We start from the raw sequence: 57,671 nt of genomic DNA on the forward strand, positions 1-57,671 counted from the left end.
GACCGGTCGCCATGCGCTGGCCCTGCCGCTCGGCGCGGGGACCGGTCGCCATGCGCTGGCCCTGCCGCTCGGCGCGGGGACCGGTCGCCATGCGCTGGCCCTGCCGCTCGGCGCGGAGACCGACAGCGGCGCGCGTGCCCGGCGGTGCCGGGTGCGCGCGCCGCACCACGTCGGCGAGCGGCCGTCGGGCCGTGTGCCGGGCCTCCTGTCAGGCCAGGTGTCAGGCCGCGTGTCAGGCCAGGTGTCGGGCCGCCTGTCAGCTCAGGTGTCAGGCCGCGTGTCAGGCCGCGTGTCAGGCCGTGTGCCGCAGGATCTCCTCGGCCAGGCGGGCGTCCATCGCCCTCGGCAGGCTGTGCCCCAGCCCCTCGATCATGACCAGCCGGGCGCCCGGCACGGCGGCGGCCGTCGCCTCCGCGTGCGCCGGCGGGAACATCGGGTCCTCGGTGCCGTGCAGGACGAGCGTCGGCGCGGTGACCGAGGCCAGGGCCGCCGTGTCGTCCCCGCCGGCGGCCCCGGCGAGCGTGTGGTTGACCCCGGCCGCCAGATCGCGCGCCCGCTCGAACACCCGCCGCTCCATGGCCCGGTACTCCTCCTCGTCGAACGGCAGCACCGACCCGTGCAGCACCCGCCACAGCGGCAGCCGCAGGGCGAGGTGCTCCTCCGGGCCGGCCTTCGGGTCGGGGAAGGTGGTCGCGAGCGCGGCCAGCAACTCGGCGCTGGGCGGAGGCAGTTGACTGGGCGCCGGGGGCTCCCCCGCCATGGCCCGGGTCACCGCGGCCGCCGTGTCCGTACCCAGGGGCTGTGACGACAGGCTCGTCAAGGTCAGCACCCGTTCCGGATCGGTGACGGCGATCCGCTGCGCGATGATCCCGCCCAGCGAGACCCCGACCAGATGTGCCTTCTCCACGCCGAACGCGTCCAGCACGGCGAGCGCGTCCGAGGCCAGGTCGGCGACGGTGTACGGCCGTACGGCGAAGTCGACGACGGAGGACCGCCCGGTGTCGCGGTGGTCGTACCGGATGACCCGGCGCCCGCCCTCGACGAGCCGCCGCACGATCCCGTCGTTCCACTGGACGCCCTGCGCCTGGGCGCCCATCACCAACAGCACGACCGGATGCTCGGGACCGCCGAACTCCTCGGCCCACAACTCGATGCCGTCCACGGGAACGATCCGCTCGCGGCCGACCAGGACGACATCGTCCTTCTCTCTATTTTCCTGCATGGTCGTTCAAGATAATGATCGGACACGGATCCCGCACACCCTTTTTCGAAGTGGACGCCCCCGCACCCCACCCGGCACCCTGATGACCATGGCCGGAGTCAAGGGACAGGTGCAGAGGCGGGGCGTGGAACGCCGCCGCGCGATGGTGGACGCGGCGATCACGCTCTTCTCCCAGCAGGGCGTACGCGGCACGGGCGTCGCCGCGATCGCCGAACGGGCAGGCGTCACCCCGTCCGCCCTCATCCACCACTTCGGCAGCAAGGAGGGCCTGGTCCAGGCGGTCCTGGAGGAGGCCGACCGCCGCGCGCTGGCCCGTCTGTCGGCCACCCCGACCTCGGAACCCACCCTCGCCGAGGCCTTCGCCTGGTTCGTCCGCGACGCCGAGCACACGGCGGCCGCCGAACGCGAACTGACGGCCCTGCACACCACGTTGACGGCCGAGAACCTGGACCCGGGCACCGCCCTCCACACCTGGTTCCGCGACCGGGGCCGCGCCCTACGCGCCCACCTGACGGCCCTCTTCACCCGCGCGACGAAGGACGGCACGGCCCGCCCGGACGTCAACCCGACGACACTGGCCACGGAGGTCGCCGCCTTCCTGGAGGGCGCCCACCTCCTCTGGCTCCTGGACCCGGACGAGGTGGACCTACCAGGCGTACACCGCAGCTATTTCGAGGGCTTGACGACCCGCCTCCGGCCGTGACACACACCTGACCCGCTCCATCCATCCACAACGCTTCCCCCTTCTGTGCCGACACTCCGTTTTCGAGCCGTACAAAACGAGAAGGGTGCCCTCGCGCTCGCGCGGCACCGCCTGAAAATGGGGCCTCGCCGGAATCCGACCGGCGAGGCCCCTCTGCCACCACTGAAGCACGGCGAACGGGATGGAGGGTGGCAGCCCAACCCCTTCTCGACTATTCGATCCGGGCGCGTACGAGGGAGTCGATGGCCCTGGACAGGGCCTTCTTCAGCCTCTCCCGCTCGTCGCGTACCTGGTCGACCTTCTTACCGGCCGCCTGGTAGGCGGTTTCGAACGCGATCCACGCCTCGTAGACCACAAGCAGCGCCTCGGAAGAGGACCGGCCTCGCTCGAACTGCTGCTGAAATCCCAGAGGCGGTTCATGACCGCCGATCCACAGTTCGAGCCGAGCGTGTTCGGCCATGTATTGCGCGGCCAGTTCGACCACATCATTACCGACGATGTTGCTGCCGATCACCCGCACACCGAGGTTGAGTGCAGGCGATGCCGTCGGAGCGCGCAACTCTTCAGGCACGTCGCTGGACGCCTGCAGACCTCGCAGCCACTCCCAGTCACCCGCCATCACAACTTCCTTCGCGCAAAGCTGTTTGGAAAATGGGCCGATCCCCTTGAGTGTGTGCGGCCAGTCGAGTGCGGCAGAATACTGGACCAACAGGACTCCTGAGCATGAGAGTCGAGACCTAGAAACCTTTCTCAACGGCCCGGGGGCTCTGTCCGTCGCCTACGGTCCCGCCGTCACCCATCCGGAGGCCACCCTGAAAACCCTCCGTGAGCGCTCGTGTCGCCCAGCGCCTCGTCGTGCTGTCCGGTGACGTTCATGCCGGTCAGAGCATGTGCGGCGAGCTATCCCCTCCCACGTGGTGATGTACTGTCCACACGCGTCTCTCCACCGGCTGCCCACCGGCGAAACTGAAGAGCTACAGAAACAGCGCCCAGAGGCGCATGGTTCTCCCGTCCTCAGCTCGCTCGTCCAGCAGCAGGTCGACGTTTCAACGATCTCCGGAAAGCGCGTCGCGCACGCTCCCCCGGCGATCGCCGTTTGTCCGGAAGGTCAGGAGGATGGATCTCGTCGCTCCTCGGCCCTGCGTAGGTGTTCAGCGACAGGTACCTGACCCGGCGGCCTCAGAATGAATTTGCGCTTCTTCTCGTCGAAGCACTCCAGATAGCAGCACACCTGGTCTCCCACGTGGTAGTTGTCGTCATCCTCGATGTAAAGGACATCGATGAGGCCCACCCATGACAGCCCCAGGTCAACGATTACGCCCCAGCGAAAGACTGCGATGGCCTCCCCTTCAATGATGCTCCCCATGAGGCCCGCCTCGACCTCCGTCACCAGACCATCGGTCACTGTTTCATCACTCTCAAGGGATACGAATTGAGGACGCCGAACAGCTCCTTGGGAATCGCAACTTCGGCATCCTCCACACCGTTGCGCGAATATACATGCTTCCTGAAGTACTGTTCGAAGTCAGCCTTGGGAATTGTGATCTCCACGACCGCCCCATCGTAGCCAACCCACCCCGCGTAGTCCTGGGCGATTTCGAGTCCCTCATCACCCAGACCGAAGTAGGCATGGCCGTCCGGGAATTCGAACTCACGGCCCGGGAAGTCCTCGGGCTGGAAGCCCTGGTCCTCGAGCTTCTTGACCATTCCCTTGCCAGGTGCCGCGTAGATGTAGACGTTGTCCGGATCGTCCGCCTTCTTCTTCGCCGGCTTTTCACCGTCCGCCTTCTCTTTCACGGCGACGACTGGAGGCGCGGGGTCCCGTGAGGTGCGGGCATGCCGTCTAAAACCCAGCGGCCCCACCGGAAACAGATCCGGCGGGGCCGCTGGGGCACTGTGAGGTTCCTACCTGCAGTGTTACTCCGAACCGACGATGGCGTCACCTTCGGAGGAGGTGCCGAATCCCATGCAGGCGACCACTTTGAGCGGGTTCGGCTCCAGGTAGAGAGGAAAGAGGTATCCGGCTCTTTCGCGATCGTCCACGTAGGCCACGAGAAGGCCCTGCTCACCCTTTTCGGCAAGACTCGCAAGACATTCTGCGACCCCGACAACCGGCTTGCCACGCCGCTGCAGGCTCCTTAGCCTCCTACGAAGGATGCCCCGAAGCATCGACGCCGGGAGGGGCTCGAGCCAGATCTCGTAACGCGCCCCAGAGAGCAGCGCGTTCTTGGCCTGAACGCCAGCCGGAGAGTCGGACACGAATGCGGCGATCATTTCACTCGCGGATACTTCGTTCACCTCATCGCCGCCCGACGGATGACCAGGTTTCCCCGAAGTCGAAGCTGATGTCGTCGGCCCAGATTTCACCGACGATGAAATGCTCATCTTCGAAGAATGTCTCCCACTGGGAGCCGTGGATCTGAATATTTCTCGACGGCCCTATGGCGGGATCAATATTTGCCACCTTGATGCGCAGCATCACACCTTCGCCAACCCATTTGTCGGACAGGTTCTGAGCACCCTCCACGGCAACGTCGGCGTCATCCGACCACGACGTGAAGTTGGTGTCCGTTGCGTTTCCACCCGTGTGAGCGCGGATGTCCGTGCTGGTTCCGCGGGGCACCGCACGGCCTGCCGCAGCAGCGTCATATTGGTGGTGGCCCTTGGCGAGACCGCGATACAGATACCCATCCTCGTTCGATCCACAGTTGTGGACCAACACCGGGACGCTGCCGGTCACCACATAGTACGTATGGGCGTCGTCAACCGTCAGGTTGTGGACAGTGGCCGACCCGCTGGTCCTGTGTTCCACCGCTGTGATCTGGACCAGGGTGCCCGCGCTGGTGCGCAGCCACTGGCCATTCTTCAGGTCGGTGGCGTCGATCCACTCGCCGAGTTCGGGGACCCAGAAGGGGTGGCCGTCGGTCGAGGTGATCGTGTTTGTGGCGCTGCCCGTGTCGCCATCGGTGTCGACGGTGAGCTCGACCAGGTGCTTGAGGCCCTCGCCCTTGATCTCGGCGGTGACCGTCTCCGTGGTCGTCTCGCCGGTCTCGGGGTCCGTGGCGAGGACCTTGTCGCCGGTCTCGACGTCCTCGATCGGCTTGGTGGAGCCGTCGGCCATCAGGACGAGCGTGCCGGGGACGAAGCTATTGCTCGTCTTGCAGGATCCTCCCGCAGCGGGTGCGTCGGAGTCTTTGCCCCCACCACCGGTCTCGGACTTCTTTCCCGCGCCGTCGCCCTGCTTGCCGCCGGAGTCGCCCTTCTTGGCCTCGGGCGCCTCCTTGGCCTTGGCGGGAGGTGCCGGGGCGGGCTTCTCCTTCGGCTTCGGGGTGACTGGCGGGGTGACCTTGTCGGCCGCGTCGACTGCGTCCTCGGTCTTCTTGGTCGCCGTGGTGGCGTCCTTCGTGGTGTCGGCCGCGTCGACCGCCTTGTTGACGTACCGCGCGCCCTTCCCTGCCGTGGCCGCGTAGCCCGCGAGCGGGATGGCGGAGGCGTAGGACAGGCCCGCGTCGATGTAGTTGCCTTCGGCTGTGTACCAGAGGCCGTTGAGGAGGTCGGCAGGCTCTCCGAAGACCGGGACAAGGCCCAGGACATCGAGGGCTCCGTGACCGATCGGGCTGATCCAGGACTCACCCCAGTACAGGCCCGTCGGGTCAGGGAAGGCGAGCGGGTTGTTGCGGCCGTACGCGTAGGCGTTGAGGTGCTGTGGGTCGCCCGCGTTCAGAACGGGGTCGGCGGAGACGAACCGTCCCGTCGCCGGGTCGTACGCGCGGGCGCCGAGTTGGATCATGCCCGTCGTCGCGTCCGCCGTGCCGCCCACGAAGGACCTGTCGCCCGGCCACGCGTCCGCAGCCGGCTTGGCACCGCGCACCTCACCGAAGGGAAGCGTGCGACGCTGCGTGATCGCCGAGTCCACGGCCTTGATCGCGATCTCGGCCGTGCCGTTCTGGCCTCCGACCAGCCAGGTCACCCCGGCCGTCGTCCGCACGGCGATCTTCTTGCCAGCGTGGGAGTAGTAGCGCGTGCCCGACAGGGAGTTCTTGGCCGTGTCGAGGCGGATCTCCTGGGCGCCCAGGTACAGCGTGACCGCGCCCTTCTCCTTGCGGAGCAGGCGTCCGCCCGAGGCGTCGTACACGTACGAGGTCTTGTTGGCCTCGTCGAGGTCGTCGCCGGACAGGTACGGGGTGACCGCGCTCAGGCGGCCCTGTTCGTCCCAGTCCAGCTTCTGGTCGACCGCCGGGGAGAGGTCCGTGGCCGCCTTGGTGCGGCGGACGGTGTTGCCCGTCTCGTCGTACTGGAAGCTCTGGGCCGCCGTCACTTCCTTGGCCGCCGTCGCGGTGCGCACCTCGGCGGATTTCAGGGCGTGCGCGTGCGTGCCGCCCTTGGTGTCCTGGGCCTTCGGCACGTATGTCGTCGTCTGCGTGATCGCCGCGTCGCCGGTCGTGCCGGTCGCGTGGCGGACCTCGCTCGTACGGTTGCCCGCGGCGTCGTAGGTGTAGGAGTGCCGGTACGGTGCCGGGCCGCCGACCGCCGCCTCACCGGCGCTCGGGGCGCAGGCGGTCGCGGTCTGGGTCCATGCCTCGCTCAGGCGGCGCAGGTAGTCGTACGTGAAGCACTGGACGTCCGCCGTCGTGCCCTCGGGCGTGTCCGCGATCTTCTGGATGTTCCCGGCGGCGTCGTAGCCGTAGGTGATGTCGGAGTCCGGGGTCTTGACGATCTCCCGGTCGATCCGGGCGCGCTCCAGGCGCCGGGTGCCCTCCTCGTAGGTGTTGGTGAGCCAGGTGTACTTGTCCGCGCTGGCGGTGCCCAGCGTGAGCTGGAGCATCTCGCCGTAGTTGGAGTAGCGGGTCTCGCGGGCGTAGTCGGTCGTGTCGCCCAGGGTGAAGGACGGCAGACCTGCCGCCGTATAGCCCGTGGTGATCTTCTCCGCCGGGAGACCGCCGACGGCCGGGAGACCGACGTCGTCGATCGAGCCGTCCGGCTTGTACGACGCTGTGGCCGTGTACGTCCCAGCCAGTTTGCCCTCGGAGGCCGGGATGGTCACCGAGGTCTTCGTCGGGCGGCCCGCCACGTCGTACGCGTCGACCGAAGAGGTGTAGCCGTCGTCCCCCACCCACTTGGTGGCTGAGGTCAGACGCCCCTTGCCGTTCGGCACGGTGGCGCTGTCGTACTCCCAGGTCGTCAGCTTCTTGTCGCCGTTGTACAGCGAGCGCTGACGGCCCAGCTTGTCGTAGGTGAAGGTGAGGGTGATCTCACGCTGGTTGCGGACCGTCTTCAGCTGGTCCAGGTCGTTGTACGTCATATACGTCGTACCCGCGTCCGGGTCGACGGACCTGGTCTGGCGGCCACGCACGTCGTACTCGGACGACCAGACGTTGCCCGACGTGTCCTTCACCGCGGTGAGGCGGCCCGCCGCGTCGTAGTCGTACGACGTCGTGTCCGCCGCTCCCGTGGGCGAGGATGCCTTGAACTCCAGGACCTTGGTCGTCTGACCCTGCGCGTTGGTGTACGTCGCGGTCGGCGTGGCTCCCGCCGGTGGGTCGACCGTCGTGTGGTCGCCGTGGTACGCGGTCTTCGTGCGCCACTTCTCGGTGCCGGCCACGCGGAAGATCGAGTCCGTGGCGCGGCCGGCCGCGTCGTAGACCGTCTCCGTCTCGCGAGGGGTGCCCTCGGAGGCGTCGACGACGTTCACGAAGGTCGTACCGACGGCCGCCGTGTTGTAGAACGGGCCGATCTCCTTCACCGCCAGGCCCCGGCTGTCGTACTCGGTGGTCGTGATGACCCGACCCGAGTTCGCCGCCGGCGTCTGCGTCTGACGCGGGCGCAACAAACCATCGCTGAGCTGATGGCTGGTGGCCACCGAACCGTTGGGAAGGAGCGACTTCGTCGTGGTGACCACCGGCGCGTTGTTGCGGATCAGGTACGCGTACTCCAGGCTCGGCGTGTCCGAGGCCTTGGCGCGGCCCGGGAGCCAGACCTTCAGCAGGCGGCCGAGGGCGTCGTACTCCAGGTCGGTGCGCTGCTTGTTGGGGTCGACCGTGGCGGCGACCAGGCCCCAGCGGCGGTCGACGGTGGAGGTGGTGGTGTTGCCGAGCGGGTCCTCGACCTTCATGCCGGTGACCGGCCCGCCCGTGGCGGGGGTGTAGGTCGTCTTCGTCGCGTTGCCCGCCTGGTCGGCGGACTCCACGACACGACCATGGACGTCGTACTTGGCCGTCGACGTCGTCACGTACTGCGGGGTGCCGTCGGCCGTGTAGCCCTTGAGCTTCTCACTGCGCACCACGTCACCCTTGGTGGGCGTGGCGCCGTAGGTGTCACGGTCGTCGTACCAGGTGCGGACGTCGGAGATCGCCTCGCCCTTGAAGGACGTGGGCGCGCCGTCGTCGCAGTTCACGGGGAGGACGGTCACCCGCTTCAGCAGGGTCAGCAGGTTCGCGTCCGTGTTGCGGTTGTACGTGTTCGTCGTGCAGGTGTCGTCGTCCTCGACCGCCAGGTCGCCGGAGTCGGAGGAGCGGGACAGCATGCCGTACGAGTCGTAGAAGTGCTCGATGGCGGCCCGGCGGACCTTGCCCTCGTCGAGGGCCGTGCGGGTCTTCGTCGACTTGACGGCCGCGTACGACGCCTCGTCCTTGCCCTCCGTCGCCGTGGGCTCGGACTTCCACGGAGTGCTGACCGAACCGGTCACCTCGGCAGCCCCGTTGAAGCTGCGCTGCTCCACGACGAAGCCCTGGTGGCGGGCGTCGTCACGGATCTTCGTGCCGTCGGAGGCGGTGACCGTGACCGACTTGGTGCCGCCGGACTCCTTCTCCCGGTCGCCGTCCATGCCCTGGAGGTAGGTGGTCTCCGTGCGGAGTTGCTTGCTGCCCGCCTCACCCGTCTTCATGGTGACCGTGCGGTAGCCGCGCCACTGGTTCCAGGTCTTCTTCTTGGTCTTGACCAGCTCGCTGTCGTCGAAGGCCCAGGCGGCGCCCTCGTAGTCGTAGGAGGTGACCTTGTTGGGGCCGGTGATGGTGACCTCGTCCTCGATCACCGTGTCGACGACGAACTTGTGGAACCAGTCCTCCTTCTCTCCGACCGTGCCCTCCTTCGACCAGAAGGACGGCATGCACCGCTTGGTGTTGGTCTCGGGGGTGGGGAGGTTCGTCGGCGTGCACTCGTTCGGCTTGTAGTTGACCGAGATCGTGCCGCCCGTCTCCGACTGGATCGCCCGGATGCGCCACTTGTACATGGGCAGGCGGTCGTCGGAGCCGGTGTCGACGCGGTTGGCGTCCTGGCGCTCGTAGAAGGTGACCTTCGGGAGCTTGTTCGCGCCGTCCTTGCCGGAGTGGGTGACCGACTCCAGCCACAGGGCCGGGGCGTGCGTGGTGTCGGCGCTCTGGTACTTGTGCGCCAGGTCCCACTCGTCGACGTCCGAGTAGGTCTTGCCGTCGGACCCCAGGACCTGTGTGGTGACCTTCGCGAGGCGCTTGCGGGAGAAGAAGGTCGGGGACCACTGGTCCTTGCACTCGGTGTCGGAGGTGCAGATCTGCTCGAACGGCACGTCCGGCCAGCGCTTGGCGGTGGACTCCTTCAGGTCGCCCGGCTCGCAGTCGGCGGCGGCGCCGGTGCAGCGCTCGGCGACGTCGAAGACGACCTGGGAGGGCGCGGCGGTGGTGTTCTCCTTGCCCTGCTGCTCGCCGTACTCGATCCGCTTGAGGTAGCCGCCGCGGTCGTAGGAGACGACCTTGTCGCCGCGCACGCTGTCGTACTTGTTGGTCTCGGTGCCGTAGTAGTACGTCATCGTGTTGCCGTGCACGTCGACGACGTAGTCGAGGTTCCAGCGCCACGACTGCTGGCAGCGGGACCCCTTGAAGGTGTCCGCGTGACAGGGCTCGTCCTTGTCGTCACCGAAGACCGGGACCTCCCACGAGGAGCCGGTCAGCTCGGTGTCGGCCGCCTCGCGCTTGCCCTTGCCGAAGTGGTAACGGGTACCGTCGGTGGTGGTGACCACCCAGTACTCGTTGTTGTTGTCGGCGTTGGAACCCTCGTACTTGCGCTCGATGACGGTGCCGTCGTCCTGCTTCAGACGCCACTCGTCCTTGCCCTTCTTGACCAGCTCACCGGCCCGGCCCCCGAAGTTCATGGTGGCGTTGTCGGAGTGCCAGCACAGGTCGTACTTCTGCGACCCGGCCTCGTCGTGGCCGTCCTCCGTGCACGAGCGGTACGAGCGCTCGATGTAGCCGGCGCTCAGGTCGAAACCCTCGCCGATCCAGGAGGTCTGGTTGTTGCTGGAAGCCGTCCGGCCGTCCGTGGAGGCCGAGTTGTAGCCGAGCCCGAGCTGCGGGGAGGGACCGGCGATCGCGGGCGGCACGCGCAGCGGCTACTGCCAGGTGAAGCTGCCGGTCTGCCCGGCGACCTGCCACGACGCGGAGGGCGCCAGCGAGGTCGCGGCGTACGAGCCCGAACCGCCCGCAGGTCCTGCCGCGACCGCGAGCAGCGGGGCCTTGGCGGAGGGCAGTGCGGCCACGTCGGCGGTGAGCTTCTGCTCGCGGACGTCGTTGTCGGTCTTCAGCGGGGTGACGGTCTGGCACTTGACCGCCTTGGGCGTGGTCAGCGCACAGGCGGGCAGTTCGACCAGACGCAGCCGCTGGGCCCAGTCACCGCCGTAGGCCTGCGCGAAGGCCGCGTAGTCGACCTCGACTGACACCTTGCCGTTCGTGGTACGGCTGTCGGTCCGGGTCACCTTGAGCAGGAGACCGTCGATGCCGGCCTTCTGCGCGGCGGCGTGACTGAGGACGTCCACCTTGGCGCGGGCGGGCGTGGCGGCGGCCATCGTGGAGCGGGTCATGCCCTCGGGCGGACCGACACGGACCGGCAGTGAACCGGCCTTGGTGCTCGACAGCGCGCCGCGCTTCTTGGCGTTGGCACCGGCGAGGTCGACCGTCGCGGAACCCGCCTTCGGCCAGGTGGCCTTGGGGTTCAGCGGCTTTCCGTACCTCTTGGTGTGCTTGAGCGGGGTGGCGGCGGTGCCGTCCTGTTCGACGACCGGCGTCGAGGCGACGTCCTGGGTCTTAGGGCGCCGCTTCTCCCGTGCCTCGTCGGGGTCGTCGCCCAGGGCCGGGGTGCCCTGGAGCAGGGTGATCGTCAGGGCTGAAGTAAGGGTGACACCAAGGGCTTTGGCCCAGGCGTGTGTTCTGTGTCTGCGAGATGCGCGCACGCGCGCTCCCCCTCCCGTATGGGTGTGGAAGTGCCCCGGGTGCCCGAGGAGTTCGGGCACCCAGGTGGACGGCTCTGGTCGGGAGTCGTCAGTGATCGTCAGCGGTCATCAGTGGTGGACAGCGGTCGACAGCAGCGGTCAGTTGTTCGCGAGCCGGAAGATCTCCGTCCCCGACAGCAGGCCGGGAACGAGGCGCACGTCGTCGATGTCACCGGCGAAGGGGTCGGACCAGTCGGCGCCATACTGGGCACGGCCGATGTTGAGACCCTTGGAGGCGTTCCAGACGTCGGTCACGGTGGCGCTGCCCTGCTCCTCACCGTCGACGAAGAGCGTGAACTTCCGGGCCACCGGGTCGTACGAACCGGCCAGGTGAACCCACTTGTTCACGGTCGCGGGGCGCTCGCTGCTCGCCATGGCGCGGACGATGTCGGAGTCCGCCGTGTCGCTGATGTGCCGGCCGAAGATCCAGCGCTTGTAGGCGGTGGAGTAGTAGAGGTTGAAGCCGTTGCCCTGGCTGCCCGCCTGGCTGACCACCGAGATGTTCTTGGCCAGCGACGTGGGCCGCACCCAGGCCGACACGGTGAACGCCTGCCCGGTGTGCACAGCTGACACGGCGGTGGCGTGGTCGGTGGTGCCGTTGAAACGCAGCGCCTTATCAGCCGGGTCGCTCGCGGAGTTGTTGCCCGCGACCCAGTCGGCACCCTTCACCGTCAGATCGCGGTCGTGGCCGGAGCTGTCGGGGGCCGTGGTGCCGGAGGTCTGGTCGAGGCCGTAGACGGCGGCGGCGCAGGTGTCCGCGAGGACGTCGGCGCAGGCGCGGTCGACGGTGAAGAAGTACTTCTCCAACGGGCCCCGATTGCCGGCCCGGTCGACACTGCGGACGTAGAGCACGTTCGGACCGAAGGTGCTGGTCGGCACCTCGATCGTGGCGTTGCCGCCGAGAGCGGCCGGGTCAGCCTTGCGGGCGGGCGTGTCGTTGCCGAGGTCCCACTCGTAGAACTCGACGTCGTTCTTGAAGACCGAGTCGGAGTTGCCGTTCGCGGAGAGGGTGAAGTGCCGCCTGGCGCCCGCCGGGAGGTCCGCCTCATCCGCCACCGGTTCCACGCGCGGCTTGGTGTCGGGCTTCTCCACGTCCACCACGAACTCGCACCAGTCGGACCACTCGGAGTACCCGGAGTCCTTGAGCTTGCCGGTGGAGCCGTCGTAGGTCTGGGCGTGCCACCTGTAGCCGTGGCCGTGCTTCAGCTCCCTGACCGGGATCCCCCGCTCGAACCTGCCCTCGTTCTGCGGCCCGTCCTTGCCCTCGTAGACCATGGGCCTGCCGTCGACCTGGTCCCAGACCCGGAAGGTCGCGGTGAGGTTCTGGCCGGTGCCGTCGGTGTGCGAGTCGGCGTCGGTGCCGGTGACGGACATGGCCGGGGTCGCGTCCCGGATCCACGGCCGCTTGGTGTTGTCGGTGGTGCAGGTCTTCTCCTCCGGGTTGCTCAGCTTCTCCCCGGTGGGCTTGTTCGGACGCGTGTTGTACGTGACGACGAGCTTGGCGTTGTCGCCCTGGAACCGCTTCCAGGAGTTGGGGTCGCCCTCGTCGGCAGCCCGCAGCGAGAACGCAATCGGGTCCTCACCAGCTGCCTTCTTACGGACGGAGGAGGTCAGGTTCTCATTGCTCTCATCGGCGTTGTCCGCGAAGTCGACCCAACTGGGCGGCGCGTCCGGGCTACAGCTGTCGCCCCGGCCGTACGCGACGGTCTTGTCGACCAACAGGTCGCCGTCCTTGGGCTTGTTGTTCCAGTTGGTGGCGGAGTCGACACCGCCCTCGGCGACCATGTGCAGGTTGACGGTGCTCTTGGTGCAGGAGAACGAGAACGTCTCGTAGACCTCGAAGACCGCCCTGGAGATGGTGCGGTTCTTCCAGCCGTCGGTGGAGAACTGGAAGTACATCCGGTTCGTGTACGGCGAGCCGCTGCACACGTAGTAGATGCCACCGATGGTGTCGGCCGAGCACCGGCCGACGCCCTCGTCCTTCTTGAACTTGTGGAACTCCGTGCTCGGGTTGGCGCTGGACACGTACAGCCACTCGCTCTTGGACATACCGGCCTCGGGGTCGATGTAGACCGGGAAGTCGGTGTCGGCGGCGGTGAGCAGGGCGCGGTCGGGCTCGACGGTGACGGCGGACGCGGAGACGTCGAGGGCCATGTCGGCGACCTTGGCGCCGGCGTCGGGAGCCTCCTGGGCGGGCGTGTCCGTGCCCGATGCGGGAACGGCGCCGGCGGGAACCCCGGCGGCGGCGGAGTCCCACATCTTGGGCGCCTGCCCGCCGAAGACGCGCTCGCCGGAGGCGTCCACGGCCTGGAGACCACCGGTCGGTCCGGTGCCGAGGTCCAGGCCCTGCGACCGTACGGGCAGCCGCAGTTCGGCCAGCTCGGAGCTGTCGGCCGCCTCGGGGGTCTTCACCTCCAGGACGTACGAGTAGCCCGTGACCGAGGCGGTGGCCAGCAGGTCCACGCCGGGGAGCACCTCGCGGTACTCGGCGGTGTCCCCGGAGAGGACCGGCTCGGGCAGCGGCGTGGGCCAGCTGAGCGTGAAGGACTTGCCCTCCTCGCCGAGTGTGACGAAGTCGGACGAGCCGGCCTTCGCGAAGGTGAGGTCGACGACGGCGGCCTTGGGGCCGACCGTGCCGTCCGGTCGGCGTTCCAGGGTCGCGTCGGCCTTCACCCACGTGCCGTCGGGACGCCGCACCCGCTGCGGCTGGACACTGGTCTCACTGGTCAGCGAGCCGTCCGGATTGGCGAAGACGAGTTCGTCCTCGGCCCGCCGGTCGACGATCTCCACCGGCTCACCGGTCGCGGCGGCCTTCGCGAAGGCGGACGCCTCGGCGGCGTCGACGGGTGCGCCGTTCACGGCCGGTTCTGTTGTGGAAGTGGTCGTGGAAGTGGAAGTGGTCGTGTTCGCGGTCGCACCGACAGCCGGTGTTCCCACTGTCGCGGTGAGTACGACGGCGGTGCCGAGCAGCACGCCGAGTTTTCGGGCAGCACGAGGCCGCCTGTACCAACGGGCGGTCATTCCCGTTGCTCCTTCCCCCGTGAGCTCCTCCGGAGCCCTTATGAAGTTTGTGTGTCCGAACTGTGTGACAGTTGCGGTCCATTGCAACCTAAAGTGGCGCCTGCGAATCCGGGAAGGAGGATTAAGTCGGACACATGGGCGATTCCCCGGGGGAATCATCACCTCTCAGGAAGTGATCTGCATCACATACGCGTCAGGGGCGCGTCAGAGATGCGTCGGTGCGAACATCCTCAGCACCGCCGGCAGGACGACCACCGAAGGGCCCGGCGCGGCAAGGGACTTGGCCAGGTCCGTGGTGAGGGTCTCGGGGGTCGTCCGCACCCCCGGCACCCCGAACGACTCCGCCAGGGCGACGTAGTCCGGCCGGGTCAGTTCCGTGCCGGTGGCCTCCCCGAACGTGTCCGTCATGTACTCGCGCAGGATCCCGTAACCGCCGTCGTCGACGATCAGCCAGGTGACGTCGAGGTCGTACTGCCGGGCCGTGGCCAGTTCCGCGATCGAGTACAGCGCGCCGCCGTCGCCGGAGACGGCCAGCACCGGCTGGGTCGGGTCGGCCGCCGCCGCGCCGAGGGCCGCGGGGAACGCGTAGCCGAGGCCGCCCGAACCCTGCGCGGAGTGCATGGTGTTGGGGCCCTTCGGGTCGAACGCCGACCAGGCCCAGTACGCCAGGATCGTCATGTCCCAGAAGGAAGGCGCGCGGGGCGGAAGTGCCCGCCGGATGGACGCCAACAGGTCTTCTTCGAGGGTGAGTTGCTGGCCGTCGATGCGTTCCCGCACCCGTGCGAGCACGTCCCGCACCCGCTCCGGCGCCGACTCGTCCTCCCGTGTCCCCTCGATCGTCTCCAGCAGCGCGGTCAGCGCCAGGCGCGCGTCCGCGTGGATGCCCAGCGCGGGATGGTTGGACTCCAGCTTCCCGAGGTCCGCCTCGATCTGGATCACCCGGCCCCGGGGCTTGAACGTGTGGTAGTTGGAGGAGAGTTCACCGAGGCCCGAGCCGACCACCAGCAGGACGTCCGCGTCCTCCAGGAAGTCCGTCGTGTGCCGGTCCTCCAGCCACGACTGGAGCGACAGCGGGTGCGTCCACGGGAAGGCGCCCTTCCCCCCGAACGTCGTCACGACCGGCGCCGACAGCCGCTCCGCCAGCTGCCGCAGCTTGCCGGACGCGTCCGCCCGGACGACGCCGCCGCCCGCGATGATCGCCGGGCGGGAGGCGGACGACAGCAGGTGGGCGGCCACGGCGGTCAGTTCGGGGCGCGGGGGCAGTTCCTCCGGGAAGGCGTCGCCGCCCGTCACCACCGGGATCGGCGTCTCGGCGAGCAGCACGTCCTGCGGGATCTCCACCCACACCGGGCCGTGCGGGGCCGAGAGCGCCGACTTCCAGGCCGCCTCGATCGCGGACGGGATCTGGGACTGGGTGCGGACGGTGTGGACGGACTTCACCACACCCCGGAACGAGGCCGACTGGTCGGGGAGTTCGTGGAGGTAGCCGTGGCGGCCGCCGCCCAGGCCCGCCGTGGGGACCTGGCTGCTGATCGCCAGGACGGGGGCCGAGGCCGCCGCGGCCTCCTGGAGCGCGGCCAGTGAGGTCAGCGCGCCCGGCCCGGTCGACAGCAGCAGCGGCGCCGCCTCCCCGGTGATCCGGCCGTACGCGTCCGCCGCGAACCCGGCGTTGTTCTCGACGCGCAGGCCGATGTAGCGCAGATCCGACCTCCGCAGCGCGTCGAACATGCCGAGCGCGTGCTGGCCGGGCAGCCCGAAGACCGTCGTCGCGCCGAGCCCGGCCAGCGTCTCCACGACCAGGTCCCCGCCGTTGCGGCCGGGGGGAGGGTTCAGCGCGGCCTCCGTCTGGGCGGCCGACGGGCGGAGTACCAGGTCGTGGTCGTGGGTCACTGCGCTGCCTTCTCCTTCTTCTCCCTGTCGCGGATCACCGGCCCGCGGTCTCCGCACGGGCCGCGGCGATCTGCCGGGACATGATGGTGGTGAGTTCGTACGCCGTGTGCGAGGCGGCCACCGCGGTGATCTCGGCGTGATCGTACGCGGGCGCCACCTCGACGACGTCGGCGGAGACCAGGTGGCAGGAGGCGAGGCCCCGCAGGATCTCAAGGAGTTCGCGGGAGGTCATGCCGCCCGCCTCCGGGGTCCCCGTGCCCGGCGCGTGGGCCGGGTCGAGACAGTCGATGTCGATGGAGATGTAGAGGGGGCGGTCCCCGATCCGCTGCCTCAGCTGGTCGGCGATCTCGTCCACCCCGCGCCGCATCACGTCCGCCGACGTGACGATGCCGAAGCCCATCTTCTCGTCGTCGGTGAGGTCCTGCTTGCCGTACAGCGGTCCGCGCGTGCCCACGTGGGAGAGGGCGGACGTGTCCAGGATCCCCTCCTCGACCGCCCGCCGGAACGGGGTGCCATGCGTGTACTCGGCGCCGAAGTACGTGTCCCAGGTGTCGAGGTGCGCGTCGAAGTGGAGCAGTGCCACCGGGCCGTGCTTCTTGGCGACCGACCGCAGCAGCGGCAGGGCGATGGTGTGATCCCCGCCGAGGGTCATCAGCCGGGCCCCGGTCCCGAGCAGCTCGTCCGCGGCCGCCTCGACCGTCTCCACCGCCTCGTTGATGTTGAACGGGTTGGCGGCGATGTCACCGGCGTCCGCGACCTGCGCGAGGGCGAAGGGGGAGGCGTCCTGGGCCGGGTTGTAGGGGCGCAGCAGCCGGGACGCCTCACGGATCGCGTTGCCGCCGAAGCGGGCGCCCGGCCGGTAGGAGACCCCCGAGTCGAAGGGCACGCCCACGACCGCGACGTCGGCCCGGCCCACCTCGTCCAGGCGCGGCAGCCGGGCGTAGGTCGCGGGCCCGGCGTACCGGGGGACACGGGAGGAGTCGACGGGCCCGCGGGGCGTCTCGGTGCTGCTCATGGGGTGAAGCCTTCTTTCCTACGCTTCGTCGCGTATGTGCTGCTTGCTGACGACTCTACTGGTGAGTCGGTACGGGTTCGGTCACGAGTTCGGGGGTCCGCCCGGCCAGACGCTCGCGCCAGGCGTCGAGCACGGCGGCGTCGGTCGCCGGGGTCGCCAGGGAGACGGCGACGTACGCGACCAGGGAGGAGAGCAGGCCGTAGTAGACGGGCTCGTTGGCGAGGATGCCGTAGGACGCCATCAGGCCGACGACCGCGAGGCCGCCGACGAGCACCGAGGCCAGGGCGCCCTGAGCGGTGCCGCGCCGCCACAGCAGCCCGCCGAGGATCGGCACGAGGAGTCCGCCGACGAGGAGGTTGTACGCCACCGTCAGCGCCTCGACGACGTTGTTGAGGGCGATCGCCGTACCGATGACGGCGAGCCCCATGACGAGGATGAAGGCACGGTTGCCCCGTACCTCGTCGTGGTCGCCGTCGGTGGACCGCCCCCGCAGCCGCGACCAGATGTCGTTGTTGGCGACGGTGGCGCAGGCGATGAGGGCGCCGGAGGAGGTCGACATCACGGCGGCCAGGGCGGCGGCGAGCACCAGCCCCCGCACGCCGAGCGGCAGTTCCTCCTTCACGACGGTCGCGAAGGCGTCGTCGGCGTTGGCCAGGTCGGGGAACAGCACCTTGGCCGCCGTGCCGATGACGGCGCCGGCGAGGGCGTACGCCAGGCAGTAGGTGCCCGCGACCGTGCCGCCCCACTTGGCGGTCCGGTCGCTGCGGGCGGTGAACACGCGCTGCCAGATGTCCTGTCCGATGAGCATGCCGAACGTGTAGATCAGGACGTAGGTGAAGATCGTCTCGCCGCCGATGCCCAGCGGGTCGAAGTACGACGTGGGGAGCGCGTCCCTCATCTCACCGAAGCCGCCGGCCTTGACGACCGCGATGGGGAGCAGGAGCAGCAGCACCCCGACCGTCTTCACCACGAACTGGACCATGTCCGTCAGCGTGATCGACCACATCCCGCCGAGCGTCGAGTAGGCGACGACGATGGAGCCGCCGAGGACGATCGCGAGCGTGCGGTTCATGTCGAACAGGACGTCGAAGATCGTGGCGTAGGCGATGGTGGAGGTGACGGCCAGCATGAGGGTGTACGCCCACATGACGAGCCCGGAGATCACGCCCGCCCGGCCGCCGTAGCGCAGGTCGAGCATCTCGGAGACGGTGTAGACCTTCAGCCGGGCGATCCGGGCCGAGAAGAAGACGGAGAGGGCGAGCAGCCCCAGCCCGATGGTGAACACCATCCACGCGCCGGACAGCCCGTACCGGTAGCCCAGCCCGACCCCGCCGATGGTGGAGGCGCCGCCGAGGACGATGGCCGCCATGGTGCCGGAGTACATCGTCGGGCCGAGCCGGCGCCCGGCGACCAGGAACTCGCTCTTCGACCTGGCGCGGCGCATGCCCCACCAGCCCATGGCCAGCATCCCGGCCAGATAGAGGACGATCACGGTGTAGTCGACGGCCATGGTGAGAGGCCTCCTTCGCGCACACTCGGTGGCGGGTGATGGGCACTGACACTAGGTGGCCGGAAAGCGACTGCGAAGTGTACGTTTCATCCATTCGATCCGCGCCGGATGGAAGGAACGCACACCATGCCGGACCCGTCCGCCCCACCGGCCCCGGCGGTCCCGCCCACCCCGCCCGTCCTCCTCTCGGCGCTGCTGGCCCGCGACGACCTGGGCCTGCGGCAGATCGCCGGGCCGGTGGACGCGGGCACGGCGGTCCACTGGGCGCACACCTCGGAGATGTCGGACCCGTATCCGTATCTGCTCGGCGGCGAGCTGCTGCTCACGGCCGGCGTCCACATCCCGGAGGCGGCCGGCTCGGGCACCTACTTCGACGACTACGTCTCGCGCATCGTCGCGGCGGGCGGCGCGGCCCTCGGCTTCGGCGTCGCACCCGTCCACGACAGCGTCCCCAGGGCCCTGGTCGCGTCCTGCGACTCCTACGGCCTGCCCCTGATCGAGGTCCCGCCCCGGACGACCTTCTCGGGCGTGGCCCGCGCGGTCTGGCAGCTGATGGCCCTCGCCCGCCACACCGAGCTCCGCCGCGTGACAGAGGCCCAGCAGGCCCTGGCGGCAGCCGCGTCCCGCCCGGACCCAGTCCACGCGGTCCTGCGCCAACTGGCCCGCCGGGTCTCGGGCCGAACGGTCCTGTACGGCCCGGAGGGCACGGAAGTGGCAGCGGCGGGCCGGGGCCCGACACCGGCCGCGCTGGCCGACCTGGCGGCAGTTGTACGGCCGGACGCCACGCCGAGTACCGCTCCGACCCCCGGCCGCTTCCTCAGGGGCGCGGGGAACTGCGCGACCAGCCACGACGAACCCGAGCCCGCCAAGGCACCCCCACCCCTCACCCCCTCCCCGCGCACCCCACCCCCCACCTCCGCGACCGACACGGTCAACGGCACCCACCTCGCCGCCTACACCCTCACCACCGGAGGCAACGGCTTCACCCTCGGCGTCGCCACCCCCCACCGCACCCCCGGCGACCACACCATCGCCTCGGTCGCCGCCGTGCTCCTCTCCCTCCTCACCGGCGAACGCCAGATCGGCACCGGCGCGGCCCGCACCTCGGCCCTGGTCCGACTCCTGCTCGGCGCCGAACCACAGGAGGCCGCGCCCCTCCTGGGCCCAGGCACCCACTGGCACGTCGTCCACGCCCGCCCCACCGACGGCACCCCCCGGCCGGAGGCCCTCGCCGCGGCCTCGCTCGGCGCCGCCCTCGGCTCGCCCCTGGTCGACGCCCACGGCGACGTCGTACGCGTCCTCGTCCCCGCCGACCGCGAGATCTCCGAGCAGCCGGGCTGGACCTGCGGCGTCAGCGCCCCCGCCGAGCCGCACGCGTGGCCCGTCGCCGACGTGCAGGCGGCCCGCGCGCTGGCCCGCGCCAGGGCCACCCGGACGGCACTGGTCCGGCACGGGCTCCCCACGACGCTGGCCCAACTCGTGCCGCCGGACGAGGCGACCGCCCACGCCGAGGCCCTGCTGGCCCCGGTCACCGCCGCGCCCGGCGCCGCCGCACTCACCGAGACCCTGCGCACCTGGCTGTCCCTGCACGGCAGTTGGGACCGCACGGCCGTCGCCCTGTCCGTCCACCGCAACACCGTCCGCCAACGCGTCGCCCGCTGCGCCACGTTGCTGGCGGCGGACCTCGACGACCCGGACGTCCGCATGGAGTTGTGGTTCGCGCTGCGCGACGGGTGAGACGAGAGCCGCGAGCGGCGAGCAGGCGCGGCCGAGGGGAACCTAGCGTGGGCGGCATGCGCAGATACGTACTCACCGGCACCCCCGGCGCGGGCAAGACGACCCTCCTGCAGGGCCTCGCCGCACGCGGTCACACGGTCGTCGAGGAGGCCGCCACCGAGGTCATCGCGCGGGCCCAGGCGCGCGGTGAGGACGAGCCGTGGACCCGGGAGTCGTTCGTCGACGAGATCGTCGCGCTGCAGAGGGAGCGGCAGTTGGCGGCCCCGCCGGCCGACCACGTCCAGCTGTACGACCGTTCGCCGCTGTGCACGCTCGCGCTCGCCACCTACCAGGGCCGCGTGCCGTCCCCGGCGCTGACCGCCGAGGTCGAACGGGTCACGGCGCAGAACGTCTACGAGCGGCAGGTGTTCTTCGTCCGCAACCTGGGGTTCTGCGAGCCCACCGCCGCACGCCGCATCAGTTTCCGGCAGTCGCTGGAGTTCGAGCGGATCCACGAGGAGACCTACCGCGCCTTCGGCTACGAGCTGGTCGACGTTCCCGCCGGTGACCTCGCCCGACGGATCGCCGTGGTCGAGGCGATGCTCCCCGAACGCCGTGCGGAGTGACGCGGGTCGCAGCGGGCGGGACGCCCGCGACTCCCGCTGTCGTCTGCCTCACAATGGACGCATGCCGATATCCGGGACTCCCAGCCGCGCCGAGCTCGTCGAGCACCTCGTACGGACGCGTATCGCGGGCGACGTCGCCACGCCGCGCGAGAACAACCTCTCCCACTACCGCGAACTGGCCAACGGCAACCGCCACTACTGGCTCGGCCTGGAGCTCGGGGACCGGTGGAGCGACGAGCAGGACGTGCTGGCCGTGATGGCGGAGCGCGTCGGCGTGAACGACGACCCGGGGTACCGCTACGGCCAGGACACCATCGACCCGGATCTGACGGTCGACGCGCTGGAGCGCATGGCGGCGCGGCTGCGCAAGGCGGCGGAGGGCGGGCAGCGCGTGCTGCTGGCCACCGGGCACCCCGGCGGCCTGCTGCAGGTGCACAACGAGACCGCGCGGGCGCTGCGCGCGGCAGGCTGCGAGATCGTCGTCATCCCGGACGGCCTGCAGACGGAGGAGGGGTACGTCATGCAGTTCGCGGACGTGGCCGTCCTCGAACACGGCGCCACCCTGTGGCACACCCACTCCCCCGAGCCGATGCGCGCCATCCTGCGGGGCCTGGAGGGCGCCGGGCGGCCGCTGCCCGACCTGGTCGTCGCCGACCACGGCTGGGCGGGCTGCGCCGGCCAGCTCGGCATCGACTCCGTCGGGTACGCGGACTCCAACGACCCGGCCCTCTTCCTCGGCGAGTCCGAGGGCACCCTCCAGGTCGTGGTGCCCCTGGACGACCACGTGGTCAGCCCGCGCCACTACGACCCGATGTCGGCGTACCTGCTGGAGCAGGCGGGGCTCAGCGGGCAGTAGCCCCGGGCTCCCCCGGCCGCACCGGCTGCCTCGGCTCCGCCGGCTCGTTCGGCCGCCCCCTCGGGACGCGGACGACGCCCTCCTGGATCACGGAGATCGCGAGCCGGCCGTCCTGGGTGTAGATCCGGCCCTGGCCGAGGCCCCGGCCGGCCGCCGCCGACGGTGACTCCTGGTCGTACAGGAGCCATTCGTCGGCGCGGAAGGGCCGGTGGAACCACATGGCGTGGTCGAGCGAGGCGCCGACGACGTCCCCGACGGCCCAGCCGCCGCGTCCGTGCGCGAGCAGGATCGAGTCGAGCAGCGTCATGTCGGAGACGTAGGTGGCGAGCACGACGTGCAGCAGGGGTTCGTCGACAGCACCGTCGAGCTTGCCGTTGGCGCGGAACCAGACCTGGGAGCGGGGTTCGCGGGGCTCGCCGTAGCGGCCGTAGGGCGGGTCGTCGACGTAGCGGAGGTCTACGGCGGCGCGGGCCTCCAGCGTCTTCTCCACGACGGCCGGGTCCAGGCCGTACGCCGGGAGGCGTTCCTCGGCGGTGGGGAGGGTCTCGGGGTCGGGTGCGGCGGGCATCGGGGCCTGGTGGTCGAGGCCGTCCTCGTACCGCTGGAAGGACGCGGAGAGGGCGAAGATCGGCTGGCCGTGCTGGACGGCGACGACACGGCGCGCGGTGAAGGAGCGGCCGTCGTTCATCCGCTCCACGGTGTAGACGATGGGCGCGCCGGCGTCGCCGATGCGCAGGAAGTACGCGTGGAGGGAGTGCGGCAGCCGGTCCGCGGGGACCGTCCGCCCGGCGGCGACCAGCGCCTGGGCCGCGACCTGCCCGCCGAAGACCCGGGGGACGATGGCGGGCCGGGACTGGCCGCGGAAGATGTTCTCCTCGATCTGCTCGAGGTCGAGCAGATCGAGGAGAGACTGAAGTGCGGGCTGACTCATGGGGTCAGTTGTACTGTGCAGTCGTTTCCGGTGCCTTACGGACCCAGTCCCTACAGACCCATGTCCTTGGCGATGATCGTCTTCATGATCTCGCTGGTGCCGCCGTAGATGCGGTTGACGCGGTTGTCCGCGTACAGGCGGGCGATCGGGTACTCGTTCATGAAGCCGTAGCCGCCGTGCAGCTGGAGGCAGCGGTCGATGACGCGGTGGGCGACCTCGGTGCAGAACAGCTTGGCGCTGGCGGCCTCGGCGGGCGTCAGCTCGCCGGCGTCGAGGGCCTCCGTGGCGCGGTCGGCGACGGCCTCGGCCGCGTCGACCTCGGCCTGGCAGGCGGCCAGCTCGAACTTGGTGTTCTGGAAGGCGGCGACGGGCTGGCCGAAGACGACGCGCTCCTGCACGTACTGCTTGGCGAACCGTATGGCGGCCTTGGCCTGCGCGTAGGCGCCGTAGGCGATGCCCCAGCGCTCGGAGGCGAGGTTGTGGCCGAGGTAGTAGAAGCCCTTGTTCTCCTCGCCGAGGAGGTTCTCGACGGGCACCTTGACGTCGACGAACGCCAGCTCGGCGGTGTCGGAGGTCTTCAGGCCGAGCTTGTCGAGCTTGCGGCCGACCGAGTAGCCCTCGGACTTGGTGTCCACCACGAGGAGGGAGATGCCGTGGCGGCGGTCCTCCTTGGTCGGGGCGGCCGTACGGGCGCAGACGATCATGCGGTCGGCGTGGACGCCGCCGGTGATGAAGGTCTTGGCGCCGTTGAGGACGTAGTGCGTGCCGTCCTCGGAGAGCTTGGCGGTGGTGCGCATGCCCGCGAGGTCGGAGCCGGTGCCCGGCTCGGTCATCGCGATGGCCCACATCTCCTCGCCGGAGCAGAACTTCGGCAGGAAGCGCTTCTTCTGCTCGTCGGTGGCGAGCAGCTTGATGTAGGGCAGGCCGAGCAGCACGTGCACGCCGGAGCCGCCGAAGGTGATGCCCGCGCGGGCGGTCTCCTCGTACAGGACGGCCTCGAACTTGTAGGAGTCGATGCCGGCGCCGCCGTACTCCTCGTCGACACGGATACCGAAGACGCCGAGCTCGGCGAGCTTGTAGTAGAACTCGCGCGGCGCCTGGCCGGCGGCGAGCCACTCGTCGTAGACGGGCACGACCTCGGCCTCGATGAAGGCACGGAGGGTCTCCCGGAACGCCTCGTGATCCTCGTTGAACACCGTACGGCGCACGCCGTCACCTCCACCTGAGTGCTTTCGGATGTGCCCAGCGCCCCACCGGACGCATCCGAGTCGGCTAAGCGCTTGCTCAGGCAACCGTACCGGCGGGTAGGGAAGCCCGTCCAGACCCCTCCCTCCGTAACGCTCGTCACTCCTGCGCAGCAGCGGCCCCGAACGCCCCCCGCGCCATCCGGTGCAGCAGCTCTGCGGTGGCCGTGCGACCCGGGAGGGAGCCGGGGCGGCCCAGGTGCGGCGTGGAGTTCAGCAGGCCGAAGACCGAGTGCACGGCGGAGCGGGCGGCGGGCTCCGCGAGGCCCGGGTGGACCTCGCGCACCACCTGCACCCACAGCTCGACGTACTGGCGCTGGAGCTGGCGGACCAGCTTGCGCTCGCTGTCGCGCAGGCGGTCCAGCTCACGGTCGTGCAGGGTGATCAGAGGGCGGTCGTCCAGGGCGAAGTCGATGTGCCCCTCGATGAGCGAGTCGAGGACCGCCTCGGCCGACCCCCCGTCGGCCTCCGCCAGCCGCCGCTTGGCACCCGTCAGGAGCTGCCCGCTGATGCCGACCAGCAGCTCCGCGAGCATCGCGTCCTTGCCGGCGAAGTGCCGGTAGAGACCGGGACCGCTGATCCCCACGGCGGCGCCTATCTCGTCGACGCCGACGCCGTGGAAGCCGCGTTCGGCGAAGAGCCGCGCGGCCTCCTTGAGGATCTGTTCGCGACGGGTGGGGGCGTCGGTTCTGGTGGCCATGGGAGCAATTCTAGACAGGGAGGTTAGCGGTCGTTAACCTGAAGGAAATGCGTTAACGCTCATTAACAAGGTGAGGGGTTCGCAGGATGCACGAGGCACCGGAGCTTCACAGCGCGGCCGATCCCGCGTCGGAAGCCTGGCGGGCCAACGAGGAGGCCCACCGCGCGCTGGTGGACGAGCTGCGCGGCAAGCTCGCCGCCGCCCGGCTCGGCGGCGGCGAGAAGGCGCGCGCCCGGCACACCGCGCGCGGCAAGCTGCTGCCGCGCGACCGGGTCGACACCCTCCTCGACCCCGGCTCCCCCTTCCTGGAGCTGGCGCCCCTGGCCGCCGACGGGATGTACGAGGGGCAGGCACCGGCGGCGGGGGTGATCGCCGGGATCGGCCGGGTCGGCGGCCGCGACTGCGTGGTCGTCGCCAACGACGCCACCGTCAAGGGCGGCACGTACTACCCGATGACGGTGAAGAAGCACCTGCGCGCGCAGGAGGTGGCCCTGGAGAACCGCCTGCCCTGCCTCTACCTGGTCGACTCCGGCGGCGCCTTCCTGCCCATGCAGGACGAGGTCTTCCCCGACCGGGAGCACTTCGGCCGGATCTTCTACAACCAGGCGCGGATGTCGGGGGCGGGCATCCCGCAGATCGCCGCCGTGCTGGGGTCGTGCACGGCGGGCGGCGCGTACGTCCCCGCCATGAGCGACGAGGCCGTGATCGTCCGGGGGCAGGGGACCATCTTTCTCGGCGGCCCGCCCCTTGTGAAGGCCGCCACCGGTGAGGTCGTCACCGCCGAGGAGCTGGGCGGTGGCGAGGTGCACTCGCGGATCTCCGGGGTCACCGACCACCTCGCGGAGAGCGACGCCCACGCCCTGCGCATCGTGCGCACCATCGTCTCCACCCTGCCCGCCCGGGGCCCGCTGCCCTGGTCGGTCGAACCGGCCGTCGAGCCCAAGGTCGACCCGTACACGCTGTACGGCGCGGTGCCGGTCGACTCCCGCACCCCGTACGACGTCCGCGAGGTCATCGCGCGTGTCGTCGACGGTTCGCGGTTCGCGGAGTTCAAGGCGGAGTTCGGGCAGACCCTGGTCACCGGTTTCGCGCGGATCCACGGGCACCCGGTCGGGATCGTCGCCAACAACGGCATCCTGTTCTCCGAGTCCGCGCAGAAGGGCGCCCACTTCATCGAGCTGTGCGACCAGCGCGGCATCCCGCTGGTCTTCCTGCAGAACATCTCCGGCTTCATGGTCGGCCGGGACTACGAGGCCGGGGGCATCGCCAAGCACGGCGCCAAGATGGTCACGGCGGTGGCCTGCACCCGCGTCCCCAAGCTGACGGTCGTCATCGGCGGCTCGTACGGCGCGGGCAACTACTCGATGTGCGGCCGGGCCTATTCGCCGCGCTTCCTGTGGATGTGGCCGAACGCCAAGATCTCCGTGATGGGCGGCGAGCAGGCCGCGTCCGTCCTCGCGACCGTGAAGCGGGACCAGCTGGAGGCGCGCGGCGAGGAGTGGGCGGCCGAGGACGAGGAGTCCTTCAAGGACCCGATCCGCGCCCAGTACGAGCGCCAGGGCAACGCCTACTACGCCACCGCCCGGCTCTGGGACGACGGGGTCATCGACCCCCTCGACACCCGCCAGGTCCTGGGCCTCGCCCTGACCGCCTGTGCCAACGCGCCCCTGGGTGACCCCCAGTTCGGCGTCTTCCGGATGTGAGGGGGAACCCATGAAGCCGACCATGTTCGACACCGTGCTGGTGGCCAACCGGGGCGAGATCGCCGTCCGAGTCATCCGCACCCTCCGCGCGCTCGGCGTCCGCTCCGTCGCCGTGTACTCCGACGCGGACGCCGACGCCCGGCACGTCCTGGAGGCCGACACGGCGGTACGGATCGGCCCCGCGCCGGCCGCCGAGAGCTATCTGTCGGCGGAGCGGCTGCTGGAGGCCGCCGCCCGCACCGGCGCCCAAGCCGTCCACCCCGGGTACGGCTTCCTCGCCGAGAACGCCGCGTTCGCGCGGGCGTGCGCCGACGCCGGCCTGGTCTTCATCGGCCCTCCCGCCGACGCCATCTCCCTCATGGGCGACAAGATCCGCGCCAAGGAGACGGTCCGGGCGGCCGGCGTGCCGGTGGTTCCGGGCTCCAGCGGCAGCGGCCTGACCGACGGCCAACTCGCCGACGCAGCACGGGAGATCGGCATGCCGGTGCTGCTGAAGCCCAGCGCGGGCGGCGGCGGCAAGGGCATGCGGCTGGTCCGGGACACGGCCGTGCTGGCCGACGAGATCGCCGCGGCCCGGCGCGAGGCCCGCGCCTCCTTCGGCGACGACACCCTGCTCGTGGAGCGGTGGATCGACCGCCCCCGGCACATCGAGATCCAGGTCCTCGCCGACGGCCACGGCCATGTGGTCCACCTCGGCGAGCGCGAGTGCTCCCTCCAGCGCCGCCACCAGAAGATCATCGAGGAGGCGCCGAGCGTCCTGCTCGACGAGGCGACCCGTGCGGCGATGGGCGAGGCGGCCGTCCAGGCGGCCCGCTCCTGCGGGTACTCGGGCGCGGGCACGGTCGAGTTCATCGTCCCCGGCGGCGACCCGTCCTCGTACTACTTCATGGAGATGAACACCCGGCTCCAGGTCGAGCACCCGGTGACCGAGCTGATCACCGGTGTCGACCTGGTGGAGTGGCAGCTGCGGGTCGCGGCGGGCGAGCGGCTCGCCCTCGCGCAGGAGGACGTGACGCTGACGGGGCACGCGGTCGAGGCCCGCCTCTGCGCCGAGGACCCGGCGCGCGGCTTCCTCCCCTCCGGCGGCACGATCCTGCGGCTGCGCGAGCCCCAGGGCGACGGCGTCCGCACGGACTCCGGCCTCAGCGAGGGCACGGAGGTCGGCTCACTGTACGACCCGATGCTCTCCAAGGTCATCGCGTACGGCCCCGACCGCGCCACCGCCCTGCGCCGGCTCCGGGCGGCCCTCGCGGAGACGGTCACCCTCGGCGTCCAGACGAACGCGGGGTTCCTGCGGCGGCTGCTGGCCCACCCGGCGGTGGTGGCGGGCGAGTTGGACACGGGGCTGGTGGAGCGCGAGGTGGAGGGGCTGGTCTCCACGGAGGTCCCGGAGGCGGTGTACGAGGCGGCGGCGGCCGTACGGCTCGACACGCTGCGGCCTCGCGCGAGCGGCTGGACCGACCCCTTCTCCGTCCCGAACGGATGGCGTCTCGGTGGTGAACCCCTGCCGCCGGCCTTCGACCTGCGCGTGAGCGGACTCGACCCCGTCACCCACCGCCCGCGCGGCACCCACACCGTCACCGACGACCGGGTCGCCGTGACGCTGGACGGTGTCCGCCACACCTTCCACCGCGCCGCCGACTGGATCGGCCGGGACGGCGACGCCTGGCACGTGCGCGACCACGACCCCGTGGCGGCGTCCCTGAGCCGGTCCGCGCACGCCGGCGCCGACTCGCTCACCGCCCCCATGCCCGGCACCGTCACCGTGGTGAAGGTGGCCGTCGGGGACGAGGTGACCGCCGGTCAGAGCCTGCTGGTGGTGGAGGCGATGAAGATGGAGCACGTCGTCTCCGCGCCGCACGCCGGGACGGTCGCCGAGCTGGACGTCACCCCGGGCACGACCGTCGCCATGGACCAGGTGCTGGCCGTCGTCGCGCCCCACGAGGAGCCCGAGGAGCATGAGGGGGTGGCGCGGTGACCCTGCCCATGACGGTCCCCGAGGCCGGACTGCCGGCCCGGGTCCGGATCCACGAGGTCGGCGCCCGGGACGGCCTGCAGAACGAGAAGTCGACCGTGCCCACCGAGGTCAAGGCGGAGTTCGTCCGCCGCCTGGCCGACGCGGGACTCACCACGATCGAGGCCACCAGCTTCGTCCACCCCAAGTGGGTGCCCCAACTGGCGGACGCGGAGCAGCTGTTCCCACTGGTGAGCGACCTGCCGGTGGCCCTGCCCGTCCTCGTCCCCAACGAGCGCGGCCTCGACCGCGCCCTCGCGCTCGGCGCCCGCCGCGTCGCCGTCTTCGCGAGCGCCACCGAGTCCTTCGCCAAGGCCAACCTCAACCGCACGGTCGACGAGGCACTGGCGATGTTCGCGCCGGTGGTGGCGCGGGCGAAGGCCGAGGGGGTCCACGTCCGCGGCTACCTCTCCATGTGCTTCGGCGACCCCTGGGAGGGCGCGGTCCCGGTCCCCCAGGTCACCCGGGTCTGCCGCGCCCTGCTCGACCTGGGCTGCGACGAGCTCAGCCTCGGCGACACGATCGGGGTGGCGACCCCGGGCCATGTCCGGGCACTGCTGACCGAACTCACCGCGGAAGTCCCCGTCGACAGGCTCGGCGTGCACTTCCACGACACGTACGGCCAGGCCCTCGCCAACACCTACGCGGCGCTCCAGCACGGCGTCACCACCGTGGACGCCTCCGCGGGCGGCCTCGGCGGCTGCCCGTACGCGAAGTCCGCCACCGGAAACCTCGCCACCGAAGACCTCATGTGGATGCTGCACGGACTCGGCATCGACACCGGCGTCGACCTCGGCCGTCTCGTCGCCACCAGCGCGTGGATGGCCGAACACCTGGGCCGACCCAGCCCGTCCCGCATCGTACGCGCCCTGTCCCACGAGGACGACAAGGGCCACGAGGACCCAAGGAGCACTGACGTCTCATGAACCACCGCCTCTCCCCCGAGCTGGAAGAACTCCGCCGCACGGTCGAGGAGTTCGCGCACGAGGTCGTCGCGCCCAAGATCGGCGACTTCTACGAGCGGCACGAGTTCCCGTACGAGATCGTGCGCGAGATGGGCCGCATGGGGCTGTTCGGGCTGCCGTTCCCCGAGGAGTACGGCGGCATGGGCGGCGACTACCTGGCGCTGGGCATCGCGCTGGAGGAGCTGGCCCGGGTGGACTCCTCCGTGGCGATCACTCTCGAAGCCGGGGTGTCGCTGGGCGCGATGCCGATCCACCTCTTCGGCACGCCGGCGCAGAAGGAGGAGTGGCTGCCGCGGCTCTGCTCCGGCGAGATGCTGGGCGCGTTCGGCCTGACCGAGCCCGACGGCGGCTCGGACGCGGGAGCGACCCGGACGACGGCCCGCCTGGACGAGTCGACGAACGAATGGATCATCAACGGCAGCAAGTGCTTCATCACCAACTCGGGCACGGACATCACGGGGTTGGTCACGGTCACGGCGGTCACCGGCCGCACCCCGGAGGGCAAGCCCCTGATCTCCTCGATCATCGTCCCGTCCGGCACCCCGGGCTTCACGGTGGCCGCCCCGTACTCCAAGGTCGGCTGGAACGCCTCGGACACACGTGAACTGTCCTTCTCCGACGTCCGGGTCCCGGCGGAGAACCTCCTCGGCGAACAGGGCCGCGGCTACGCCCAGTTCCTGCGCATCCTCGACGAGGGCCGGATCGCCATCTCGGCGCTCGCGACGGGCCTCGCCCAGGGCTGTGTGGACGAGTCGGTGAAGTACGCGAAGGAGCGGCACGCCTTCGGCCGGCCGATCGGCGCCAACCAGGCGATCCAGTTCAAGATCGCCGACATGGAGATGAAGGCGCACACGGCCCGCCTCTCCTGGCGGGACGCCGCCTACCGCCTCGTCGCCGGTGAACCCTTCAAGAAGGAGGCGGCCCTGGCGAAGCTGTACTCCTCCACCGTCGCCGTCGACAACGCCCGCGACGCCACGCAGATCCACGGCGGCTACGGCTTCATGAACGAGTACCCCGTCGCCCGTATGTGGCGCGACTCCAAGATCCTGGAGATCGGCGAGGGCACGAGCGAGGTGCAACGCATGCTGATCGCGCGGGAGTTGGGGTTGGTGGGCTGAGCGCCGCCGATCGACAGCATATGTTCGAATGATGGCCGGAATCAGCGATGACAGCGCGGCTCCGGCACTCTCTCACCCGGCTCGCCCCTCGCGAGCCGGGTGCCCCTTTGTCCCTTTCGCGGGGCCCGTGAGGCCAGTTGGGGCACCCTGCGCATGGACGACTCGACCCACATGTTTAGGTCTCAACAATTCCCATGGCGGTCGACAAACCTTCGATTCACAGGAAAGTCAAAGATTGAAGCCGAGGTGGACCCGGGCATTCCGCTACCTGGAACCACCCCCTGGACAACCGATGAGGTTAGGCTAACCTACCTTCGAACTCACCCTCGGGCGGCACCCCGCCCCGTTCGAAAGTAGCCATACACATGTCCAACGCCAGAGCCGCTCACCTCACCCGCCGTGGCATCCTCGCCGCCGGTGGCGCACTCGGTCTCGGTGCCGTGCTCGCCGCCTGCGGGGACGAGAGTTCGACGAGCAGCGGCACTGGCTCCGACAAGGAGACGGCCGCCGCGAAGTCCGGCCCCTGGTCGTTCAAGGACGACCGCGGCGTGACCGCCAAGACCGACAAGACCCCGGCGAACATCGTCGCGTTCGTGGGGGTCGCCGCCGCGCTCCACGACTACGGCATCGGCGTCAAGGGCGTCTTCGGCCCGACGAAGACGACGGACGGCAAGGCCGACGTCCAGGCCGGCGACCTCGACATCAGCAAGGTCGAGATCCTCGGCAACGTCTGGGACGAGTTCAGCGTCGAGAAGTACGCGGCCCTCGCCCCCGACGTCCTCATCACCACGATGTTCGACGACGCCGGCACCCTCTGGTACGTGCCCGAGGCCTCCAAGGACAAGATCGCCAAGCTCGCGCCGAGCGTCGGCATCTCCGCGTACGACCGCCAGCTGACCGAGCCGCTGCAGCGCGTGCTGGAGCTGGCCAAGTCCCTCGGCGCGGACACGGAGTCCGAGAAGGTCACCGCCGCCAAGAAGCGGTTCGAGGACGCGGCCGCCCGGCTGCGCGCGGCCACCAAGGCCAAGCCCGACATCAAGGTGCTCGCCGGCTCCGCCAGCCAGGACATCTTCTACGTCTCCGGCTCGAACCTCTCCATCGACCTGGAGTACTTCAAGGCCCTCGGCGTGAACTTCGTCGAGCCGAGCGCCGCCGCGCTGAAGGCCAGCGGGGGCTGGTTCGAGAACCTCAGCTGGGAGAACGTCGACAAGTACGACGCGGACGTCATCATCATGGACAACCGCACCTCCGCGATCCAGCCGGACGCGATCGAGGAGGCGACGTGGAAGAAGCTTCCCGCGGTGAAGGCCGGCCAGGTCATCGGGCGTAACCCCGAGCCGATCCTGTCCTACGACAAGTGCGCGCCGCTTCTCGAGGAGCTGGCCGAGGCGATCGAGAAGGCGAAGAAGGTCAGCTGAGGCTGAGGCTGGGGCCGTGGGTCGACTGCGGGTTCGGTGGGGGCTTCTCGCGCAGTTCCCCGCGCCCCTAGAAGCCCAGGCCCTGCGGGCCTGTGAAAAGCACGGGGCGCAGCCCCTGCTTTTCAGGGGCGCGGGGAACTGCGCGACCAGCCCCCACCGAACCCGCGCCCGCCGACGCACCCGCAACCCCGAGTCCCCCGCGCACACGCTCCCGCCCCCTATCCAGGAGCCCCCATGACGACGGCCGTAGCCGCCCCCTTCCGTTTCTTCTCTCTTCAGGTCGTGCGGACGGAGCGGCTGGGGCCGTCCTACGTGCGCATCACGTTCGCGGGGGACGATCTGCGGCTCTTCCACTCCGACGGCAGGGACCAGTCGCTGTCGTTGTTCCTGCCGCATCCCGGGCAGCAAGTCCCGGCCGTCCCCTACGAGTTGGGCGACGGCTGGTGGCAGGCATGGCGGGAGCTGCCGGACGACGTGCGGGCTGTGATGCGCTCGTACACCCTGCGGGGACTGCGGCGCGACCCGCGCGGCGACACCGTCGAGATCGACATCGACTTCGTGCTGCACGGCGTGGAGCCGGGGGCCGCCGTGCCCGCCGGACCGGCCTCCCGGTGGGCCGCGCAGGCCGCCCCCGGCCACCGGGTCGTGCTGCTCGGGCCCGCGGTCGCCGACAATCGCGCGATCCGCTTCCGGCCGCCCGCGGACGCCGACCTGGTGCTGATCTGGGCCGACGACACGGCGCTACCGGCCGCCTCGGCGATCCTGGAGTCACTGCCGGCCGGCACCCCGGCCCGGGTGTGGCTGGAGGTCCACCACGCCGGGGACATCCAGGACCTGACGACCGCGGCCGACGCCGAGATCACCTGGCTGGTGCGGAGCGAGGGGGCGCCGCCCGCCCTCGACACCATCCGAGCCGCCCAACTCCCCTCCGCCGAGCTGCCGTACGCCTGGATCGCCGGCGAGTCCGGCCGCGTGAAGGAGCTGCGCCGCCATCTCGTGCGGGAGCGCGGGCTCGACAAGCGGCGCGTCACCTTCGTCGGGTACTGGCGTGAGGGCCTGACGGAGGAGCAGTTGCGGGAGCGCGGCGAGTAGTCGGCTTGTCGCGAGAGATCGGAACCAGAGTCGCCGACGTGACCACAGTCACGGAAGGGGCTGGATTTCCCGCAAGTTAATTAGGTTAGGCTTACCTAAGTTGGACGACGTGATGTCACCCCCCACGCACCTCTCCGTCCCACCCGGACCGCCCCGCTCGGAGGACCTCCCCATGCGCTCGCACCTGCTCAATGACACGACCGCGGAGCGGTACCGCCGCACCGTGACCGAAGGCGTGGAGCGGGTGGCGGCCAAACTCGCCACCACCGAACGACCGTTCACCGGTGTCACCGTCGACGCCCTCTCTCCCCTCATCGAGAAGATCGACCTCGACAAGCCACTGCACGACACGGCCGCCGTCCTCGACGAGCTGGAGGACGTCTACCTGCGCGACGCGGTCTACTTCCACCACCCGCGCTACCTCGCCCACCTCAACTGCCCGGTCGTCATCCCGGCCGTGCTCGGCGAGGCCGTCCTCTCCGCCGTCAACTCCTCCCTGGACACCTGGGACCAGTCGGCCGGCGGCACCCTGATCGAGCGCAAACTGATCGACTGGACCAACGAACGCATCGGCTTCGGTCCCGCCGCCGACGGCGTCTTCACCTCCGGCGGCTCACAGTCCAACCTCCAGGCCCTGCTCCTGGCCCGGGAGGAGGCCAAGACCGACAGCACCGCCAAACTGCGGATCTTCGCCTCCGAGGTCAGCCACTTCAGCGTGAAGAAGTCCGCGAAACTGCTGGGCCTGGACCAGGACGCGGTCGTCTCCATCCCGGTCGACGGCGACAAGCGCATGCAGACCCTGGCGCTCGCGCGGGAGCTGGAGCGCTGCAAGAACGACGGCCTCGTCCCCATGGCCGTCGTCGCCACCTCCGGCACCACCGACTTCGGCTCCATAGACCCGCTGCCCGAGATAGCCGAGCTGTGCGCCCAGTACGACACCTGGATGCACGTCGACGCGGCCTACGGCTGCGGCCTCCTCGTCTCCCGCAAGCGCCGCGACCTGCTGAACGGCATCGAGCGCGCCGACTCCGTCACCGTGGACTACCACAAGTCCTTCTTCCAGCCGGTGAGTTCGTCCGCCCTCTTGGTCCGCGACGGGGCCACCCTGCGCCACGCCACCTACCACGCGGAGTACCTCAACCCGCGCCGCATGGTCACCGAGCGCATCCCCAACCAGGTCGACAAGTCCCTGCAGACCACGCGCCGCTTCGACGCGCTCAAGCTGTGGATGACGCTGCGCACGATGGGCGCCGACGGCATCGGCCAGCTCTTCGACGAGGTCTGCGACCTGGCGGAGGAGGGCTGGAAACTGCTCGCCGCCGACCCGCGCTACGACGTCGTCGTGCGGCCCCGGCTCTCCACGCTGGTCTACCGCTACATCCCCGAGGCCGTCACCGACCCGGCGGAGATCGACCGCGCCAACCTGTACGCCCGCAAGGCCCTGTTCGCCTCCGGCGACGCCGTGGTCGCCGGCACCAAGGTCGGCGGTCGCCACTACCTGAAGTTCACCCTGCTCAACCCCGAGACCACGGCCGAGGACATCGCGACCGTGCTCGATCTGATCGCCGGCCATGCCGAGCAGTACCTGGGAGAATCCCTTGACCGCGTCGCTTCCTGAACCCGCCGTGAAGACCTACGACTTCATCGGCATCGGACTGGGACCCTTCAACCTCGGCCTCGCCTGCCTCACCGAGCCCATCGCCGAACTCGACGGACTCTTCCTGGACTCGAAGCCCGACTTCGAGTGGCACTCCGGGATGTTCCTCGACGGCGCCCACCTCCAGACCCCGTTCATGTCGGACCTGGTCACCCTCGCCGACCCGACCTCCCCGTACTCCTTCCTGAACTACCTGAAGGACTCGGGCCGTCTGTACTCGTTCTACATCCGCGAGAACTTCTACCCGCTGCGGGTCGAGTACGACGACTACTGCCGCTGGGCCGCGGGCCGGCTGAGCAACGTCCGCTTCGGCACCACGGTGACGGAGGTGACGTACGAGGACGACGTCTACGCCGTGCGCACGGCCGACGGGGACGTCCTGCGCGCCCGGCGGCTGGTCCTGGGCACCGGCACCGTCCCGTACATCCCCGAGGCCTGCCAGGACCTGGGCGGCGACTTCTTCCACAACGCGCAGTACATGCACCGCAAGGCGGAGCTGCGGTCGAAGAAGTCGATCACGATCGTCGGCAGCGGCCAGAGCGCCGCGGAGATCTACCACGAACTCCTCTCCGAGATCGACGACCACGGCTACCAGCTCAACTGGGTCACCCGCTCCCCGCGGTTCTTCCCCCTCGAATACACCAAGCTGACGCTGGAGATGACGTCCCCGGACTACATCGACTACTTCCGCGCGCTGCCCGAGGACACCCGCTACCGGCTGGAGAAGCAGCAGAAGGGCCTGTTCAAGGGCATCAACGGCGACCTGATCGACTCGATCTTCGATCTGCTCTACCAGAAGAACGTCACCGCAGGCGGCCGCCCGGTGCCGACCCGGCTGCTCACCAACTCGTCCCTCAACAGCGCCACCTACGAGGACGGGCGGTACACCCTCGGGCTGCGCCAGGACGAGCAGGGCAAGGACTTCGAGATCGAGACCGAGGGCCTGGTGCTGGCCACCGGCTACCACTACCGGCCGCCGGCCTTCCTCTCCCCGATCAACGACCGGCTCGTCTTCGACGGCCACGGCCGCTTCGACGTGGCCCGCAACTACGCGATCGACACCACCGGGCGCGGGATCTTCCTGCAGAACGCCGGCGTCCACACCCACAGCATCACCTCACCCGACCTGGGCATGGGCGCGTACCGCAACGCGTACATCATCCGTGAGCTGCTCGGCACCGAGTACTACCCGGTCGAGAAGACCATCGCCTTCCAGGAGTTCGCGGTATGACCTTCACCTTCCGCCCCCTGGACCCGCTGAGCGACGCCGAGCTGCTGCACCGCTGGGTCACGCACCCCAAGGCTGCGTACTGGATGATGCAGGACGCCAGGCTGGAGGAGGTCGAGCGGGCCTACATGGAGATCGCGGCCGACCCCTACCACCACGCCCTGCTGGGGCTGCTGGACGGCGAACCCGCGTTCCTCATGGAGAAGTACGACCCCGCCCACCGTGAACTCGTCGGCCTGTACGAGCCCGAGCCGGGCGACGTCGGCATGCACTTCCTGGTGCCGCCGACCGACACCCCGGTGCACGGCTTCACCCGGTCCGTCATCACCGCCGTGATGGCGCACCTCTTCGCGGACCCCGCCACCCATCGGGTCGTCGTCGAGCCGGACGTGTCCAACAAGGCGGTCCACGCCCTCAACGAAGTCGTCGGTTTCGTCCCCGACCGCGAGATCGACAAGCCGGAGAAGCGCGCACTGCTGAGCTTCTGCACGCGAGAGCAGTTCTTTCGCAGCCAGAGCCTGGCTGCCCGAGGAGTAGCCGTATGACCCTGTCCGACGCCGTAGCGCATCTGTCCCCCCACCGCTGGGCACGGGCCAACCGCCTGCTCATCCGCAAGGTCCTCGCCGAGTTCGCCCACGAGCGGCTCATCACGCCGGAGGCCACCGCCGACAGCCGCTTCGAGGTCCGCAGCGACGACGGTGCGACCCGCTACGGGTTCACCGCCGTCCGGCGTGCCCTCGACCACTGGCAGGTCGACGCCGACTCGATCACCCGTCGACGGGACGGCGTCGACCTCCCACTGGCCGCCCTGGACTTCTTCATCGAGCTGAAGCGGTCCCTCGGCCTGAGCGACGAGATCCTCCCGGTGTACCTGGAGGAGATCTCCTCCACCCTGGCCGGCACCTGCTACAAGCTCACCAAGCCGCAGACTCCGGTCGCCGAGCTGGTGGACGCCGGGTTCCAGGCCATCGAGACCGGGATGACCGAGGGCCACCCCTGCTTCGTCGCCAACAACGGCCGCCTCGGCTTCGGCGTCCACGAGTACCTGTCGTACGCCCCCGAGACGGCGAGCCCCGTCCGCCTGGTCTGGCTGGCCGCGCACCGCTCGCGGGCGGCGTTCACGGCGGGCGTCGGCATCGAGTACGAGGCGTTCCTCCGGGACGAGCTGGGCGCGGAGACGGTCGACCGCTTCCACTCGGTCCTCACGGAGCTGGGGCTGGACCCCGCCGACTACCTCTTCATCCCGGTCCACCCGTGGCAGTGGTGGAACAAGCTCAGCGTCACCTTCGCCGCCGAGGTCGCCCAGCAGCACCTGGTCTGCCTCGGCGAGGGCGACGACGAGTACCTGGCCCAGCAGTCGATCCGGACGTTCTTCAACAGCTCCGCCCCCGGGAAGCACTACGTCAAGACGGCGCTCTCCGTCCTCAACATGGGCTTCATGCGCGGCCTGTCGGCGGCGTACATGGAGGCCACCCCGGCGATCAACGACTGGCTGGCCGGTCTCATCGACAACGACCCGGTCCTGAAGTCCACCGGCCTGTCGATCATCCGCGAGCGGGCGGCCGTCGGCTACCGGCACCTGGAGTACGAGGCCGCCACGGACAAGTTCTCCCCGTACCGCAAGATGCTGGCCGCGCTGTGGCGCGAGAGCCCGGTGTCGTCCCTCCAGGAGGGCGAGTCCCTGGCGACGATGGCCTCCCTGGTCCACGTCGACCACGAGGGCAAGGGCTTCGCGGCGGCGCTGATCGCCCGCTCGGGCCTGACCCCCACGGAGTGGCTGCGCCGCTACCTGAAGGCGTACTTCACCCCGCTCCTGCACAGCTTCTACGCCTACGACCTGGTCTTCATGCCGCACGGCGAGAACGTCGTCCTCGTCCTGAAGGACGGTGCCGTCGAGCGGGCGATCTACAAGGACATCGCCGAGGAGATCGCGGTCATGGACCCGGACGCGGTGCTCCCGCCGACGGTCGAACGCCTCCGCGTGGACGTCCCCGAGGACAAGAAGCTCCTCTCGATCTTCACGGACGTCTTCGACTGCTTCTTCCGCTTCCTGGCCGCGAACCTCGCCGAGGAGGGCGTCCTGGACGAGGAGGACTTCTGGCGCACGGTCGCCGAGACCGTCCGCGACTACCAGCACACGATGCCCGAACTCGCCGACAAGTTCGCCCAGTACGACATGTTCGCCCCCGAGTTCGCGCTGTCCTGTCTCAACCGTCTGCAGCTGCGCAACAACAAGCAGATGGTCGACCTCGCGGACCCGGCGGGCGCACTGCAGCTCGTCGGCAACCTGAAGAACCCCATCGCGGGCCTGTAGCCCCGGCACGGCACGGGCCCCCACGGACAGACGGGCACCTCGGAGTACGGTCCTCCGAGGTGCCCGTCGTCTTTCCCCTGCTCGTCGTACGGGGCGGGCCTCGCCGTCAGTATCCGCGGGGAGGTCTGGTGGGGTCGAACTGCTGGACCCGCTTGGCGAGATTGGCCCCGTCGGCGGTGACGCCGTACCGGCTGCGGACGTACCGCATCGCGGCGGCGATGCACGCCACCGGGTCGTAGATGTTCACCGAGGTACCGGGGGCGTGGCGCTGGGCGAAGGTCTGCGGGATGCACTGCACGATGCCCCGGGAGCACTGGAAATGCGTGAGCGCGCCGTTCAGCCGCACGATTCCCCCGGTGTTGCGGTAGCCGTCCCCGAAGTCCTTGACCTTGCTGAAGCCGGCAGGGGTCCTGGCGTTGGAGTCCCACAGATTGCAGGCGTTGGGGTTGCCCGACGACTCGCGCGCGACAGCCGTCCTGAAGCCCTTCACCCAGTAGGGGCTCGCCTGGACTCCGGCCGCCGTGGCCGCCTGGTCGATCCACTCCTCCAGCGTGCCGTCGCCTGTGAAGCGGTGGAACGTCACCTGTTTCGGGTCGATCTGCCCCAGGCCCTCGACACCGCCCCCGCTCGACGGCCCGCCCGACGGGAACGCGGCACGCACCCGGAACAGCCCGGCCCGCTGCCCGAGTTCCGTCAGCGACTGCATGCCCGGCGTGCCGACGGCGTCACTGCCGGAGAAGTGCAGCACCGTCCGGCGGAACTCGTCGTAGAGGGCCTGGGTCCCGGTCTCGAAGAGCCCTCGCTCGTCGGCCGCGACGGTGTGCATGACCTTCTCCAGCCCGTCCTGCACCAGAGCCACATCGGCCTTCGTGCTTGCCTCCCCGCCCGGCTGCGTCCGTTCCTCCTCGGCACTGTGCGTCGAGGCCCAGACCACCTGGTTCAGGCTGACCCAGGGCTGCTCCGCGGCCGGGGAGGAGCCGGCCCGGACGTTGAACAGGTCCGACCGCCTGCCCAGTTCGGCCAGTTCCCCGGCCTGGGGAACGCCGTGGCCGTCCGGCCCGTAGTGGCCCAGTTTCTCCGTGCGGAACCGCTCGAAGAGTTCCTGGGTCTCCGCCTCGAACACGGAGCGCGGGTCGTCCGGGGCTACGCCCATGACCTTCTCCAACGCGTCCTGGACGAGGGCGACGTCGTCCGCCGTCGTGCCGTGGCCGTTGCCCGCGACCTGGTCCTCGGCCGTGGGGTGGGTGGCCGCCCAGGTGATCTGGTGCGTGGAGACCCAGGGCAGCGCCTCCTCGGCCTCGGCCTCCGCCTCGGAAAGGCCGTCGGACTCACGGGAGACGGCGGTGGCCATGTACGTGAATCCGGGTTTGTTCTTCAGCCCCGGATCGGCCGTGACGACGCCCTCCTCGAATTGCGGCAGCCCGTATCCATAGAGATAGGCGTCCCGGCGGGCACGCTTTTTGAGGTACACCCCGTTGCCCTCGGCCGAACCGTTGGCGTTGGTGTTCCCCTCGATGGTGTACGTGTAGTCCGCGTCGTACTTGTGGACGAGCCCGACGTGCTGCCCGCCCGAAGAACCGAAGAACACCATCGCCCCGATCGCGGGATAGTACGAGAACCTGCCTCGGCTCTTGTACCAGTCGACCGCCGCGATGCACGAGGCGGTCACCGGAGCCAGGCTCTTCACACCGGCCTGCTGGAAGGCCCAGGACTGGAAGGTCTGGCACCAGGCCTGGTTCTGCGACCATTCCAGTCCGGGAACTGCGGGGGAAAACTTCTGACGGTTGTTGTAGCGGCCGTTCGAGAAACCTTCGCGGTATCCCACTTCGGTCTTCTCGATGGCGATGAGGGTGTCCGTCTGGCCCATCGTGCCCCATCTCCTTTTCCGCGGTGCGCGGGCCCAGGAAACGGTGCGGCACGAAGGCGTGCGAAGAACACGAGGAATGCGAGAAACGCGAAGAACGCGAGGAACACGAGGAACGCCAGGCGACGTCGCGGGAATTCGGCATCCGGCCACCGGTCACTGGGCTCGCGCGGCCCTTTCATTTCATGCTAGCGCCGGGCCCTGGACGTCGCATCCCACCCATACGGGGCACCGGAAGAACACCCCGTGACCTACCGCGCGGGCCACGGCACCTGTGGCGCCCGGAAGTACCCGATCCCGAGCGCGTCCCACCGCGGCCCCTGCGCGGCCAGTCGGCCCCGGTACCCGTCCCAGTCGAGCGCGGACGCGGGCGACCACCCCAACTCGGCGACCCCCGGCAGCCTCGGGAACACCATGAGGTCCATGTCGGCCGGGGTCACGATCGTCTCGGTCCACAACGGCGCCTCGACGCCCCGCAGGGCCGCCGCCTGCACCCCCTGCAGATAGCTCCCCGGATCCCAGTCGTACGACCGCCGCACATCCACGTACCCGGCCCAGTCGAGTCCCAGCGGAGTGTCCTTGTCGTACTTCATGTCGAGGTAGATCCGGTCGGCGGGCGAGAGAACGATGCCGGTCCCGTTCCGCGCGGCGGCCGCGACCTGCTCCTTCTCCGCGGCCTCCGTACCGTCCAGCCCCCAGTACTGCGCGAGCGCGCCGCGCGCCGGCGTCGCCCCGGTCAACTGGTGCCAGCCGACCACGGTCTTCCCGTACCGCTCGACGACCGGCTGCACCCGGTCCATGAACTTCACATAGTCCTCGTGGCTGGTGGAGTGCGCCTCGTCCCCGCCGATGTGCAGATACCGCCCCGGGGTCAGCGCGGCCAGCTCCCGTACGACGTCGTCGACGAAGTCGTACGTGACCTCCTTGTCGACGCACAGGGAGCTGAAGCCGACCTCGGTGCCGGTGTAGAGCGGGGGCGCGACGCCGTCGCAGTTCAGTTCGGCGTAGGAGGCGAGCGCCGCGTTGGTGTGGCCCGGCATGTCGATCTCGGGGACGACTTCGAGGTGGCGCGAGGCCGCGTGGCGGACGATCTCGCGGTAGTCGGCCTTGCTGTAGTGGCCGCCGGGGCCGCCGCCGACCTGTGTGGAGCCGCCGTACGAGGCGAGACGCGGCCAGGAGTCGATCGCGATGCGCCAGCCCTGGTCGTCGGAGAGGTGCAGATGCAGCTTGTTGAACTTGTAGAGCGCCAACTGGTCGATGTAGCGCTTGACCTGGTCGACGGTGAAGAAGTGACGGGAGACGTCCAGCATCGCGCCGCGCCAGCCGTAGCGCGGGGTGTCCTCGATCGTGCCGCCCGCGATCAGCCAGGGGCCCGGCCGCACGGAGTCCTCCTCGACGGCGGCGGGCAGCAGTTGGCGCAGGGTCTGGACGGCGTGGAACAGCCCGGCGGGCGCGCGGGCGGTGAGGGTGACGCCGGACCTCCCGCTCCGCAGCCGGTAGCCCTCCTGGCCGAGACCCGTCTCCCCCGGGGCCAACCGGAGACGGATTCCGGCCTCCTGACGTTCGGTGACCGGCAGCCGGTACCCCGTCGAGGGCCGCAGGATCCCGGCGAGGTACTCCCCCACCCGACGGGCCTCGGGCCCACCGTCCACGACGATGCGCGTACCGCTCGTCAGCCGGTACGGCGATCCGTCGGCCCGGACCGAGGCGGGCGCCGGGACCACCTGCCCGAGCGGGACCGGGGCGGCGTCGGCAGGGGCGTTCTCGGACACGGGTGCGGCTCCCACGGCGAAGATCCCGGCCGCCACCACCAGCAGCAGCGAGCCGAGAAGGCGGGTCGATCTGTGGTGCGATCTCACGACGAGCTCCCTCCACGTATCGAACGGTGCGCTCCCCACCATCGCCCCTCCACCCCCTCCAGGTCTAGACCACCTCCCCCCGCGGCCGGTGAAAGAATCCCCGCATGGCGGAAATCCTCCAGCGGGACGGCACGTGGACCTTCGACGGCGACACACTGCGGCTGGCCCCCGGCCGCGACAAGAGCGTGAGCCTGCTCCGCAAGACCCTCGGTGAACTAACCGTCCCGCTGGGCGCGTTGGCGGGCATCTCCTTCGAGCAGGGCAGGAGGTCCGGGCGGCTGCGGCTACGGCTGCGCGACGGCTCCGACCCGCTCCTCCAGGCGACCGGCGGACGGCTCACCGACACCAACGACCCGTACCAGCTGAGCGTCGACGCCGACCGGTACGGCGTCGCCGAGTACTTCGTGCACGAGATCCGGGGCGCGCTGCTCCTGGACGAGGTTCCGACCGACGCTGTCGACTCCTACCTCCTCGCCGGTCCGGCCGTCCCGCTCTCCGTCTCCGCCGGGGACGGCACCGCGAGCTTCGACGGCGAGCACGTACGGCTGGAGTGGAACTGGAAGACGGAGGACGCCAAGGCCGCCGCCGGGGCACGCACGCTCGCCCTGGCGGACATAGCGGGCGTCGAGTGGCACCCCTCGGTCGGCCTGGAGAACGGCCACCTCCGCTTCACCGTGCGGAACGCTCCCACCAAGGCCCCGCCCAAGTACGACCCCAACTCCGTGGAGCTGTGGGGCTTCAAGAAGGACCCGTTGATGGCCCTGGTCGCGGCGGCCGTGCAGGCGCGGCTCCCGCACCCGGCGGCCCCGGCACCGAAACAGCTGACCCCGTCCCCGCCTTCGGACCGGCCCGCCCCCGAGGAGGACCACGACGCCCTGCTGCGCCGCCTGCGTGAACTGGGCGACCTCCACCGGTCCGGAGTGCTCACGGACGAGGAGTTCACCCTGGCCAAGCAGGCGGTCCTCAGACGCCTGTGACGCGCGTGAGGACCGCCCGCGACGATCAGCCGGGTAAGTGATGTGAGCCGCCGGTCATTTCGCCCTGCGGGCCACCGTGAAGTGGTCGACCTGGTCACCGGTCTCCGCGATCCCGCGCACGGTCAGCGTGGCGTGGTGCCCCTTCGGCGCGGGCCGCACGTCCACCCGCAGGAAGGAGTAGTCGAGGTACCGCACCCGCGACCAGGTGACGGTCTCGTTCTGCTTGCCGCCCTGCACGTTGAGGTACGAGGAGACCGACTCGACCTCGTTCTCGTGCCCCTCGTACGACAGCGGGGCGGTGAAGGAGTAGAGGCTGCGACCGGCCGCGCCCGCCGTGACGTACACCACGCCCTCGCTCTCCGGGTAGGCCGTGCCGCCGATCGGCAGCTTCTTGGCGACCTCGCCGCCCTTGATGACGTCGGTGCGCTCGTACTGGTGGTTGTGGCCGTTGATGACGAGGTCCACCGAGTACTTCTCGAACAGCGGCACCCACTCCTGTCGCACGCCGCCTTCCGAGGCGTGCGCCGCGGAGGTGCAGTACGCGCAGTGGTGGAAGAAGACCACGACGAAGTCGATGTCACGGGAGGCGCGGAACTTCTTGAGCCGGGCCTCCAGCCACTTGGTCTGGGTACCGCCGGAGAGGCCGAGGTTGGCCGGGATCTCGTACGAGATGTCGTTGGCGTCGAGCGAGATGACGGCCGTGTTGCCGTAGACGAAGGAGTAGACGCCCGGCAGGTTCTTGCTGTCGGGGCCGTTGTCGGGCAGGTTCCAGCGGGCCTCCTCGCCGCCGTAGCCGTTCGGCGAGTACCAGGCCTCCATGTCGTGGTTGCCGTAGGCCGGCATCCACGGCACGGACTTGGCGACGGACTCGGTCTGCGCCAGGAACTGGTCCCACACCCGGGAGTCGAAGCCGTTGTCGGCGGCCTTGCCCTGGCCCGCCGGGTCGGCGTAGGCGATGTCGCCGGCGTGCAGGTGGAACGCCGGGTTCTGACCGAGCAGCAGGCTGTTGTTGGCGAGGCCGTGGTAGCCCACACCCTCGTCGCCGAAGGCCGTGAAGGTGAAGGGCGCCTTGTGCGCGGGGGCCGTGGTGAAGGTGCCCAGGGTGCCCAGCAGGTGCGGCTCGGCCGGGTCGAAGCCGGCGTGGCCGACGCCGTAGTAGTAGGTGCGGCCGGGCTTGAGGTGGGTGAGCTTCGCGTGCACGTAGTACTGCGTGTGGTCGCCGCTCGCGCCGACACCGGCCGGCGTGAAGAGGGTGCGGACCTCGGCGTCGATACGACGGGAGAGGTCCTGGGGGTGGGCGCCGATCCGGATGAACGGCTTTCGGACGGCGACCGGGACCTGCCACGAGACGGTGATCTCGGTGCGCGGGTCGGCGCCGAAGGCCAGGTGGCGGCCGAAGGGGGCGACGAGGGAGCCGTCGACGCGCTCGGCGCCCCGGCCCGCCAGGGTCGGAACGGCGGTACGAGGGGCGGCCGGAGCCGAGGCCGGGGAGGCGGCGTGCGCGGCCGGGACGAACGCGCCGCCCGCGACGGCGCCGAGCGTGACCGCGCCACCTCTGACGATCGAGCGGCGGGAGAACCTGGAGCGCAGGTACTCGTGCTGCTCGGCCATGCTCATGCGCTCGGCCAGCCGCTCGGGTACGCCCATGCGAGGAATGTCCATGGCGTCCGAAAGTCGTCGCCTCAGGCGACGGGCTGTCGGACGCCGGATGGACAGCTCACGAACAGGCCCTCATGACAGATCCAATGTTTCCCCAAGGAGATTCAACACACCCCTGCCCGATTTCGGGCAGATTTCTTGCACATCACTCTCTGGTGCCCCAGGATCTACCGAGTGCACGACGAACTCGTTGATCACCTGACGCGATCCTCGCCCCTCAACCGGGGCGAGGCGCTGCGTGTGATCCAGGACGTGCTCGCCTACTTCGACGAGACGACCGAGGAGTACGTCCGTCGCCGCCACCGCGAGCTCCAGGCCCAGGGCCTGGTCAACGCGACGATCTTCGAACAGATCGAGGCGGACCTGAAATACCGGGCGGTCGCACCACCGGAGCTCACGCTCAGGCAGCTGCGCCGCATCGTCTACGGCTAGGGGATACGTATATATGTGCGGGATTGTCGGTTACATCGGCAAGCGCGATGTGGCGCCGCTGCTCCTGGAGGGCCTGCAGCGCCTGGAGTACCGGGGCTACGACTCCGCGGGCATAGTCGTCACCTCGCCCAAGACGGCCGGCCTGAAGATGGTCAAGGCCAAGGGCCGGGTCCGTGACCTGGAGGCCAAGGTCCCCGCGCGCTTCAAGGGCACCACCGGCATCGCCCACACCCGCTGGGCCACCCACGGCGCCCCGTCCGACGTGAACGCCCACCCGCACATGTCGACCGACAACAAGGTCGCCGTCGTCCACAACGGCATCATCGACAACGCCTCCGACCTGCGCAGGAAGCTGGAGGCGGACGGCGTCGAGTTCCTCTCCGAGACCGACACCGAGGTCCTCACCCACCTCATCGCCCGCTCCCAGGCCACCACCCTGGAGGAGAAGGTCCGCCAGGCGGTGCGGATCGTCGAGGGCACCTACGGCATCGCCGTCATGCACGCCGACTTCAACGACCGGATCGTCGTCGCCCGCAACGGCTCCCCCGTCGTGCTCGGCATCGGCGAGAAGGAGATGTTCGTCGCCTCGGACATAGCCGCTCTGGTCGCCCACACCCGCCAGATCGTCACCCTCGACGACGGCGAGATGGCCACCCTCAAGGCCGACGACTTCCGCACCTACACCACGGAGGGCACCCGCACCACGGCCGAGCCCACCACCGTGGAGTGGGAGGCCGCCTCGTACGACATGGGCGGCCACGACACCTACATGCACAAGGAGATCCACGAGCAGGCCGACGCCGTGGACCGCGTGCTGCGCGGCCGCATCGACGACCGCTTCTCCACCGTGCACCTCGGCGGCCTCAACCTGGACGCCCGCGAGGCGCGCCAGATCCGCCGCGTCAAGATCCTCGGCTGCGGCACCTCGTACCACGCGGGCATGATCGGCGCCCAGATGATCGAGGAGCTGGCCCGTATCCCCGCGGACGCCGAGCCGGCCTCCGAGTTCCGCTACCGCAACGCGGTCGTCGACCCCGACACCCTCTACATCGCCGTCTCCCAGTCCGGCGAGACCTACGACGTGCTGGCAGCCGTCCAGGAGCTGAAGCGCAAGGGCGCGCGGGTGCTGGGTGTGGTGAACGTCGTCGGTTCGGCGATCGCCCGTGAGGCGGACGGCGGCATCTACGTCCACGCGGGCCCCGAGGTCTGCGTCGTCTCCACCAAGTGCTTCACCAACACCACCGTCGCCTTCGCCCTGTTGGCACTGCACCTCGGCCGCACCCGCGACCTCTCCGTCCGCGACGGCAAGCGGATCATCGCGGGCCTGCGCAAGCTCCCCGCCCAGATCTCCGAGATGCTGGAGCAGGAGAAGGAGATCAAGAAGCTGGCCGAGCAGTACGCCGAGGCCCGCTCGATGCTCTTCATCGGCCGCGTCCGGGGCTACCCGGTCGCCCGTGAGGCCTCGCTGAAGCTCAAGGAGGTCTCCTACATCCACGCGGAGGCCTACCCCGCCTCCGAGCTCAAGCACGGCCCGCTGGCGCTCATCGAGCCCGCCCTCCCGACGGTCGCCATCGTCCCCGACGACGACCTGCTGGAGAAGAACCGCGCCGCCCTGGAGGAGATCAAGGCCCGCAGCGGCCAGATCCTCGCCGTCGCCCACCAGGAGCAGGAGAAGGCCGACCAGACGATCGTCGTCCCCAAGAACGAGGACGAGCTCGACCCGATCCTGATGGGCATCCCTCTCCAACTTCTCGCCTACCACACGGCGTTGGCCCTGGGCCGCGACATCGACAAGCCGCGTAACCTGGCCAAGTCGGTCACGGTGGAGTAGGGAGCCCTTCCCCGAGGGGGCGCACCCGGAGCATTCATGGGCGCGGGAAACTGCGCGAGCAACGCCACTCACCCGCAGAGGCCCCACAACGAAGACGGACCCCCACGTGATGCCACCCATCACAAGGGGGTCCGTTCCATGACACCGGGGTCGCCCAACATCCCGGCGCCGCTGCCAACTACCGTGGCCGTCACACCACTCGGTCCGGCATCACGCGGGTTATGCCCTTCACAAGGCCACAAACACCCCTACGCGTCAGTAGACTTGCGCGTTCTCGAACGCGTCAGGGAATGACGATGACCGGCCGTTGCGCCCGCTTGGCGAGCCGCCCGGCGACAGACCCGAAGAGCCGCCCGACGATCCCGTGCGTCGACCCGACGACGATCGCGTCGGCCTCGTACTCCCGCCCCACCTCTTCGAGTTCGTGGCAGATGTCGCCACCGCGCTCGACGAGTATCCAGGGCACTTCGACGAGATAGTCGGCGCAGGCGAGCTCCAGCCCGAGGACCTCGGTCCGGTGATCGGGTACGTCGACGAAGACGGGGGGCTCGCAGCCGGCCCACACGGTCGTGGGCAGCCGGTTGGCGACGTGCACGATGATCAGGCCCGAACCGGAGCGGCGGGCCATGCCGATGGCGTACGCGAGGGCACGCTCACTGGACGTCGAACCGTCGAAGCCGACGACGACGCCGTGCTTGAAGGCGGGGTCGCAGGAAGGACGCGCCTCTTCCGCCGCAAGGGGCTCTGCCGCCGTGGGATCGGCGACGGGCCGCCGCTTGCGGTCCGCGGAGTCGAAGAATTCGTGACCGGCCATGGGTGTCTCGGCGTTCGGATCCTCGTGGATGGGACGACGTGGATGGGACGTCGGTGCGCGGCGGAGCCGTGTCCGGGAAACATCTTCCCAACCCCATACCCCCAAGGGTACGACCGCACGCCTCCTCCGCCCAGATCCCGCACCGGCTGCGCGGGGTTCCAGGGAGCATGCACGAGCACCGCCCCGTAACGCAATGGTTGCTGCCACGTACAGCCGGTTTGGCCGGGAAGGCGGCGGCCGGGCGCGGGCGGCACCGTCGGCAACCCGATCGGACAGCACCAGTGACCGACGGGTCGAACACGCGTTGAACCCCCGTAAGCCGACCCCGAGGGAGCCAGGAGGGAGCCCGCAGTGCCCGCCCACCGCACAGCACACCGGACCGCACCCCGCACAGCACCCCGCAGCACCGCGCCCCCGTCCGCCCGCACCCCTGCACCCGCCCCCGAAGCCGAAGCCGCTCCCGAGGACACCCCCCAGGGCCCGATCCCGGCGCCGCCGTCCTCCCCCGCCCCCGCCGACACCGCCACGGACGTGGTCCGCTGGGCGGCGTTCAGCTGCGTCCTCGTCCCGGTCGTCCTCGTCTGGTACGGCACCTCGCTCGCCGGTGCGACGGGCGCGGCCCTCGGCCTCGCCGCGGTCACCGGCGTCTGCCGCGTCCTGCTCCGCCAGTCCGAGCGCGGTGCGGCCCGCGCGGCCCGCACCACCGCCCCCCGTTCGATGGCCGAAGATCGCACCTCCGCGTGCGGCCTACGCGGACGCTCGACCTCAGGGGCGCATGGGGGCGGACGGAACCCCGGCACGAGTACGCCGGTCGACTGACCGGTTTCCGCGCACACCCCCGTATCTTTTCAGCCAACTTCGGCCACCTGCGCGTTCCTTGGTCGAACACCCCTCCACCCCCCGTTCGACCTGCACTGAAAGGGGTCCAGGGGCCTCGCGCACCCTACGCGGACCGGCCACTGGGACAAGGCGCACTTCCCTGCACGGCCCACGAGTGCAACGCTTCGTGATCGAATGCTTTACGCCAAGTTGCCATGTCGACAATGTGCCGGTTGGCGATCTGGTCACGCCGGCACCACGGGACACAGTAGATTCGATCATGACTGTCTTACGGCGGGGGACTCGTGCAGGACCAAGGGGAAACGTGCAGGAGCGACACAACCGAGGAGCCGCGACCACCGAGGGGGGCTTAGCAGTATGAGCCACGACTCCACCGCCGCGCCGGAAGCCGCGGCCCGGAAGCTGTCCGGGCGACGCCGCAAGGAGATCGTCGCGGTGCTGCTGTTCAGCGGCGGTCCCATCTTCGAGAGTTCCATACCACTGTCGGTGTTCGGGATCGACCGCCAGGACGCCGGCGTACCGCGCTACCGCTTGTTGGTGTGCGCGGGCGAGGAAGGCCCGCTGCGGACCACAGGGGGCCTGGAACTCACCGCACCGAACGGCCTGGAGGCGATCGCGCGGGCGGGCACGGTGGTCGTGCCCGCATGGCGTTCGATCACCTCACCGCCGCCGGAGGAGGCGCTCGACGCACTGCGCCGAGCGCACGAAGAGGGGGCCCGCATCGTCGGCCTGTGCACCGGCGCATTCGTGCTGGCCGCGGCCGGCCTGCTGGACGGCAGGCCCGCGACGACGCACTGGATGTACGCGCCGACGCTGGCCAAGCGCTATCCGTCCGTCCACGTCGACCCACGAGAGCTCTTCGTGGACGACGGGGACGTACTCACCTCGGCCGGTACCGCGGCCGGAATCGATCTCTGTCTGCACATCGTGCGGACGGATCACGGCAACGAGGCGGCAGGGGCCCTGGCCCGGCGTCTCGTCGTGCCACCCCGTCGATCGGGCGGCCAGGAGCGCTACCTCGATCGATCTTTACCCGAGGAGATCGGCGCCGACCCGCTCGCCGAGGTCGTCGCCTGGGCGCTGGAGCACCTCCACGAGCAGTTCGACGTGGAGACGCTCGCGGCACGGGCGTACATGAGCCGTCGTACGTTCGACCGCCGGTTCCGCTCGCTCACCGGGAGCGCTCCCCTGCAGTGGCTGATCACTCAGCGCGTACTGCAGGCGCAGCGTCTGCTGGAGACATCGGACTACTCGGTGGACGAGGTCGCGGGCCGGTGCGGCTTCCGTTCGCCGGTGGCGCTGCGCGGGCACTTCCGGAGGCAGCTGGGTTCGTCCCCGGCGGCGTACCGGGCGGCGTACCGGGCCCGGCGGCCGCAGGGCGACAAGCCCGGCGACCACCACGACGGACCGCACGGCGTCCCGGGGCCGTCCCCGATGGCGCCGGAGCACGCGCCGGTGCCGCTGCAGGCGCGGCGCACGGCCGCGGCGAGCGCCCTGGCGCCGTCGGCGTCCATGTCCACGGAGGGCGCGAAGCCGGAGCTGTACGCGACGGGCCGCCTGCCGGGCCAGCGCAGCGCGCCCTAGCCCTCTCCGGCGTATGCCGTACGGCCCGGTCCCGCACCTGATCACGTCGTGATCACCCTGGTGCAGGACCGGGCCGTACGGCTGTCACGGGCCGTAAGGTGAGACACATGAACGATCGCATGGTGTGGATCGACTGCGAGATGACCGGCCTCTCGCTGTCGGACGACGCGCTCATCGAGGTGGCCGCCCTCGTCACCGACTCCGAGCTGAACGTGCTCGGCGACGGAGTCGACATCGTCGTCCGCCCGCCGGACTCGGCGCTGGAGACGATGCCGGAGGTGGTGCGCGAGATGCACACCGCGTCCGGCCTGCTGGACGCCCTGGCCGGCGGCACGACGCTCGCCGACGCCGAGGAGCAGGTCCTGGCGTACGTACGGGAACACGTGAAGGAACCGCGCAAGGCACCGCTGTGCGGCAACTCGGTCGGCACGGACCGGGGCTTCCTCCTGCGGGACATGCCGACGCTGGAGGAGTACCTGCACTACCGCATCGTGGACGTCTCCTCGATCAAGGAGCTGGCCCGGCGCTGGTACCCGAGGGCGTACTTCAACAGCCCGGAGAAGAACGGCAACCACCGGGCCCTCGCCGACATCCGCGAATCCATCGCCGAGCTCCGCTACTACCGCGAGGCGATCTTCGTCCCGCAGCCCGGCCCCGACTCGGACACGGCCCGCACGATCGCCGCGAAGCACGTCCTGCCCGGCCTGTAGCCCCGTCCCGCCCCCCACGGAAACGCGTGCACGGGCACCCCTGAACACCCTGTACACTTTTTCTCGGCCGGTCGGTGAAACCTTCGGATGAACCGCCGGTCATGGTGGGTGTAGCTCAGCTGGTAGAGCACCTGGTTGTGGTCCAGGATGTCGCGGGTTCGAGTCCCGTCACTCACCCTGAACAACGAGCCCTCCGATCTGGGAACAGGTCGGAGGGCTCGTTCGTGTGCGCTGCACCACCGTCGATGAGCACTGCGCGGCCGCTGACCTCCTGTCACAGATCATCCCTTCACTCTTCAAGCGGCTGACCGAGCGCGGAATCCCGCCCCTCCCGAAAGCGCGAAACACGCAACTCACGCACCGCCTCTCAGCGCCTGAACTGCGTCGATGACACCGTCCACCACCTCGGTCACCGGCTTCGACGCATCGATGATCGTCGCGCCACGGCTTTCGTAGATCGCTCGCATCCGAGGATTCCACCGGAGAGCCGCTGCGAGCTCTTCGGGATGTTGACCGAATGCGTTCGTAGTGCGGGTCGCGAGCCGGTGGCGAAGGGTGTCCTCGTCGATCACCAGGCACACGATGACGTCGAAAAGATCGCGGACGTCTGCCTCGTTCTCCACCGACCCACACAAGAACGCGATGCGGAAACGAGACTCCTCGACGAGGGTCTCAACACGCTCGCGGACGATCGCCCAACCGTATCGATCGAGCCAGCCCTCGGGAACTGGATACGGAGGATGCGTCACGACCTCACCCTTGGCCCGGTCGATCCAGCGACTGAAGCCGTCCTCGTCGGCGTCGAGCGCCACGTAACCACGCGCTCGCAGCATCCCGCAGACCGTGGACTTACCCGTCCCTGAATTTCCCGTCACCCACACCACCGTCACGCCGCCAGCCTAGACATGACCACCCCGGGCAAACGACGCCATCGCCGCGATCAGGCAAGGTGCGGCTTCGGCCGAGTGACTGCTCCGGCACAGCCGACGGACGGCCAAAGCCTCAGATCAGCTGCCGATGCCACGTGCGTCCAGCACGCCGTCGCGACCGTCGCTCAGCCTGAGCTGCACCCAAGCCGAAACAGGCATGGAGTCGGATACCGCCCTCTTCGAAGGGATACCAAGCAAAGGCAGCAAAGGAGGCCGGCATCTTCACGTTCTGGGCACCGTCCCCGACATTGATCTTGTGGGGGGCGAGGCGAGCTGACGGAAGGACCTCAGCTGCTCAGCCAGGCTTCCCTGAATTCCTGCACGCCCGCGAAGCGTTCACCGGGATCGGGGTGCGTGGCCTGCTCCAGTACGCCCAATTGAGCCGCCGTGCCCCGCCAGGCACGTTCCTCGTCCCCCGCGTCCAACAACAGGCGGGCAGTGCGGCCCAGTGCGTGGACCGTGGTGCGGATGTCGATCGTCGCGCCGCGCTCATACTCCTCCGGCGCCATGAAACGGGTGGACCCCGGTAGCCGTTCGGCGTCCAGCACGAAGGGCCCCGGCCGGTACTCGTCGAGGTCGATCAGCCGCATTTTCCCCGCCGCGAAGTCGTACAACAGGGCCCCGTCGTAGAGATCCACGGCGACGTACCCGGCGGCCTCGACGGCGAGATGCGCGTCGAGGACGCCGGCCAAGGCCGCCTCGATCCGGTGCGGCGGGAGGGAGCGGAAGCGCGCCATCGGGCCGTCTGGGTTCGTGCGGTCTCCTCTGCCCCGCTCGGCGGGGTCGTAGAGCACCTCCCCGTCCAGCCAGGGCATGACCACGGCCGACCCGTGCGGCAACGCAATCCGATGCACCTGCGGGACGATGACCGGGTGCCGTACGGCCCGGTGGAAACCCCACGCCCGCTCCAGCGACCGTCGGCCCACGGCAGTGACCGCCGTCTTCACGAACCACCGCTCATCGCGGTCCGGCAGATGAACTCCATAGGCCACGCACCCCGAGTCCTGCTTCCCGAACACCCGGAAGACGTCGCCGGTCCGGGACAGGTAGGCCGCGAGAGGGCCATCGACCCGGTTGACGTCCAGCAGCGGATGATTCCCCGTGCTTCCCCCGTCGCCGCCAAGCCTCTGCATGAGGGCCAGGCTGCCAGCAGCACGCCCCAGCCGCAGCCGAGCGTGCTGCTGCGCACGTATGACCGTCAGACCCGCCGCTACAAGGTCTCCCCTCTCGACCGCGCATTGCTCCTGGCGACGCTTTCACTCAGCGCCTCGGACCGAGTCGCCAGCCTGAGGTCCTCCAGCCGGGCGTCCCACTCCCGGCCGCCGCCGACCGGCCGGAGTTGAACGTATGGACCGACGAACCCCATCACCTTCCCGATCCGCCCGCTTCCCGCGTCCCTGACGGTGTCACCTCGGCGCGCCCGCGGCGGGTCTGGGCGGCGGGGAGGTTCACACATGCTCATCACGCCACCGCCTTCGCACCGATCACATGCTCATCGAGATCGATACCGAAATCCGCCGCGAGCACCAAGGCGAGTCGCCGCCGGGACTGGCACGCCTGTTCCCGCTCGGACTCGATGACGTAGGGCCGGACCATGGCGGTGGCGGCTCCGTCGAGCGGTCCGTGCAAACCATAGGGGGATCGCGTGGCCGGAAGCGCCTGCGGCAGCACTCGGGTCCGACGCCGGGGAATTACGAGGGGCAGCGCGGCGACGCGGGAAGCGGCCGCCCGGCGGCGCCTCCCGGTGCCGGGGACGAGTACGCCCAGGGCCCACCGCAGGACCGCGTGGATAATGCTCACTGTCGTCAGCTCCTTCGAAGCTGTTGGCCATGCCCCGGGAGGTCGCACAACCTCGCCGGGGTCTTTCCATGTCGAGAGATTACGCCACTTGTAAGGTGTTGTCAGGTGATGTCATGTGACTCCACATATCGATAGGCATCGTCGCAGGTCAAATAGGGTTGACATATGACTGTCGACCTTGAAGGACCTGAGCCGCTTTACGAACAGATCGCCGTCATACTCAGCGCGCGTATCGCGGATGGCACCTACCCTCCCCGCCGCCGGGTCCCGTCCGAGGCGGCCATCTGCGACGAGTTCAACGTCTCCCGTCCGACCGCGCGTTCTGCTCTTCAGCTCCTGGGTCAGCGGGGCCTGATCGTCACCGTGCGCGGGAAGGGGTCGTTCGTCCTCGAACAGGCGAACCCGGACTCGGCCACGGACGACTCCACCGGCTGACACCTGGCGGCGCGCTGCGCAATCACCGCACGCGTCGGAGTCGGAGCAAATCGGAGCAACCTTCGGACCAGTTCCCTGTGCACCGAGCATCCTGGTGCTTCAACCAGCGCGGACGGAGGGCCAGATGACTCTGAGGTTCATCGGAACCACATCGGACAACGGCAACTGCCCAACACTTTACGAAGTTGTGGAGACGGGCGAGATCCTCGTGCAGGGCGAGCGGGAAACCGACCCGGCACACCTCGCACAGCTGCGAGACGTCAAAGACTCCGAGACGTTCGTCCGGGTCCCCCGCGAACTGCTCGCACGCTTCGCTCCGAAGGAGTAGGCCGAGTGCCGGAGCTGATCCCCTTCGACGAGATCACCCATCTGTTCACCGACTTCGAGCACACCGCTTGGCGCCTGGAAACCCAGCGCGGTTACGCCTCGGATCGCCGGGGTCCCAAGTGGCAGCGGTGGCAGGCGGGCGAGGACATCGCGAACGAGCCCTTCGACTCGTGGCGACAGAGCATCCGGGCCCAGACCTCGACCGGCAAACGGTTCGAGCGGGTGCGCCTGGTCGACGATCCCCCGACGGAGGGCCAGCGGTTCCTGCTCGCCAGCGGCCTGGGCAACGTGGCCGCGGGCGAGGACATCCGCAACATGTACCGGGCGGACGCCGTACGTCTCGGGCTACCGGAGTTCGACTTCTGGCTGTTCGACTCCCGGACGGTCGTGAAGTTCCTCTTCGACGGCGACGGCGAGACATCCGGGGTGTATGTCCTGGAGGACGCCGAGAGCGTCGTACATGCCTGCCAGGTCCGTGATGCCGCGTGGCATCACGCCGTGCCTACCAGGGAGTTCCAGGCGCAGGTACCGTCTGCCGGGTGAGCACGGATCTCCAGCACGGCAGGGAGGCTCTCGGTGTGCGGTTGCGTGAACTGCGCACCGGGGCCGGTCTCCTGGGAAAGGACCTCGCGGATCGGCTGGGATGGCAACGGTCGAAGGTGTCGCGGTTGGAGAACGGCAAGCAGACCGCCACCGCTGAGGACCTGGAAGCGTGGGCGAACGCGATCGGGGCCCCGGCCGAGGCAGCCGATCTCAGGAGCCGACTGCAGGGGTTGGAGTCGCAACAACGCTCCTGGCGCCGTCAGCTCACTACCGGGCACCGTGCCGTGCAGGACCGGTACGTCGCCGCGTACCGCCGCACCTCCAGCGTCCGAGGCTACGAGGCAACGGTCATTCCCGGACTGTTCCAGACTCCGGGCTACGCCCGGCATCTCCTCATCCACAACGCCGAGTTGATGCGGTCTCCTCGCGACACGGAAGACGCGGTGCGCGCTCGGATGAAGAGACAGGAGGTGCTGTACGAGCCTGGCAGAACCTTTCGTGTCCTGATCTGGGAGGGAGCGCTCCACGCCCTGGTGTGTCCCGGCGAAGTGATGGCCGGCCAACTGGACCGACTCGTCGGGCTGATCGGCATGGACGGCGTCTCCCTCGGCATAGTGCCGCTGGGCGCACGACTGCGGCTCACCCCGAAACACGGATTCTGGATCTTCGACGAGCAACGGGTCGTCGTCGAGACGATCAGCACGGAATTCACGCTTGAGTCGGCTGAGGATGTCGCCCTGTACACCCGCGTGTGGGAGCGCCTCGACGAAGGAGCGGCCTACGGCGCTCAGGCGCACCGTTTGATCATGCGAGCCCGGGCCCGACTCAGCTCGCCATGAGCAACTTGGTCGAACCGCCTCGGCAGCGGACGCAACCCGGCGCGATCGGCAGGCGCGAGCAGGATCGGCCTCCCTACGGTCCTGCGCATGAGCACGCAAACCCCCCTCGCGCTACGGCAGTCGGGCCAGGACTGGCTCCTCTCCTGCACGGACCGCCCCACCGACGTGCGACGCGCGTGGCAGAACGAGCAACTGGCTCCGTTCTCCACCGGCCGATGCTGGAACGTGGTGGAGGCGCCTCTGCTGAGGTCGATGAAGGCACTGCGGTTGATCGGGACGGAGAGACTCGGACCGGTTCTCGCGGACGTGGAGTCTGGCGTGGCCTGGTGGCTCGTTCCCTCGGGTGCGGGCCGGGAGCTGGACGGGGTCGGGCAGGCGTGACTCCGTCCTCCTGGTTGGGTCCTGCGGTGCCCACCCGTCCTGTACTCCCTTGGTGAACGGGTCTGGGTGGAGCACCCCGACGGGTCCGGTCGGCTCACCGATCCCGTTCTGTTCGGCGCGGCCTTCGCGCCCGGCGGCATCGCCTCCCCCTCGGGAGCCCTCGGATGAGGAAGACGACCATGGACCCACCCATCACGCTCGGCCTCCCTCTCCGCCAGCCCGCTCCGGTCCCCGGATGTGACGTGTGCGGCAGGCTGGCCGATCAGCGGGGAAACGCATCGAGGGCCGGAGACGTCTCTCGGGTCTCGGACATCAACATCGCTATCCGCGATCACCAGGGATCGCCACCCCACGGGTGCGAACGGTGATGAGCGGTACCTACGGGCGGGATCGCGGCGAGGGCGGCGACCGACCCGGACGGCTTCCGACCGTCGCGCCCGGCGGCGTGTACGTCACCTACCGGGCCTTCACGAGCCCCTCCTACGGCTGCGACGAATGCGAGTACGGGGACCCCCTGTGCCCGGAGGTCAAGAGGCTGTGGGCCGCGTACGTCCGGGCTCGCGAGCTGGTCTCGCGGGCTGCCGCCGACCCGACGACGAACCCATGACCAGACAGTCGCGTGATCAGCCGAAGATGACGCGGCGCATTCGCTTGACGTCGCTGTGGGCCTTTGCCATCGCATCGAACTCGCCACGCGCACAGCCCCTGAGTGGGGCCGCGTCCCGCTCTCACGAAGAAGCCCGCGCCACCAACTCCGTAGGCAGCACCACCTGGCGCCGCTCCAACCCCCGGGACACCGCCGGGCGGCGGTCCGCGATCTCGTCGAGGAGGAGGTCGATCATGGCTCGGCCCATCTCCTCGATGGGCTGGCGGACGCTCGTCAGCGGGGGATCCATGTGGCGGGCGATCGCCGAGTCGTCGTAGCCGACGAGGGCGACGTCGTCCGGTATGCGGCGGCCCGCCTCACGCAGCACCTGGCGGGCGCCCGAGGCCATCACGTCGGACTCGACGAAGACCGCGTCGAGGTCGGGGCGGCGGGCCAGCAGTTCCTGCATCGCCCTGCGGCCGCCCTCCTCCGTGAAGTCACCGGGGACGATCAGCCGCTCGTCGACCTCGCGTCCGGCGTCGACGAGGGCCTCGCGGTAGCCGACGACTCGGCGCTGGGCACCGTAGACGTCGAGGCGCCCGGTGATCGTGGCGATCCGGGTGCGGCCCCGCGCGATCAGGTGCTCCACCGCCGAGCGGCCGCCGCCGTAGTTGTCGGAGTCGACGGACGGGAGCGTCTCGTGCTCCGAGCGGGGGCCGCTGATCACCGCCGGGATCTCCAGTTGCGACAGCAGGTCGGGGAGCGGGTCGTCCGCGTGCACGGAGACCAGGAGGACCCCGTCGACGCGGTGCGCGGCCAGGTACTGGGCCAGCCGGCGGCGTTCCCGGTCGCTGCCCGCGAAGATCAGCAGGAGCTGCATCTCCGTGTCGGAGAGCTGGGCGCCGACGCCCTTGAGGATGTCGGAGAAGTACGGTTCCGCGAAGAAGCGGGTCTCCGGCTCGGGCACGACCATCGCGATCGCGTCCGTGCGGTTCGCCGCGAGTGCGCGGGCCGCCGTGTTCGGGACGTAGCCGAGTTCCGCGACGGCCGCCTCGACCGCCGCGCGGGTCGCGTCACTGACCC

Annotated in this window: 49 protein-coding genes and 1 tRNA gene (1 of these 50 cut by a window edge); 27 read left to right on the forward strand and 23 right to left on the reverse strand. The window is 69.7% G+C overall.

What is annotated here, in order from left to right:
* Positions 1 to 292: 292 nt before the first annotated feature.
* Entirely contained in the window at positions 293 to 1,222 is a 930-nt protein-coding gene (locus GWK25_RS35630; protein ID WP_215455621.1) for an alpha/beta fold hydrolase, read from the reverse strand.
* 88 nt (positions 1,223 to 1,310) lie between these two features.
* On the opposite strand from GWK25_RS35630, the gene GWK25_RS35635 reads away from it, so the two are divergent.
* On the forward strand, positions 1,311 to 1,925 hold the full coding sequence (locus tag GWK25_RS35635; protein ID WP_215455622.1) for a TetR/AcrR family transcriptional regulator: 615 nt from the start codon (positions 1,311 to 1,313) through the stop codon (positions 1,923 to 1,925).
* 211 nt (positions 1,926 to 2,136) lie between these two features.
* Here the strand turns inward: GWK25_RS35635 and GWK25_RS35640 are convergent, their stop codons facing one another.
* The 10 genes from GWK25_RS35640 to GWK25_RS35685 form a co-directional block, all read right to left on the reverse strand.
* Complete coding sequence (locus GWK25_RS35640) at positions 2,137 to 2,634, reverse strand: hypothetical protein (RefSeq protein ID WP_215455623.1); 498 nt, start codon at positions 2,632 to 2,634, stop codon at positions 2,137 to 2,139.
* Positions 2,635 to 3,033: 399 nt separating this feature from the next.
* On the reverse strand, positions 3,034 to 3,315 hold the full coding sequence (locus tag GWK25_RS35645; RefSeq protein WP_215455624.1) for a hypothetical protein: 282 nt from the start codon (positions 3,313 to 3,315) through the stop codon (positions 3,034 to 3,036).
* 11 nt (positions 3,316 to 3,326) lie between these two features.
* Positions 3,327 to 3,722, reverse strand: coding sequence for a hypothetical protein (locus GWK25_RS35650; protein ID WP_215455625.1), 396 nt, complete (start codon positions 3,720 to 3,722; stop codon positions 3,327 to 3,329).
* Positions 3,723 to 3,842: 120 nt separating this feature from the next.
* Positions 3,843 to 4,199 (reverse strand): hypothetical protein, encoded by a 357-nt coding sequence (locus GWK25_RS35655; protein WP_215455626.1) that lies wholly within the window; start codon positions 4,197 to 4,199, stop codon positions 3,843 to 3,845.
* Between the two features lie 25 nt (positions 4,200 to 4,224).
* Positions 4,225 to 10,275: a polymorphic toxin-type HINT domain-containing protein gene (locus GWK25_RS44610; protein WP_308404397.1), complete on the reverse strand. Its 6,051-nt coding sequence runs from the start codon at positions 10,273 to 10,275 to the stop codon at positions 4,225 to 4,227.
* Positions 10,276 to 10,284: 9 nt separating this feature from the next.
* Entirely contained in the window at positions 10,285 to 11,121 is an 837-nt protein-coding gene (locus tag GWK25_RS44000) for a hypothetical protein (protein WP_251829189.1), read from the reverse strand.
* A 138-nt stretch (positions 11,122 to 11,259) separates the two neighbouring features.
* Positions 11,260 to 14,019: a LamG-like jellyroll fold domain-containing protein gene (locus GWK25_RS35670; RefSeq protein ID WP_308404398.1), complete on the reverse strand. Its 2,760-nt coding sequence runs from the start codon at positions 14,017 to 14,019 to the stop codon at positions 11,260 to 11,262.
* 366 nt (positions 14,020 to 14,385) lie between these two features.
* Entirely contained in the window at positions 14,386 to 16,071 is a 1,686-nt protein-coding gene (locus GWK25_RS35675; RefSeq protein ID WP_215455628.1) for a thiamine pyrophosphate-binding protein, read from the reverse strand.
* Between the two features lie 34 nt (positions 16,072 to 16,105).
* On the reverse strand, positions 16,106 to 17,086 hold the full coding sequence (speB, locus tag GWK25_RS35680; protein ID WP_215455629.1) for an agmatinase: 981 nt from the start codon (positions 17,084 to 17,086) through the stop codon (positions 16,106 to 16,108).
* A gap of 55 nt (positions 17,087 to 17,141) precedes the next feature.
* Positions 17,142 to 18,596, reverse strand: a complete 1,455-nt coding sequence (locus tag GWK25_RS35685) for a sodium:solute symporter (RefSeq protein WP_215455630.1) — start codon at positions 18,594 to 18,596, stop codon at positions 17,142 to 17,144.
* Positions 18,597 to 18,704: 108 nt separating this feature from the next.
* Between GWK25_RS35685 and GWK25_RS35690 the strand changes: the two genes are divergently transcribed.
* The 3 genes from GWK25_RS35690 to GWK25_RS35700 all read left to right on the forward strand — a co-directional run bounded on the left by GWK25_RS35690 (position 18,705) and on the right by GWK25_RS35700 (position 21,794).
* Entirely contained in the window at positions 18,705 to 20,333 is a 1,629-nt protein-coding gene (locus GWK25_RS35690) for a PucR family transcriptional regulator (protein WP_215455631.1), read from the forward strand.
* A gap of 56 nt (positions 20,334 to 20,389) precedes the next feature.
* Complete coding sequence (locus tag GWK25_RS35695; protein ID WP_215455632.1) at positions 20,390 to 20,938, forward strand: AAA family ATPase; 549 nt, start codon at positions 20,390 to 20,392, stop codon at positions 20,936 to 20,938.
* A gap of 61 nt (positions 20,939 to 20,999) precedes the next feature.
* On the forward strand, positions 21,000 to 21,794 hold the full coding sequence (locus GWK25_RS35700; RefSeq protein WP_215455633.1) for a phosphatase: 795 nt from the start codon (positions 21,000 to 21,002) through the stop codon (positions 21,792 to 21,794).
* On the opposite strand, the gene GWK25_RS35705 is transcribed toward GWK25_RS35700, so the two are convergent.
* The 3 genes from GWK25_RS35705 to GWK25_RS35715 form a co-directional block, all read right to left on the reverse strand.
* Positions 21,781 to 22,725 carry an acyl-CoA thioesterase II gene (locus GWK25_RS35705; protein ID WP_215455634.1) on the reverse strand — a complete coding sequence of 315 codons (945 nt, stop codon included), beginning with the start codon at positions 22,723 to 22,725 and terminating at the stop codon, positions 21,781 to 21,783. The two genes, GWK25_RS35700 and GWK25_RS35705, sit on opposite strands and share 14 nt — an antisense overlap.
* Positions 22,726 to 22,775: 50 nt before the next feature.
* A complete protein-coding gene (locus GWK25_RS35710) occupies positions 22,776 to 23,933 on the reverse strand; it encodes an acyl-CoA dehydrogenase family protein (RefSeq protein ID WP_215455635.1) in 1,158 nt (385 codons plus the stop codon).
* A gap of 136 nt (positions 23,934 to 24,069) precedes the next feature.
* Positions 24,070 to 24,669, reverse strand: coding sequence for a TetR/AcrR family transcriptional regulator (locus tag GWK25_RS35715; protein ID WP_215455636.1), 600 nt, complete (start codon positions 24,667 to 24,669; stop codon positions 24,070 to 24,072).
* An 86-nt stretch (positions 24,670 to 24,755) separates the two neighbouring features.
* Here GWK25_RS35715 and GWK25_RS35720 point away from each other — a divergent pair, with 86 nt between their 5' ends.
* From GWK25_RS35720 to GWK25_RS35765, 10 genes are all read left to right on the forward strand, one after another.
* Complete coding sequence (locus tag GWK25_RS35720; RefSeq protein WP_215455637.1) at positions 24,756 to 26,372, forward strand: carboxyl transferase domain-containing protein; 1,617 nt, start codon at positions 24,756 to 24,758, stop codon at positions 26,370 to 26,372.
* Positions 26,373 to 26,394: 22 nt separating this feature from the next.
* Positions 26,395 to 28,350, forward strand: a complete 1,956-nt coding sequence (locus tag GWK25_RS35725; RefSeq protein WP_215457834.1) for an acetyl-CoA carboxylase biotin carboxylase subunit — start codon at positions 26,395 to 26,397, stop codon at positions 28,348 to 28,350.
* Positions 28,347 to 29,312, forward strand: a complete 966-nt coding sequence (locus GWK25_RS35730) for a hydroxymethylglutaryl-CoA lyase (RefSeq protein ID WP_215455638.1) — start codon at positions 28,347 to 28,349, stop codon at positions 29,310 to 29,312. The genes GWK25_RS35725 and GWK25_RS35730 overlap by 4 nt, the downstream gene beginning before the upstream one ends.
* On the forward strand, positions 29,309 to 30,469 hold the full coding sequence (locus GWK25_RS35735; protein ID WP_215455639.1) for an acyl-CoA dehydrogenase family protein: 1,161 nt from the start codon (positions 29,309 to 29,311) through the stop codon (positions 30,467 to 30,469). Before GWK25_RS35730 ends, GWK25_RS35735 begins: the two co-directional genes overlap by 4 nt.
* 365 nt (positions 30,470 to 30,834) lie before the next feature.
* Positions 30,835 to 31,887: an ABC transporter substrate-binding protein gene (locus GWK25_RS35740; RefSeq protein WP_215455640.1), complete on the forward strand. Its 1,053-nt coding sequence runs from the start codon at positions 30,835 to 30,837 to the stop codon at positions 31,885 to 31,887.
* Between the two features lie 234 nt (positions 31,888 to 32,121).
* Positions 32,122 to 32,979 carry a siderophore-interacting protein gene (locus GWK25_RS35745; RefSeq protein ID WP_215455641.1) on the forward strand — a complete coding sequence of 286 codons (858 nt, stop codon included), beginning with the start codon at positions 32,122 to 32,124 and terminating at the stop codon, positions 32,977 to 32,979.
* A 172-nt stretch (positions 32,980 to 33,151) separates the two neighbouring features.
* Complete coding sequence (desA, locus tag GWK25_RS35750; RefSeq protein WP_215455642.1) at positions 33,152 to 34,597, forward strand: aspartate aminotransferase family protein; 1,446 nt, start codon at positions 33,152 to 33,154, stop codon at positions 34,595 to 34,597.
* Complete coding sequence (locus GWK25_RS35755; RefSeq protein WP_374105772.1) at positions 34,551 to 35,867, forward strand: lysine N(6)-hydroxylase/L-ornithine N(5)-oxygenase family protein; 1,317 nt, start codon at positions 34,551 to 34,553, stop codon at positions 35,865 to 35,867. The genes desA and GWK25_RS35755 overlap by 47 nt, the downstream gene beginning before the upstream one ends.
* A complete protein-coding gene (locus GWK25_RS35760) occupies positions 35,864 to 36,409 on the forward strand; it encodes a GNAT family N-acetyltransferase (protein ID WP_215455644.1) in 546 nt (181 codons plus the stop codon). The genes GWK25_RS35755 and GWK25_RS35760 overlap by 4 nt, the downstream gene beginning before the upstream one ends.
* Positions 36,406 to 38,178, forward strand: coding sequence for an IucA/IucC family siderophore biosynthesis protein (locus tag GWK25_RS35765; protein WP_215455645.1), 1,773 nt, complete (start codon positions 36,406 to 36,408; stop codon positions 38,176 to 38,178). Before GWK25_RS35760 ends, GWK25_RS35765 begins: the two co-directional genes overlap by 4 nt.
* A gap of 106 nt (positions 38,179 to 38,284) precedes the next feature.
* Here the strand turns inward: GWK25_RS35765 and GWK25_RS35770 are convergent, their stop codons facing one another.
* Both GWK25_RS35770 and GWK25_RS35775 read right to left on the reverse strand, forming a co-directional pair.
* Positions 38,285 to 40,045: a hypothetical protein gene (locus GWK25_RS35770; RefSeq protein ID WP_215455646.1), complete on the reverse strand. Its 1,761-nt coding sequence runs from the start codon at positions 40,043 to 40,045 to the stop codon at positions 38,285 to 38,287.
* A gap of 248 nt (positions 40,046 to 40,293) precedes the next feature.
* A complete protein-coding gene (locus GWK25_RS35775) occupies positions 40,294 to 41,901 on the reverse strand; it encodes a beta-N-acetylhexosaminidase (protein ID WP_308404400.1) in 1,608 nt (535 codons plus the stop codon).
* Positions 41,902 to 42,005: 104 nt separating this feature from the next.
* Between GWK25_RS35775 and GWK25_RS35780 the strand changes: the two genes are divergently transcribed.
* Positions 42,006 to 42,878 (forward strand): DUF4429 domain-containing protein, encoded by an 873-nt coding sequence (locus GWK25_RS35780; protein WP_215455648.1) that lies wholly within the window; start codon positions 42,006 to 42,008, stop codon positions 42,876 to 42,878.
* 54 nt (positions 42,879 to 42,932) lie between these two features.
* Here the strand turns inward: GWK25_RS35780 and GWK25_RS35785 are convergent, their stop codons facing one another.
* Positions 42,933 to 44,525 carry a metallophosphoesterase family protein gene (locus GWK25_RS35785; RefSeq protein ID WP_215455649.1) on the reverse strand — a complete coding sequence of 531 codons (1,593 nt, stop codon included), beginning with the start codon at positions 44,523 to 44,525 and terminating at the stop codon, positions 42,933 to 42,935.
* Between the two features lie 186 nt (positions 44,526 to 44,711).
* Between GWK25_RS35785 and GWK25_RS35790 the strand changes: the two genes are divergently transcribed.
* Entirely contained in the window at positions 44,712 to 44,969 is a 258-nt protein-coding gene (locus tag GWK25_RS35790) for a hypothetical protein (RefSeq protein WP_215455650.1), read from the forward strand.
* 13 nt (positions 44,970 to 44,982) lie between these two features.
* Positions 44,983 to 46,800 (forward strand): glutamine--fructose-6-phosphate transaminase (isomerizing), encoded by a 1,818-nt coding sequence (glmS, locus tag GWK25_RS35795; protein ID WP_215455651.1) that lies wholly within the window; start codon positions 44,983 to 44,985, stop codon positions 46,798 to 46,800.
* A gap of 283 nt (positions 46,801 to 47,083) precedes the next feature.
* Here glmS and GWK25_RS35800 read toward each other — a convergent pair whose 3' ends face one another.
* Complete coding sequence (locus GWK25_RS35800) at positions 47,084 to 47,614, reverse strand: universal stress protein (protein ID WP_215455652.1); 531 nt, start codon at positions 47,612 to 47,614, stop codon at positions 47,084 to 47,086.
* A 483-nt stretch (positions 47,615 to 48,097) separates the two neighbouring features.
* On the opposite strand from GWK25_RS35800, the gene GWK25_RS35805 reads away from it, so the two are divergent.
* From GWK25_RS35805 to GWK25_RS35820, 4 genes are all read left to right on the forward strand, one after another.
* Positions 48,098 to 48,433 (forward strand): hypothetical protein, encoded by a 336-nt coding sequence (locus GWK25_RS35805; RefSeq protein ID WP_215457835.1) that lies wholly within the window; start codon positions 48,098 to 48,100, stop codon positions 48,431 to 48,433.
* A gap of 378 nt (positions 48,434 to 48,811) precedes the next feature.
* Complete coding sequence (locus tag GWK25_RS35810) at positions 48,812 to 50,038, forward strand: helix-turn-helix domain-containing protein (RefSeq protein ID WP_215455653.1); 1,227 nt, start codon at positions 48,812 to 48,814, stop codon at positions 50,036 to 50,038.
* A 107-nt stretch (positions 50,039 to 50,145) separates the two neighbouring features.
* Positions 50,146 to 50,748 carry an oligoribonuclease gene (gene orn / locus GWK25_RS35815; protein WP_215455654.1) on the forward strand — a complete coding sequence of 201 codons (603 nt, stop codon included), beginning with the start codon at positions 50,146 to 50,148 and terminating at the stop codon, positions 50,746 to 50,748.
* A 104-nt stretch (positions 50,749 to 50,852) separates the two neighbouring features.
* Positions 50,853 to 50,925, forward strand: a tRNA-His gene (locus GWK25_RS35820).
* A 176-nt stretch (positions 50,926 to 51,101) separates the two neighbouring features.
* Here the strand turns inward: GWK25_RS35820 and GWK25_RS35825 are convergent.
* From GWK25_RS35825 to GWK25_RS35835, 4 genes are all read right to left on the reverse strand, one after another.
* Positions 51,102 to 51,638, reverse strand: coding sequence for a dephospho-CoA kinase (locus GWK25_RS35825; RefSeq protein ID WP_215455655.1), 537 nt, complete (start codon positions 51,636 to 51,638; stop codon positions 51,102 to 51,104).
* A gap of 326 nt (positions 51,639 to 51,964) precedes the next feature.
* Positions 51,965 to 52,810, reverse strand: a complete 846-nt coding sequence (locus GWK25_RS35830) for a serine/threonine protein kinase (protein ID WP_215455656.1) — start codon at positions 52,808 to 52,810, stop codon at positions 51,965 to 51,967.
* Between the two features lie 77 nt (positions 52,811 to 52,887).
* Positions 52,888 to 53,133, reverse strand: coding sequence for a hypothetical protein (locus GWK25_RS44910; RefSeq protein ID WP_374200710.1), 246 nt, complete (start codon positions 53,131 to 53,133; stop codon positions 52,888 to 52,890).
* Positions 53,134 to 53,138: 5 nt separating this feature from the next.
* Positions 53,139 to 53,477, reverse strand: coding sequence for a hypothetical protein (locus GWK25_RS35835; RefSeq protein WP_215455657.1), 339 nt, complete (start codon positions 53,475 to 53,477; stop codon positions 53,139 to 53,141).
* 165 nt (positions 53,478 to 53,642) lie between these two features.
* Here GWK25_RS35835 and GWK25_RS35840 point away from each other — a divergent pair, with 165 nt between their 5' ends.
* The 6 genes from GWK25_RS35840 (at position 53,643) to GWK25_RS35865 (ending at position 56,609) form a co-directional block, all read left to right on the forward strand.
* Positions 53,643 to 53,912 (forward strand): GntR family transcriptional regulator, encoded by a 270-nt coding sequence (locus GWK25_RS35840; protein ID WP_215455658.1) that lies wholly within the window; start codon positions 53,643 to 53,645, stop codon positions 53,910 to 53,912.
* A gap of 124 nt (positions 53,913 to 54,036) precedes the next feature.
* Positions 54,037 to 54,240: a hypothetical protein gene (locus GWK25_RS35845; protein ID WP_215455659.1), complete on the forward strand. Its 204-nt coding sequence runs from the start codon at positions 54,037 to 54,039 to the stop codon at positions 54,238 to 54,240.
* Between the two features lie 5 nt (positions 54,241 to 54,245).
* Positions 54,246 to 54,782 (forward strand): DUF6879 family protein, encoded by a 537-nt coding sequence (locus GWK25_RS35850; RefSeq protein WP_215455660.1) that lies wholly within the window; start codon positions 54,246 to 54,248, stop codon positions 54,780 to 54,782.
* Positions 54,779 to 55,621, forward strand: a complete 843-nt coding sequence (locus tag GWK25_RS35855; RefSeq protein ID WP_215455661.1) for a helix-turn-helix transcriptional regulator — start codon at positions 54,779 to 54,781, stop codon at positions 55,619 to 55,621. Before GWK25_RS35850 ends, GWK25_RS35855 begins: the two co-directional genes overlap by 4 nt.
* Positions 55,622 to 55,708: 87 nt before the next feature.
* Positions 55,709 to 56,002: a hypothetical protein gene (locus GWK25_RS44005; protein WP_251829193.1), complete on the forward strand. Its 294-nt coding sequence runs from the start codon at positions 55,709 to 55,711 to the stop codon at positions 56,000 to 56,002.
* 367 nt (positions 56,003 to 56,369) lie between these two features.
* Positions 56,370 to 56,609, forward strand: coding sequence for a hypothetical protein (locus tag GWK25_RS35865; RefSeq protein WP_215455662.1), 240 nt, complete (start codon positions 56,370 to 56,372; stop codon positions 56,607 to 56,609).
* Between the two features lie 121 nt (positions 56,610 to 56,730).
* Here GWK25_RS35865 and GWK25_RS35870 read toward each other — a convergent pair whose 3' ends face one another.
* Positions 56,731 to 57,671, reverse strand: partial view of a LacI family DNA-binding transcriptional regulator gene (locus GWK25_RS35870; RefSeq protein ID WP_215457836.1) — the 3' portion only. 115 nt of this gene lie beyond the right edge of the window; the window shows 941 of its 1,056 coding nt (coding positions 116–1,056); the start codon falls outside the window, past its right edge; its stop codon occupies positions 56,731 to 56,733.

Source organism: Streptomyces sp. ATCC 21386, assembly GCF_018728545.1.
In the GTDB taxonomy this organism is placed as follows: Bacteria; Actinomycetota; Actinomycetes; order Streptomycetales; family Streptomycetaceae; genus Streptomyces.

Coding starts and splice junctions, on each gene's coding strand:
- GWK25_RS35830 (WP_215455656.1), bottom strand. CDS start 52,810: ATGCAGAGGCTTGGCGGCGACGGGGGAAGCACGGGGAATCATCCGCTG.
- GWK25_RS44910 (WP_374200710.1), bottom strand. CDS start 53,133: ATGTGTGAACCTCCCCGCCGCCCAGACCCGCCGCGGGCGCGCCGAGGT.
- speB (WP_215455629.1), bottom strand. CDS start 17,086: ATGAGCAGCACCGAGACGCCCCGCGGGCCCGTCGACTCCTCCCGTGTC.
- GWK25_RS35800 (WP_215455652.1), bottom strand. CDS start 47,614: ATGGCCGGTCACGAATTCTTCGACTCCGCGGACCGCAAGCGGCGGCCC.
- GWK25_RS35865 (WP_215455662.1), top strand. CDS start 56,370: ATGAGCGGTACCTACGGGCGGGATCGCGGCGAGGGCGGCGACCGACCC.
- GWK25_RS35695 (WP_215455632.1), top strand. CDS start 20,390: ATGCGCAGATACGTACTCACCGGCACCCCCGGCGCGGGCAAGACGACC.
- GWK25_RS44005 (WP_251829193.1), top strand. CDS start 55,709: ATGAGCACGCAAACCCCCCTCGCGCTACGGCAGTCGGGCCAGGACTGG.
- GWK25_RS35760 (WP_215455644.1), top strand. CDS start 35,864: ATGACCTTCACCTTCCGCCCCCTGGACCCGCTGAGCGACGCCGAGCTG.
- GWK25_RS35745 (WP_215455641.1), top strand. CDS start 32,122: ATGACGACGGCCGTAGCCGCCCCCTTCCGTTTCTTCTCTCTTCAGGTC.
- GWK25_RS35655 (WP_215455626.1), bottom strand. CDS start 4,199: ATGATCGCCGCATTCGTGTCCGACTCTCCGGCTGGCGTTCAGGCCAAG.
- glmS (WP_215455651.1), top strand. CDS start 44,983: ATGTGCGGGATTGTCGGTTACATCGGCAAGCGCGATGTGGCGCCGCTG.
- GWK25_RS35845 (WP_215455659.1), top strand. CDS start 54,037: ATGACTCTGAGGTTCATCGGAACCACATCGGACAACGGCAACTGCCCA.
- GWK25_RS35755 (WP_374105772.1), top strand. CDS start 34,551: ATGCCGAGCAGTACCTGGGAGAATCCCTTGACCGCGTCGCTTCCTGAA.
- GWK25_RS35700 (WP_215455633.1), top strand. CDS start 21,000: ATGCCGATATCCGGGACTCCCAGCCGCGCCGAGCTCGTCGAGCACCTC.
- GWK25_RS35720 (WP_215455637.1), top strand. CDS start 24,756: ATGCACGAGGCACCGGAGCTTCACAGCGCGGCCGATCCCGCGTCGGAA.
- GWK25_RS35740 (WP_215455640.1), top strand. CDS start 30,835: ATGTCCAACGCCAGAGCCGCTCACCTCACCCGCCGTGGCATCCTCGCC.
- GWK25_RS35715 (WP_215455636.1), bottom strand. CDS start 24,669: ATGGCCACCAGAACCGACGCCCCCACCCGTCGCGAACAGATCCTCAAG.
- GWK25_RS35770 (WP_215455646.1), bottom strand. CDS start 40,045: ATGGGCCAGACGGACACCCTCATCGCCATCGAGAAGACCGAAGTGGGA.
- GWK25_RS35765 (WP_215455645.1), top strand. CDS start 36,406: ATGACCCTGTCCGACGCCGTAGCGCATCTGTCCCCCCACCGCTGGGCA.
- GWK25_RS35630 (WP_215455621.1), bottom strand. CDS start 1,222: ATGCAGGAAAATAGAGAGAAGGACGATGTCGTCCTGGTCGGCCGCGAG.
- GWK25_RS35810 (WP_215455653.1), top strand. CDS start 48,812: ATGAGCCACGACTCCACCGCCGCGCCGGAAGCCGCGGCCCGGAAGCTG.
- GWK25_RS35735 (WP_215455639.1), top strand. CDS start 29,309: ATGAACCACCGCCTCTCCCCCGAGCTGGAAGAACTCCGCCGCACGGTC.
- GWK25_RS35635 (WP_215455622.1), top strand. CDS start 1,311: ATGGCCGGAGTCAAGGGACAGGTGCAGAGGCGGGGCGTGGAACGCCGC.
- GWK25_RS35780 (WP_215455648.1), top strand. CDS start 42,006: ATGGCGGAAATCCTCCAGCGGGACGGCACGTGGACCTTCGACGGCGAC.
- GWK25_RS35685 (WP_215455630.1), bottom strand. CDS start 18,596: ATGGCCGTCGACTACACCGTGATCGTCCTCTATCTGGCCGGGATGCTG.
- GWK25_RS35725 (WP_215457834.1), top strand. CDS start 26,395: ATGTTCGACACCGTGCTGGTGGCCAACCGGGGCGAGATCGCCGTCCGA.
- orn (WP_215455654.1), top strand. CDS start 50,146: ATGAACGATCGCATGGTGTGGATCGACTGCGAGATGACCGGCCTCTCG.
- desA (WP_215455642.1), top strand. CDS start 33,152: ATGCGCTCGCACCTGCTCAATGACACGACCGCGGAGCGGTACCGCCGC.
- GWK25_RS35690 (WP_215455631.1), top strand. CDS start 18,705: ATGGAAGGAACGCACACCATGCCGGACCCGTCCGCCCCACCGGCCCCG.
- GWK25_RS35785 (WP_215455649.1), bottom strand. CDS start 44,525: ATGGGCGTACCCGAGCGGCTGGCCGAGCGCATGAGCATGGCCGAGCAG.
- GWK25_RS35840 (WP_215455658.1), top strand. CDS start 53,643: ATGACTGTCGACCTTGAAGGACCTGAGCCGCTTTACGAACAGATCGCC.
- GWK25_RS35705 (WP_215455634.1), bottom strand. CDS start 22,725: ATGAGTCAGCCCGCACTTCAGTCTCTCCTCGATCTGCTCGACCTCGAG.